At 66.5% G+C, this 53,335-nt stretch carries 68 protein-coding genes and 12 pseudogenes (2 of these 80 running past the window's edge); 40 read left to right on the top strand and 40 right to left on the bottom strand.

Annotation, left to right across the window (positions count from 1 at the left end; translation table 11 throughout):
* The 4 genes in view from GNX96_RS49360 to GNX96_RS06365 are tightly spaced (at most 4 nt apart) and all read left to right on the top strand, a layout consistent with a single transcriptional unit that may run on beyond the window.
* Positions 1-209, top strand: the end of a protein-coding gene (locus tag GNX96_RS49360; protein ID WP_279579542.1) for a putative baseplate assembly protein. The gene continues 712 nt to the left of window position 1, outside the view; 209 of the gene's 921 nt are visible here — the last part of the coding sequence; its start codon lies beyond the left edge, outside the window; the stop codon is at positions 207-209.
* Positions 210-213: 4 nt separating this feature from the next.
* The gene (locus tag GNX96_RS06375; protein WP_163567370.1) at positions 214-798 is read left to right on the top strand and encodes a phage tail protein; all 585 of its coding nucleotides are present in this window, start codon (positions 214-216) and stop codon (positions 796-798) included.
* Positions 795-1,556: a hypothetical protein gene (locus tag GNX96_RS06370; protein ID WP_163567369.1), complete on the top strand. Its 762-nt coding sequence runs from the start codon at positions 795-797 to the stop codon at positions 1,554-1,556. The genes GNX96_RS06375 and GNX96_RS06370 overlap by 4 nt, the downstream gene beginning before the upstream one ends.
* Complete coding sequence (locus GNX96_RS06365) at positions 1,508-2,131, top strand: discoidin domain-containing protein (RefSeq protein ID WP_163567368.1); 624 nt, start codon at positions 1,508-1,510, stop codon at positions 2,129-2,131. The genes GNX96_RS06370 and GNX96_RS06365 overlap by 49 nt, the downstream gene beginning before the upstream one ends.
* Before the next feature lie 51 nt (positions 2,132-2,182).
* On the opposite strand, the gene GNX96_RS49355 is transcribed toward GNX96_RS06365, so the two are convergent.
* The 5 genes from GNX96_RS49355 to GNX96_RS06350 are packed head-to-tail and all read right to left on the bottom strand — an operon-like array spanning position 2,183 to position 4,904.
* Positions 2,183-2,518 (bottom strand): GNAT family N-acetyltransferase, encoded by a 336-nt coding sequence (locus GNX96_RS49355; RefSeq protein WP_279579541.1) that lies wholly within the window; start codon positions 2,516-2,518, stop codon positions 2,183-2,185.
* A complete protein-coding gene (locus GNX96_RS49350) occupies positions 2,476-2,778 on the bottom strand; it encodes a hypothetical protein (protein ID WP_279579540.1) in 303 nt (100 codons plus the stop codon). The genes GNX96_RS49355 and GNX96_RS49350 overlap by 43 nt, the downstream gene beginning before the upstream one ends.
* Entirely contained in the window at positions 2,750-3,007 is a 258-nt protein-coding gene (locus tag GNX96_RS49345) for a hypothetical protein (protein ID WP_279579539.1), read from the bottom strand. The genes GNX96_RS49350 and GNX96_RS49345 overlap by 29 nt, the downstream gene beginning before the upstream one ends.
* An 11-nt stretch (positions 3,008-3,018) precedes the next feature.
* Complete coding sequence (locus GNX96_RS06355) at positions 3,019-3,768, bottom strand: TrmH family RNA methyltransferase (RefSeq protein WP_279579538.1); 750 nt, start codon at positions 3,766-3,768, stop codon at positions 3,019-3,021.
* 44 nt (positions 3,769-3,812) lie between these two features.
* Entirely contained in the window at positions 3,813-4,904 is a 1,092-nt protein-coding gene (locus GNX96_RS06350; protein ID WP_279579537.1) for an aldo/keto reductase, read from the bottom strand.
* A gap of 79 nt (positions 4,905-4,983) precedes the next feature.
* On the opposite strand from GNX96_RS06350, the gene GNX96_RS06345 reads away from it, so the two are divergent.
* Complete coding sequence (locus GNX96_RS06345) at positions 4,984-5,613, top strand: LysE family translocator (RefSeq protein ID WP_163567367.1); 630 nt, start codon at positions 4,984-4,986, stop codon at positions 5,611-5,613.
* Between the two features lie 62 nt (positions 5,614-5,675).
* On the opposite strand, the gene GNX96_RS06340 is transcribed toward GNX96_RS06345, so the two are convergent.
* Positions 5,676-6,071 (bottom strand): hypothetical protein, encoded by a 396-nt coding sequence (locus GNX96_RS06340; RefSeq protein ID WP_163567366.1) that lies wholly within the window; start codon positions 6,069-6,071, stop codon positions 5,676-5,678.
* 150 nt (positions 6,072-6,221) lie between these two features.
* Positions 6,222-6,989 carry a helix-turn-helix domain-containing protein gene (locus tag GNX96_RS06335; RefSeq protein WP_313885598.1) on the bottom strand — a complete coding sequence of 256 codons (768 nt, stop codon included), beginning with the start codon at positions 6,987-6,989 and terminating at the stop codon, positions 6,222-6,224.
* Positions 6,990-7,079: 90 nt separating this feature from the next.
* Here GNX96_RS06335 and GNX96_RS49340 point away from each other — a divergent pair, with 90 nt between their 5' ends.
* Genes GNX96_RS49340 through GNX96_RS49330 form a run of 3 tightly spaced genes read left to right on the top strand, consistent with a single transcriptional unit; the run spans position 7,080 to position 8,030 of the window.
* Entirely contained in the window at positions 7,080-7,289 is a 210-nt protein-coding gene (locus GNX96_RS49340) for an LLM class flavin-dependent oxidoreductase (RefSeq protein ID WP_279579536.1), read from the top strand.
* Positions 7,286-7,558 carry an LLM class flavin-dependent oxidoreductase gene (locus GNX96_RS49335; RefSeq protein WP_279579535.1) on the top strand — a complete coding sequence of 91 codons (273 nt, stop codon included), beginning with the start codon at positions 7,286-7,288 and terminating at the stop codon, positions 7,556-7,558. Before GNX96_RS49340 ends, GNX96_RS49335 begins: the two co-directional genes overlap by 4 nt.
* Positions 7,476-8,030, top strand: a complete 555-nt coding sequence (locus tag GNX96_RS49330; protein ID WP_313885597.1) for an LLM class flavin-dependent oxidoreductase — start codon at positions 7,476-7,478, stop codon at positions 8,028-8,030. Before GNX96_RS49335 ends, GNX96_RS49330 begins: the two co-directional genes overlap by 83 nt.
* A gap of 5 nt (positions 8,031-8,035) precedes the next feature.
* Here the strand turns inward: GNX96_RS49330 and GNX96_RS49325 are convergent, their stop codons facing one another.
* Positions 8,036-8,170 (bottom strand): hypothetical protein, encoded by a 135-nt coding sequence (locus GNX96_RS49325; RefSeq protein WP_279579534.1) that lies wholly within the window; start codon positions 8,168-8,170, stop codon positions 8,036-8,038.
* 104 nt (positions 8,171-8,274) lie between these two features.
* Positions 8,275-9,327 (bottom strand): hypothetical protein, encoded by a 1,053-nt coding sequence (locus GNX96_RS06325; protein WP_279579533.1) that lies wholly within the window; start codon positions 9,325-9,327, stop codon positions 8,275-8,277.
* Between the two features lie 89 nt (positions 9,328-9,416).
* On the opposite strand from GNX96_RS06325, the gene GNX96_RS06320 reads away from it, so the two are divergent.
* The gene (locus GNX96_RS06320; protein WP_163567364.1) at positions 9,417-9,596 is read left to right on the top strand and encodes a hypothetical protein; all 180 of its coding nucleotides are present in this window, start codon (positions 9,417-9,419) and stop codon (positions 9,594-9,596) included.
* Between the two features lie 154 nt (positions 9,597-9,750).
* Here GNX96_RS06320 and GNX96_RS06315 read toward each other — a convergent pair whose 3' ends face one another.
* The 5 genes and pseudogenes from GNX96_RS06315 to GNX96_RS60885 form a co-directional block, all read right to left on the bottom strand.
* On the bottom strand, positions 9,751-10,074 hold the full coding sequence (locus GNX96_RS06315) for a GNAT family N-acetyltransferase (protein ID WP_163567363.1): 324 nt from the start codon (positions 10,072-10,074) through the stop codon (positions 9,751-9,753).
* Positions 10,065-10,337 (bottom strand): annotated as a pseudogene (locus GNX96_RS60900) (DUF6537 domain-containing protein); the annotation flags it as partial. The pseudogene GNX96_RS60900 and the gene GNX96_RS06315, both read right to left, overlap by 10 nt.
* Positions 10,268-11,362 (bottom strand): DUF6537 domain-containing protein, encoded by a 1,095-nt coding sequence (locus GNX96_RS60895; RefSeq protein ID WP_313885596.1) that lies wholly within the window; start codon positions 11,360-11,362, stop codon positions 10,268-10,270. The pseudogene GNX96_RS60900 and the gene GNX96_RS60895, both read right to left, overlap by 70 nt.
* Before the next feature lie 253 nt (positions 11,363-11,615).
* The gene (locus GNX96_RS60890; RefSeq protein WP_313885588.1) at positions 11,616-12,884 is read right to left on the bottom strand and encodes a thiamine pyrophosphate-dependent enzyme; all 1,269 of its coding nucleotides are present in this window, start codon (positions 12,882-12,884) and stop codon (positions 11,616-11,618) included.
* The gene (locus GNX96_RS60885; RefSeq protein ID WP_313885587.1) at positions 12,841-13,536 is read right to left on the bottom strand and encodes a hypothetical protein; all 696 of its coding nucleotides are present in this window, start codon (positions 13,534-13,536) and stop codon (positions 12,841-12,843) included. The genes GNX96_RS60890 and GNX96_RS60885 overlap by 44 nt, the downstream gene beginning before the upstream one ends.
* Positions 13,537-13,751: 215 nt before the next feature.
* Between GNX96_RS60885 and GNX96_RS06305 the strand changes: the two genes are divergently transcribed.
* From GNX96_RS06305 to GNX96_RS06285, 6 genes are read left to right on the top strand one after another with little or no spacing between them, the layout of a single operon-like run.
* Positions 13,752-14,252 carry a twin-arginine translocation signal domain-containing protein gene (locus GNX96_RS06305; RefSeq protein WP_163567362.1) on the top strand — a complete coding sequence of 167 codons (501 nt, stop codon included), beginning with the start codon at positions 13,752-13,754 and terminating at the stop codon, positions 14,250-14,252.
* Positions 14,252-14,680: a MauE/DoxX family redox-associated membrane protein gene (locus GNX96_RS06300; RefSeq protein WP_279579532.1), complete on the top strand. Its 429-nt coding sequence runs from the start codon at positions 14,252-14,254 to the stop codon at positions 14,678-14,680. Before GNX96_RS06305 ends, GNX96_RS06300 begins: the two co-directional genes overlap by 1 nt.
* A 14-nt stretch (positions 14,681-14,694) precedes the next feature.
* On the top strand, positions 14,695-14,832 hold the full coding sequence (locus GNX96_RS49320) for a hypothetical protein (RefSeq protein WP_279579531.1): 138 nt from the start codon (positions 14,695-14,697) through the stop codon (positions 14,830-14,832).
* Entirely contained in the window at positions 14,829-15,620 is a 792-nt protein-coding gene (locus GNX96_RS06295; protein ID WP_279579530.1) for a hypothetical protein, read from the top strand. The genes GNX96_RS49320 and GNX96_RS06295 overlap by 4 nt, the downstream gene beginning before the upstream one ends.
* A complete protein-coding gene (locus GNX96_RS06290; RefSeq protein WP_279579529.1) occupies positions 15,523-15,867 on the top strand; it encodes a hypothetical protein in 345 nt (114 codons plus the stop codon). Before GNX96_RS06295 ends, GNX96_RS06290 begins: the two co-directional genes overlap by 98 nt.
* 18 nt (positions 15,868-15,885) lie before the next feature.
* Positions 15,886-16,539: a hypothetical protein gene (locus GNX96_RS06285; protein ID WP_163567360.1), complete on the top strand. Its 654-nt coding sequence runs from the start codon at positions 15,886-15,888 to the stop codon at positions 16,537-16,539.
* Here the strand turns inward: GNX96_RS06285 and GNX96_RS06280 are convergent.
* The gene (locus GNX96_RS06280) at positions 16,536-16,778 is read right to left on the bottom strand and encodes a winged helix-turn-helix transcriptional regulator (RefSeq protein ID WP_313885586.1); all 243 of its coding nucleotides are present in this window, start codon (positions 16,776-16,778) and stop codon (positions 16,536-16,538) included. The two genes, GNX96_RS06285 and GNX96_RS06280, sit on opposite strands and share 4 nt — an antisense overlap.
* Before the next feature lie 197 nt (positions 16,779-16,975).
* Between GNX96_RS06280 and GNX96_RS06275 the strand changes: the two genes are divergently transcribed.
* Entirely contained in the window at positions 16,976-18,010 is a 1,035-nt protein-coding gene (locus tag GNX96_RS06275) for an NAD(P)/FAD-dependent oxidoreductase (protein ID WP_279579528.1), read from the top strand.
* 54 nt (positions 18,011-18,064) lie between these two features.
* Here the strand turns inward: GNX96_RS06275 and groL are convergent, their stop codons facing one another.
* Positions 18,065-19,672: a chaperonin GroEL gene (groL, locus tag GNX96_RS06270; RefSeq protein WP_163567358.1), complete on the bottom strand. Its 1,608-nt coding sequence runs from the start codon at positions 19,670-19,672 to the stop codon at positions 18,065-18,067.
* A 156-nt stretch (positions 19,673-19,828) separates the two neighbouring features.
* Here groL and GNX96_RS06265 point away from each other — a divergent pair, with 156 nt between their 5' ends.
* Entirely contained in the window at positions 19,829-20,467 is a 639-nt protein-coding gene (locus GNX96_RS06265; RefSeq protein WP_163567357.1) for a TetR/AcrR family transcriptional regulator, read from the top strand.
* Here GNX96_RS06265 and GNX96_RS06260 read toward each other — a convergent pair.
* Positions 20,454-21,275 (bottom strand): TIGR03619 family F420-dependent LLM class oxidoreductase, encoded by an 822-nt coding sequence (locus tag GNX96_RS06260; protein WP_163567356.1) that lies wholly within the window; start codon positions 21,273-21,275, stop codon positions 20,454-20,456. The genes GNX96_RS06265 and GNX96_RS06260 overlap by 14 nt on opposite strands.
* Positions 21,276-21,411: 136 nt before the next feature.
* Here GNX96_RS06260 and GNX96_RS06255 point away from each other — a divergent pair, with 136 nt between their 5' ends.
* The gene (locus GNX96_RS06255; protein WP_163567355.1) at positions 21,412-22,344 is read left to right on the top strand and encodes a LysR family transcriptional regulator; all 933 of its coding nucleotides are present in this window, start codon (positions 21,412-21,414) and stop codon (positions 22,342-22,344) included.
* Between the two features lie 135 nt (positions 22,345-22,479).
* On the opposite strand, the gene GNX96_RS06250 is transcribed toward GNX96_RS06255, so the two are convergent.
* Positions 22,480-22,680, bottom strand: a complete 201-nt coding sequence (locus GNX96_RS06250; protein WP_163567354.1) for a hypothetical protein — start codon at positions 22,678-22,680, stop codon at positions 22,480-22,482.
* An 875-nt stretch (positions 22,681-23,555) separates the two neighbouring features.
* Here GNX96_RS06250 and GNX96_RS62690 point away from each other — a divergent pair.
* Positions 23,556-24,820, top strand: a pseudogene (locus GNX96_RS62690) (DUF222 domain-containing protein).
* Positions 24,821-26,156: 1,336 nt separating this feature from the next.
* The gene (locus GNX96_RS06235) at positions 26,157-26,552 is read left to right on the top strand and encodes a hypothetical protein (RefSeq protein WP_163567266.1); all 396 of its coding nucleotides are present in this window, start codon (positions 26,157-26,159) and stop codon (positions 26,550-26,552) included.
* A 266-nt stretch (positions 26,553-26,818) separates the two neighbouring features.
* On the opposite strand, the gene GNX96_RS06230 is transcribed toward GNX96_RS06235, so the two are convergent.
* The 3 genes from GNX96_RS06230 to GNX96_RS06220 form a co-directional block, all read right to left on the bottom strand.
* Positions 26,819-27,052 carry a hypothetical protein gene (locus GNX96_RS06230; RefSeq protein ID WP_163567352.1) on the bottom strand — a complete coding sequence of 78 codons (234 nt, stop codon included), beginning with the start codon at positions 27,050-27,052 and terminating at the stop codon, positions 26,819-26,821.
* A gap of 342 nt (positions 27,053-27,394) precedes the next feature.
* Positions 27,395-27,691, bottom strand: coding sequence for a hypothetical protein (locus GNX96_RS06225; protein WP_279579527.1), 297 nt, complete (start codon positions 27,689-27,691; stop codon positions 27,395-27,397).
* A 50-nt stretch (positions 27,692-27,741) separates the two neighbouring features.
* Positions 27,742-28,551 carry a DUF2071 domain-containing protein gene (locus GNX96_RS06220; RefSeq protein ID WP_279579526.1) on the bottom strand — a complete coding sequence of 270 codons (810 nt, stop codon included), beginning with the start codon at positions 28,549-28,551 and terminating at the stop codon, positions 27,742-27,744.
* A gap of 128 nt (positions 28,552-28,679) precedes the next feature.
* On the opposite strand from GNX96_RS06220, the gene GNX96_RS06215 reads away from it, so the two are divergent.
* Complete coding sequence (locus tag GNX96_RS06215; protein WP_279579525.1) at positions 28,680-29,177, top strand: XdhC family protein; 498 nt, start codon at positions 28,680-28,682, stop codon at positions 29,175-29,177.
* On the opposite strand, the gene GNX96_RS49315 is transcribed toward GNX96_RS06215, so the two are convergent.
* Together GNX96_RS49315 and GNX96_RS06210 are read right to left on the bottom strand one after the other, a co-directional pair.
* Positions 29,174-29,542, bottom strand: a complete 369-nt coding sequence (locus GNX96_RS49315; protein WP_279579524.1) for a GTP-binding protein — start codon at positions 29,540-29,542, stop codon at positions 29,174-29,176. The genes GNX96_RS06215 and GNX96_RS49315 overlap by 4 nt on opposite strands.
* Entirely contained in the window at positions 29,527-30,351 is an 825-nt protein-coding gene (locus GNX96_RS06210) for a CobW family GTP-binding protein (RefSeq protein WP_279579523.1), read from the bottom strand. The genes GNX96_RS49315 and GNX96_RS06210 overlap by 16 nt, the downstream gene beginning before the upstream one ends.
* A 119-nt stretch (positions 30,352-30,470) precedes the next feature.
* Between GNX96_RS06210 and rpmB the strand changes: the two are divergent.
* A pseudogene (gene rpmB / locus GNX96_RS06205) lies at positions 30,471-30,701 on the top strand (50S ribosomal protein L28); the annotation flags it as partial.
* Between the two features lie 82 nt (positions 30,702-30,783).
* Here the strand turns inward: rpmB and GNX96_RS06200 are convergent.
* From GNX96_RS06200 to GNX96_RS06185, 4 genes and pseudogenes are all read right to left on the bottom strand, one after another.
* Positions 30,784-31,008: a LuxR C-terminal-related transcriptional regulator gene (locus tag GNX96_RS06200; RefSeq protein WP_163510826.1), complete on the bottom strand. Its 225-nt coding sequence runs from the start codon at positions 31,006-31,008 to the stop codon at positions 30,784-30,786.
* 48 nt (positions 31,009-31,056) lie between these two features.
* Positions 31,057-33,123: pseudogene (locus GNX96_RS06195) on the bottom strand (bifunctional aldolase/short-chain dehydrogenase).
* Between the two features lie 90 nt (positions 33,124-33,213).
* A pseudogene (gene rhaI, locus GNX96_RS06190) lies at positions 33,214-34,394 on the bottom strand (L-rhamnose isomerase).
* Between the two features lie 453 nt (positions 34,395-34,847).
* On the bottom strand, positions 34,848-35,525 hold the full coding sequence (locus tag GNX96_RS06185) for a sulfotransferase family protein (RefSeq protein WP_163567350.1): 678 nt from the start codon (positions 35,523-35,525) through the stop codon (positions 34,848-34,850).
* Between the two features lie 229 nt (positions 35,526-35,754).
* Here GNX96_RS06185 and GNX96_RS06175 point away from each other — a divergent pair, with 229 nt between their 5' ends.
* Together GNX96_RS06175 and GNX96_RS06170 are read left to right on the top strand one after the other, a co-directional pair.
* Positions 35,755-36,339: a LysE family transporter gene (locus GNX96_RS06175; RefSeq protein ID WP_279579522.1), complete on the top strand. Its 585-nt coding sequence runs from the start codon at positions 35,755-35,757 to the stop codon at positions 36,337-36,339.
* Between the two features lie 85 nt (positions 36,340-36,424).
* The gene (locus GNX96_RS06170) at positions 36,425-37,030 is read left to right on the top strand and encodes a TetR/AcrR family transcriptional regulator (RefSeq protein WP_163567348.1); all 606 of its coding nucleotides are present in this window, start codon (positions 36,425-36,427) and stop codon (positions 37,028-37,030) included.
* Between the two features lie 57 nt (positions 37,031-37,087).
* On the opposite strand, the gene GNX96_RS49310 is transcribed toward GNX96_RS06170, so the two are convergent.
* Positions 37,088-37,210, bottom strand: coding sequence for a hypothetical protein (locus GNX96_RS49310; RefSeq protein ID WP_279579521.1), 123 nt, complete (start codon positions 37,208-37,210; stop codon positions 37,088-37,090).
* Between GNX96_RS49310 and GNX96_RS62685 the strand changes: the two are divergent.
* The 6 genes and pseudogenes from GNX96_RS62685 to GNX96_RS06145 form a co-directional block, all read left to right on the top strand.
* Positions 37,161-37,448, top strand: a pseudogene (locus GNX96_RS62685) (hypothetical protein); the annotation flags it as partial. The gene GNX96_RS49310 and the pseudogene GNX96_RS62685 overlap by 50 nt on opposite strands.
* The gene (locus GNX96_RS06165; protein ID WP_163567347.1) at positions 37,448-37,618 is read left to right on the top strand and encodes a hypothetical protein; all 171 of its coding nucleotides are present in this window, start codon (positions 37,448-37,450) and stop codon (positions 37,616-37,618) included. The pseudogene GNX96_RS62685 and the gene GNX96_RS06165, both read left to right, overlap by 1 nt.
* Positions 37,597-37,941 carry a hypothetical protein gene (locus GNX96_RS06160; protein ID WP_163567346.1) on the top strand — a complete coding sequence of 115 codons (345 nt, stop codon included), beginning with the start codon at positions 37,597-37,599 and terminating at the stop codon, positions 37,939-37,941. The genes GNX96_RS06165 and GNX96_RS06160 overlap by 22 nt, the downstream gene beginning before the upstream one ends.
* Before the next feature lie 69 nt (positions 37,942-38,010).
* Complete coding sequence (locus GNX96_RS06155) at positions 38,011-38,559, top strand: RNA polymerase sigma factor (RefSeq protein ID WP_163567345.1); 549 nt, start codon at positions 38,011-38,013, stop codon at positions 38,557-38,559.
* Entirely contained in the window at positions 38,556-38,864 is a 309-nt protein-coding gene (locus GNX96_RS06150; protein ID WP_163567344.1) for a hypothetical protein, read from the top strand. Before GNX96_RS06155 ends, GNX96_RS06150 begins: the two co-directional genes overlap by 4 nt.
* A gap of 244 nt (positions 38,865-39,108) precedes the next feature.
* Positions 39,109-39,723, top strand: a complete 615-nt coding sequence (locus GNX96_RS06145) for a hypothetical protein (RefSeq protein ID WP_163567343.1) — start codon at positions 39,109-39,111, stop codon at positions 39,721-39,723.
* A gap of 52 nt (positions 39,724-39,775) precedes the next feature.
* Here GNX96_RS06145 and GNX96_RS49305 read toward each other — a convergent pair whose 3' ends face one another.
* From GNX96_RS49305 to GNX96_RS62675, 6 genes and pseudogenes are all read right to left on the bottom strand, one after another.
* A complete protein-coding gene (locus GNX96_RS49305) occupies positions 39,776-39,910 on the bottom strand; it encodes a hypothetical protein (RefSeq protein WP_279579520.1) in 135 nt (44 codons plus the stop codon).
* Positions 39,911-39,970: 60 nt separating this feature from the next.
* A complete protein-coding gene (locus GNX96_RS06140; RefSeq protein WP_279579519.1) occupies positions 39,971-40,861 on the bottom strand; it encodes a carbohydrate ABC transporter permease in 891 nt (296 codons plus the stop codon).
* Complete coding sequence (locus tag GNX96_RS06135; protein ID WP_279579518.1) at positions 40,861-41,763, bottom strand: carbohydrate ABC transporter permease; 903 nt, start codon at positions 41,761-41,763, stop codon at positions 40,861-40,863. Before GNX96_RS06135 ends, GNX96_RS06140 begins: the two co-directional genes overlap by 1 nt.
* Positions 41,760-41,927 (bottom strand): hypothetical protein, encoded by a 168-nt coding sequence (locus GNX96_RS49300; protein ID WP_279579517.1) that lies wholly within the window; start codon positions 41,925-41,927, stop codon positions 41,760-41,762. Before GNX96_RS49300 ends, GNX96_RS06135 begins: the two co-directional genes overlap by 4 nt.
* A 153-nt stretch (positions 41,928-42,080) precedes the next feature.
* Positions 42,081-42,227 (bottom strand): annotated as a pseudogene (locus tag GNX96_RS62680) (hypothetical protein); the annotation flags it as partial.
* A gap of 166 nt (positions 42,228-42,393) precedes the next feature.
* Positions 42,394-43,038 (bottom strand): annotated as a pseudogene (locus GNX96_RS62675) (ABC transporter substrate-binding protein); the annotation flags it as partial.
* Between the two features lie 145 nt (positions 43,039-43,183).
* Between GNX96_RS62675 and GNX96_RS49295 the strand changes: the two are divergent.
* Positions 43,184-43,525 (top strand): FadR/GntR family transcriptional regulator, encoded by a 342-nt coding sequence (locus GNX96_RS49295; RefSeq protein ID WP_279579515.1) that lies wholly within the window; start codon positions 43,184-43,186, stop codon positions 43,523-43,525.
* A pseudogene (locus GNX96_RS49290) lies at positions 43,501-43,871 on the top strand (FadR/GntR family transcriptional regulator). The gene GNX96_RS49295 and the pseudogene GNX96_RS49290 overlap by 25 nt, the downstream one beginning before the upstream one ends.
* 27 nt (positions 43,872-43,898) lie before the next feature.
* Here GNX96_RS49290 and GNX96_RS06120 read toward each other — a convergent pair.
* The 4 genes and pseudogenes from GNX96_RS06120 to GNX96_RS06105 form a co-directional block, all read right to left on the bottom strand.
* Entirely contained in the window at positions 43,899-44,930 is a 1,032-nt protein-coding gene (locus tag GNX96_RS06120; RefSeq protein ID WP_163567342.1) for a hypothetical protein, read from the bottom strand.
* A 171-nt stretch (positions 44,931-45,101) separates the two neighbouring features.
* Positions 45,102-45,740, bottom strand: coding sequence for a GntR family transcriptional regulator (locus tag GNX96_RS06115; protein ID WP_163567341.1), 639 nt, complete (start codon positions 45,738-45,740; stop codon positions 45,102-45,104).
* Between the two features lie 87 nt (positions 45,741-45,827).
* Entirely contained in the window at positions 45,828-46,433 is a 606-nt protein-coding gene (locus GNX96_RS06110) for an HAD-IA family hydrolase (RefSeq protein WP_279579513.1), read from the bottom strand.
* A gap of 129 nt (positions 46,434-46,562) precedes the next feature.
* Positions 46,563-47,255: pseudogene (locus GNX96_RS06105) on the bottom strand (helix-turn-helix transcriptional regulator).
* 89 nt (positions 47,256-47,344) lie between these two features.
* Between GNX96_RS06105 and folE the strand changes: the two are divergent.
* The 7 genes and pseudogenes from folE to GNX96_RS06070 all read left to right on the top strand — a co-directional run bounded on the left by folE (position 47,345) and on the right by GNX96_RS06070 (position 52,333).
* Positions 47,345-47,929, top strand: a complete 585-nt coding sequence (folE, locus tag GNX96_RS06100) for a GTP cyclohydrolase I FolE (protein ID WP_163567340.1) — start codon at positions 47,345-47,347, stop codon at positions 47,927-47,929.
* Positions 47,930-47,997: 68 nt separating this feature from the next.
* Positions 47,998-48,489, top strand: a complete 492-nt coding sequence (locus GNX96_RS06095) for a hypothetical protein (protein WP_163567339.1) — start codon at positions 47,998-48,000, stop codon at positions 48,487-48,489.
* Complete coding sequence (locus GNX96_RS06090; protein WP_163567338.1) at positions 48,486-49,286, top strand: nitrilase-related carbon-nitrogen hydrolase; 801 nt, start codon at positions 48,486-48,488, stop codon at positions 49,284-49,286. Before GNX96_RS06095 ends, GNX96_RS06090 begins: the two co-directional genes overlap by 4 nt.
* Before the next feature lie 100 nt (positions 49,287-49,386).
* Positions 49,387-50,493, top strand: a pseudogene (locus GNX96_RS60880) (histidine kinase); the annotation flags it as partial.
* Positions 50,494-50,868: 375 nt separating this feature from the next.
* Complete coding sequence (locus GNX96_RS06080) at positions 50,869-51,513, top strand: response regulator (RefSeq protein WP_163567337.1); 645 nt, start codon at positions 50,869-50,871, stop codon at positions 51,511-51,513.
* A 14-nt stretch (positions 51,514-51,527) separates the two neighbouring features.
* Positions 51,528-52,013 (top strand): DUF4097 domain-containing protein, encoded by a 486-nt coding sequence (locus GNX96_RS06075; protein ID WP_163567336.1) that lies wholly within the window; start codon positions 51,528-51,530, stop codon positions 52,011-52,013.
* A gap of 44 nt (positions 52,014-52,057) precedes the next feature.
* A complete protein-coding gene (locus GNX96_RS06070; RefSeq protein WP_163567335.1) occupies positions 52,058-52,333 on the top strand; it encodes a hypothetical protein in 276 nt (91 codons plus the stop codon).
* 23 nt (positions 52,334-52,356) lie between these two features.
* Here the strand turns inward: GNX96_RS06070 and GNX96_RS49280 are convergent, their stop codons facing one another.
* Positions 52,357-52,758: a methyltransferase domain-containing protein gene (locus GNX96_RS49280; protein ID WP_279579511.1), complete on the bottom strand. Its 402-nt coding sequence runs from the start codon at positions 52,756-52,758 to the stop codon at positions 52,357-52,359.
* An 85-nt stretch (positions 52,759-52,843) separates the two neighbouring features.
* Positions 52,844-53,152, bottom strand: a pseudogene (locus GNX96_RS62670) (class I SAM-dependent methyltransferase); the annotation flags it as partial.
* A 151-nt stretch (positions 53,153-53,303) separates the two neighbouring features.
* Here GNX96_RS62670 and GNX96_RS06060 point away from each other — a divergent pair.
* Positions 53,304-53,335 carry the 5' end (the start) of a VOC family protein gene (locus GNX96_RS06060; RefSeq protein ID WP_163567413.1) on the top strand. 97 nt of this gene lie beyond the right edge of the window, so 32 of the gene's 129 nt are visible here — the first part of the coding sequence; its start codon is at positions 53,304-53,306; its stop codon lies off the right edge, out of view.

The raw sequence follows: 53,335 nt of genomic DNA, 5'->3' as shown, positions 1-53,335 counted from the left end.
ACGGCCGCGGCTGGCCGTTCGGTCGGCCCGTCCAGGCCGGCGAGGTCTTCGCGGTGCTGCAGCGGCTGCGCGGGGTGGAGCTGGTGGAAGGCGTCCAGCTGTTCGCCGCCGATCCGGTGACCGGCGACCGCGGCGACCCGCAGCAGCGTATCGACCTGGCCGCGAACGGGCTGGTCTTCTCGTACCGGCACCAGATCCGGGTGCGGTGACGCGATGCGTGACGCGGTCCAGGAACTGCCCAGCGCGTACCCGATCGGGGCGCAGCTGCCGGCCGTCTATCTGGAGGACGAGTTCACCCAGCGGATCACCGACGCGCTGGACGCGGTTCTCGCGCCGGTGTTCTCGGTGCTCGACTGTTTCGCCATGTACATCGACCCGCGGCTCGCGCCGCCGGACTTCCTGGACTGGCTGTCCGAGTGGGTGGCACTGCGGCTGGACGAGGGATGGAGCCCGGCCCAGCGCCGGACCCTGGTCACCCACGCGGTCCAGCTACACCGGTGGCGGGGCACCGCACACGGCCTGTCTACGATTACCAAGCTGCTGACCGGTGGTCAGGTGGAGATCGCCGACTCCGGCGGGGTGTCGATCTCCGAGACGGCCGGCTCGGCTTTGCCCGGCTCGTCGCCGGCGCAGGCGATCGTACGGGTAAAAGTGCCGGATCCGGACAAGATTGACCTCCGCCGACTAAAGTCAGCGGTTATCGAGACGATCCCGGCGCACGTTGCGGTCCGGGTCGAGGTGTTGTCGTCAAGCCAGCCGCAGAGCGGCGGCACGAGCACTGAGGGTGCTTCTGGATGATCGTATGCAAGACCTGCGGAGAGCAGAACGAGAACGAAGCTCGCTTCTGCGCGAACTGCAGCTCCTTCCTCGAATGGGACGGCCAGGCGGTGCCGACCGGGCCGGTCCCGGTGCACCTGCTGGACCGTACGCAGCCTGACCAGGGCACCGCGCCGGGCGCTGGGGCGCCGGCCGTTCCCGGTGCGCCACCGGGCGAGCGGCCGCCGATCCAGCCGACCACGGTGATCAACGTGCCGCGGGAGATGCTGAACCGGCCAAGCCGTGGCCTGTCCGGCACCACGCCGACGATGCCACCGCCGCCCCCCACACCCGCCGCCGCCGCCTCCGGGCGGTTATCCGCCTCCGCCGACCGCCCCGTCGGCTGGCGGCTATCAGCCGTATCCGCAGCAGCCACCAGCGCCGCCGCAGCCGTACCAGCCGTATCCGCAGCCAGCGGCGCGTCCCGCTGCCGGCCCGCAGGCCCAGCAGCCGGGGCGGGCCGGCAGCCCTCGGACGAGCAGACCCGGCGGCGCCGCCGGCCCGCTTCCTCGAGCACCCCACAGCCAGGCGTCGCGCCTGGTGAGATCCCCTGCCGGGTGTGTGGCACCGGCAACCCGCCGGATCGCCAGTTCTGCCGGACCTGCGGCACGTCCACAGTGGACAACGTGGCCCCCCGCCACCGGAACGGGTCGGTTTCTGGCGCCGGCTGTTCGGCGGCGGCGACCGGACCGTGGAGGCCGGCACCCGGCACAACCGGGTCCGCCAGCCCCTGCACCTGATCCGGCCGATCGTCATCCTGGTGATCATCATCGCTCTGCTGATCGTCGGCTTCGGACCGGCCCGGCCGGCCATCGTGGAGGGCGTCAACCTCGCCCGCGACCGCTTCGCCACCAAGTCAACGGTGTCCCCGGTGACTTGGACAGCATCGTCGAGCTACTCGGCGACGAACGGTCCGAAGATGGCGGTCGACGGTGGCGCCAACACCTTCTGGGCACCCCAGAAGAGTGCGAACCTCGGTCGCGGCGAGTGGGTCCAGATGGACTTCAACCCGCCCATCGGGCGACTGCTGCAGATCTCCATCGCCAACGGAGAATCGCAGCAAATTGCCGCGTACAAGGCCGGTGGCCGCATCGGCATCCTCACGGTGACAGTCAAGGACCAAAGCGGAAACTCAACCGACAAGACGATCAACTTGACCGATACCCAGATCATCCAACAGTTCTCGGTCACCGGTAACAACATCGCGAGTATCAGATTCACCATCGTCGATCCTATTTCGGCCAACGATGACAAACCGATCGCCATGAACGAGATCAATTTCTATCAGGACAACTCCCGGCAACCGGGTCGGTAGCAAGACGAGAACTGGGCATCTCCCGATGGGAGGTGCCCAGTTTTTGTTGCGTCAGGCGGGTTCGGCGATGCAGGCGGTGCCGATCCGGCGGAATCCCACGGTCGCGTAGACGCGGGCGATTTCCTCGCTGCCGGCGGACAGGAACACCAGCCGGGCACCGGTTTGGTACGCCTGCCGGGCCAGTGCCGCGGTGACCGCGGCGGCCAGCCCGCGCCGACGGGCGGCCGGCAGCGTACCGACGCCGACCACCTCGGCAACCTCCCCCGCTCGTTGGGTGGCACCGCCGCCCAACACACCCTCGGTCGCACTTTCGGCCAGCACGTGAACGCGCAGGCCGGCGGCCATCAACTCGAGGTCGGTCTGGCTCGTACGACGACCATCGGGCACTGCTTCGTCGCGCTCGGCGGCGTACCAGCCGCGCCGGTTTCGGTGCCGGGGTTGCCAAAAGCGACACCAAGCGCGGCCCGCAGCTGTACGAGGTCGTCCTGGACCGCTGGATCGGCCGCGTCAAGCAACCGGATGGTCGCGTTTTTTTTCGGCGCCAGGTCTGACAAACGCTCCGGCTCGCAGACCATCAGCGGGGCCCGCAGGACAGCCAGCCCAGCGGCCTCGGCGAGGTCAAGCAGGCCCGGAGTGGTCTGGTGCACCCACTCGAAAAGCCTCCGGCACACCGAGCGCGCGCTGCCTCGCTCGTACGACATCGAGGTCCGCACGGGTCGGCGACGCGCCGAGCACCGGCCGGGCGTAGAGCGGATACGCGCCCTCGTCCCGCTGCACGAACAGGGCCAGCCCACCATGCACCTCGACAGTCGCCTGCTGCCGGGGCACCGCGTCGTAGAAATTCTCAAGCTCGACGAAGAGGTCAGTGGTAGTCATCGCGGTCGACGCTAACCCACGTTGACCTGCGGCGCAGCACCTTTTTCCCGGCGCAGCAGCTCGAAACTGACCACCGCGGCGGCGGTCGACACGTTCAGCGACTCAACGTCGCCGGCCATCGGGATCCGCACCCAGCGGCCCACGTACGGCCGAACCTCCGCGCCGAGGCCGTGCGTTTCGCCGCCCAGCACGAAAACCATCCGCTCCCCGAACTCGGCGTGGAACAGCGACTCGGCGCCGTCGGAGTCCAGACCGACCAGCACGTACCCGGCCTCGGTCAGGCTTTCGGCGGCCTCCACCGCGCTGCCGCAGCGCAGCAGAGGTGCCCGGAAAACGATGCCGGCGGAGGCCTTCACCACCAGGGGACCCAGGCTCGCGACCCCGTGCCGCGGGATGATGATCCCGTCGATGCCGGCCGCGGTGGCGGCCCGGATGATCATGCCGACGTTGGCCGGCGTGGTGATCCCGTCGAGCAGCAGCAGCTTGCGCGGCTGCTCGCGGTAGCTCTCGTTCAGCGCCGCCGCGAGCGTCCGCATCTTTGGTGCCAGCACGTCCGCCAGCACGCCCTGATCCTGCTTGCCGTTGCCCGCGAGCCGCTTGATCCGGTCCGCGTCCACCCTGCGTACGGGCACGTTGGCGGCCTTGGCGGCGGCCAGGATGTCGGTCACCGACTCGCCGCGGGCCTGCTGCGCGAGCAGCACCTTGTCGACCGTCAGCCGCTGGTCGCGAAGCGCCTCGATCACCGGCTTGCGCCCGTACACCGTCAGGAACCGGTCCCCTCGGCGACTCGTCTGAGGTCATCGGGTCAGCATCCCAGGGTCAGCTCAAGTGCGGGCCGATCAGGGTCAGGTCGGCCGGGCCAAGCCGGTGGAAGCCGTCCGGGGAGGCGGACCGGTCGGACTGCGCGATGCCGAGCTGGTGCCAGTACGGATAAAGCAGCCGCGGCCGGCTGACCCGCTCCAAGCGGTCCACCTCGGCCGCGCTGAGGTCGAGGTCGGCGGCCGCGAGGTTGTCGGCGAGCTGTTCGGCCGTACGCGCGCGCGATGATCACCGACGACACCGCCGGCCGGGTCAGCAGCCAGGCGATCGCCACCTGGGCGGCCGAGACCTGGTGCGCCTCGCCGACCTCGACCAGCACGTCGACGATGTCGTAGAGCGCGTTCTCGTCCGGCACCGGCGGCTCACCCCAGTCGCCCAGGTGACGGCCCTGCGACGGCTGGGTGTCGCGGCGGTATTTGCCGGACAGCAGCCCGCCGGCCAGCGGGCTCCACACCAGGATGCCCAGGCCCTGGTCGACGGCGGCCGGCACCAGCTCGTACTCGGCCTCCCGGCACTGCAGGGTGTAGTGGATCTGTTCGCTGACAAACCGCGCCCAACCGTGCCGCTCTGAGACGCCCAACGCCTTGAGCAGGTGCCATCCGGAGTAGTTGGAGGCACCCACGTACCGCACCTTGCCGCTGGTGACGAGATGGTCGAGCGCGGCCAGCGTCTCCTCCAGCGGCGTGACGCCGTCCCACTCGTGCAGCTGGTAAAGGTCGAGGTGGTCGGTGCCGAGCCGGGTCAGGCTCGCCTCGGCCTGGTTGATGATGTGGTGCCGGGACAGCCCCACGTCATTGGCCCCACGGCCCATCGCGAACCGGACTTTGCTGGCGACCAACACCGCATCCCGCTTGCCGGCGATCGCTTTTCCTACATATTCCTCGGAAACACCGCTGGAGTACATGTTCGCGGTGTCGATCAGGTTGCCGCCGGCGGCCAGATACTGGTCGACCCGGCTGGCTTCCGCAGCATCGGTCTGCCCGATCGCGGAAAACCCGCCCTTGCCACCAAAGGTCATCGTCCCCATCGTCAGGGTGGAAACGCGAAGGCCAGAGTTTCCCAGTTGTCGATAGCGCATAAATCCACCGTACGGCGTGCCGGCTGGCCACGCAGAATACGGTGTCCCTTCCCACTCCCGTCGTGCGACGATGCGATTCATGACCCTCGCCGCGCTGCTGGCTTTCGCTGGTACGACCCTGCTGCTGGTGCTCACGCCGGGACTGGACTCGATGCTGGTCATCCGGCACAGCGTGGCCGGCGGCATCCGCGCCGGCCTGGCCACCATCGCCGGCACGCTGGCCGGCACGGCCCTGTGGGCAGCCGCGAGTGTGGCTGGTCTCACCGCCCTGCTGACCGCTTCCCCGGTGGCGTACGACGCGGTCCGCATCGGCGGCGCCGGCTATTTGATCTGGATGGGCGTCTCGGCTCTCTACAAGTCTTTCCGGGCCGGCAAGTCCACAGTGGACGATGCCGCCGATCAGCCGCTGCGCCCGCTGCGGGCGCTTCGCCGCGGCATCGTCACCAACGTGCTGAACCCCAAGGTTGGCGTCTTTTTCATCAGCCTGTTGCCGCAGTTCCTGCCCACCACCGGAAACAACACCGGCTGGGCGGCACTGCTGGTCGGCATTCACCTCGGTCTGTGCGCCGCCTGGTATCCGGTGCTCGCGGTGGTCGGCGACCGTGCCCGTACGATCCTGCGCCAGGCCCGTTTCCGCCGCATCCTGGACCGAGTGACCGCCGGCGTGCTGGTCGGCCTCGGCCTCAAACTCGCCCTCCAAAGCGGCTGACGGAGCGGGCTTCGGTGAGCGGGCGGCTGTCCTGTCACAGCCGCAGATTTCGGGTGGATGCCCTATGCCTTCTTGGTCTTGCCGAACGCAGCGCGCAGCTGTGGACCGCGGACCATCACGGCGACCCCGATCAGCGGCAGGACGCTGATGCCCTGCATGACGGCGGCGTACCCGGTCGGGCACATGCCGGGGATCAGATCGACGCCGATGACGGCGATCGGCATGATCGAGGTCACGGTCCGCAGTCGCTCAAAGCTCTTTTGGTTGTCCTGAGCGGCTTGGCTCGCCCAGTGGACCAGCAGCGGCGCGACCGCGAGCAGAATGCCGCCGCGGATCCGCATGAAAGCGCTCGCTGGCTGGTCCACGAAGAAGGTAAGCGCCGCGGCCGCGCCAAGGACGATCGCGCTGACCACGCCGTACAGCGTGATGGACTTCTTGACGGGTGTCAAAAGTCTCACGGGTCCGGGAGTCGTCGACCTCGATCGTGGTGTTGAACATTTCGTTTCTCCTCAAGTCGTTGTTGTAGTGACAACGCTAGGAAGAACGAGGTCGACACGGAATCCGTCTGGACCCCCAAGGGGGGGGTCCAGACCCACTCTGACCCATGGCTATGGCTTGTTCACGCCAGCCAGAAAAGTGGCGGTGGTTTCGTCGGCGGGCAGGAATGGAATCTCCAGTTTCAGCTCCGCGATGGTGACATCCACGGCGGTGGCGAAGGTCGTGACGGTGGTCATCAGCCGCAGCTCGTGGTCGCCGGATCGCAGCCGCAGCGGCACCGCGAAACCGAGATGGTCCGCGGTGATGGGCAGACTCGGCACGTACGGCCGAAGTTCGGCAACCAGCTCCGCCATTCGCCCGTCCGGGTCGTGGACGCTGGCCTGGTCGAGGCGTTCCACGACGTGCCTGGCCCACTCGGCGAAGTTGACGATCCGCGGTGCCATTCCGTTGGGGTGCAACGCGATTCGGTAAGCGTTCGCCGGTTTTTCCAGCAATGCCGGTGCGACGCCTTCGGTCAGTACGCTGAATGCTTTGTTCGTCGCGACAATGCCGCCATAGCGGTCCACCACGATCGCCGGATAGGGCAGGTGGCCGGCCAGCACGTGGTCGAGCGCGGTCCGTACGGCGGCGAGGCGCGGGTCGTCGAGGTCGGTCTGCGGGTAGACGGGTGCGAAACCGGCGGCCAGCAGGAGCTCGTTGCGGTCCCGCAGCGGCAACTGGAGCGACTCGGCCAGCCGTACGACCATGCCGCGGCCGGGCATCGACCGGCCGCTTTCCATGAAGCTCACATGCCGCTGGGTCGTGCCGGCCCGGAGGGCCAGCTCCAACTGGCTCACCCGGCGGTCGGTACGCCGTGACCGGAGCGCCCGCGGAAAAATTCCATTCCCCAGTTGTAGCCCCGGCCGGGCCTGCTGACCATTCCCTGCCGGGAATTGCCGGCATTCCGCCGCGGCGGCAGGCTTCCCGGCATGACGAACGACTTGCGCACAGGTATCGTGCTGCCGACCCGGCAGGCCCAGTGGACCGACCTTTCTGACGCCCGCCAGCTGGTCTCTTTCGCTCAGGAGGCGGAAAAAATCGGGTTCGACTCGGTCTGGTCCAACGACACCCTGATCAATCCGGGCATCGAGGCGCTGACGTTGCTGGCGGCGCTGGCCCCAGCGACGACGAGCGGGTGACGCTCGGCACCGCGGCGCTGCTTCCCGCGCTGCGGCGGCCAGTCCAGGCAGCGCAGACCATCGCGTCCATCGACCTACTGTCCGGCGGCGACCGGCTGGTGCTCGCGGTCGGCGCCGGCTTTCCGGGCCGGTCCGAACCGGAGTTCGCGGTCTCCGACGTGAGGTGGCGGACCCGTTTTTTCCCAGCTGGACGACACCGTACGGCTCTGGCGGCAGCTGTGGTCCGGTGCCGGCCGCCCGGATTTTGCCGGCAGAGTCCTGCATTTTGATGATCTGCCCGCCGGGCTCACCTCGGCCACCCCTGGTGGGCCGCCGCTGTGGCTCGGTGGCGCGACCCCGGCCGCGGTACGCCGGACTGGACGGCTTTATGACGGGTGGCTCCCCTATCCGCCCGATCCGGCCGACTACCGCACCGGGCTCGCGGCCGTACGAACAGCGGCCAGCGAGGCCGGGCGCCTCGCCGATGACGTCACGCCCGCATTGTTTGTCACTGTCCTGGTGGACGAGGACCGGGAACGTGGGCTGCGGACACTGGACCAGTACTGCCTCAAAAACTACGGCAGGCCGCTGGCCGTCATCGGGACGATCCAGCTCGCGGTGACCGGATCACCGGACGAGATCGTGGCACAGTTGCGGCCGTACGTCGACGCCGGCGCCCGCCACCTGGTCTGCCGGATCGGCGCGCTTGACGTGAAAGCGCAATGGGAACAGTTGGAACCCATCGCCGCCCTGCCGCTCTGATTCCGTCAGGAAAAACTCGGTAGGGACAGTAATCGCGCCGACCACGCCAGTGCGACCGCCAGCCGCTGCCGCCGCAGGTCGAACAATGCCGGATTGCTCTCCCGGGCCGGCGTGAGCAGCGGCTGCTGGCCGGCAATCAATGCGGCGTGGCCGGCCGCGTGAGGCCCTTGGCGACTCTCCGGCGGCGGGCCGCCCTCGGCATGCAGAGCGACCAGCCAGAGATGGCGGTCGAGCCACGGATCCCCTATCGCGCTGACGCCCAGTCGACCAGCACGAGACGGCCAGCATCCGCCCAGAGGTTGGCCGCGCGTACGTCCCGGTGGATCAGCTGGTCACCCTCGACCGGCGCGTCCTGCGCGGCGGCCCGCACTGCGCCGAGATGGGCATCCAGCCACCCGGAGGAGCAAATGTCCAGGCGCAGCAAGCGTTGTGGGTCCGCCGCGATCACGTCCCACGGATTGACCGCCGCGCGCAGTCGCGGAATTTTCGTTGACGCCGGCGAGCTGTGCACCTGGTCGAGCAGTTTTTTTTCCGTCGCGTCGACCAGATCGGGAGTCCAGGCACGCACCCATCCCTGCGGCGACAGGCTTTCCAGTGCGAGCAGCGGAACCGGCTCGCGGGAGGTCGCCAGCACGCGCGGCAGATATGGCCTGCTTCCCAACGATTCGTACACGTCCAGCTCAGCGTTGAGCTCCGTACGGGCGGCCGGGTTGGCTGCCTTGACGAACACCGAGCCACCCCCGGCACGGTCCGCGATGCGACATACCGCCCCGGTGTGTCCGCCAGTCACCGGCCGCAGCCTGGTGAGTTCCGCACCCAGCGCGCCTCCAGCGAGGTCGCGGAGGTCTTTGTCGGTCAGCAAAACCGTGGTCGGCGGCCGGCCGGACAGCCGGGAAAGCAACAAGTCGACCACAGGCTCGTTGGCCCGCCGGACCGCCTCCCGGGACTCCGGATCCGGCCCGCCGAGCGACTCGGTGACCAGCCGGTAAACCAGCGCACGCAACAACAACTGGTCGATGCCGGGCTCGTCGGCCAGCTCGTCCAGAATCGCCGCCGGCGCCTGCGACCAGACCAGCAGGTCCACTGCCGCAACTGCCAGCGCGAAGCCGGCCGGCCGCCAGTACGGCGAAAAATCGATCACCGCCGGCGGCTGCTCGGCCGCGAACAAGACGTTGCCGGCGATGTCTCCGTGCACCAGCTGGCTGGGCAGACCAATCGGGTGTTCCGCGTCCTGCAGAGCGGTCACCAGCTCCGCGAGCTCCGGTGCCACCTCTACGGTCGTCTCGCCCCAGGCCACCCGGTCGGCGACGGCCCACCGGTTGCGCCCGCGGCCCAGCCAGCGCGGTGCCGCGACACCGTCCAGGGCAGCGTGAAAGGCGCGGCGGGGTGGCGACCAGCGCAGGCCATCGGGCCAGCGGCGCCGGCTCGCCGGCGACCCTGGTCCAGGCCGCCCAGCTGTCCACGATCCACGACCCGTCGGCGGACCGAATCGGCCGGGGCACCCGAAAACCGGGGCCAGTCAGGTTGGCGAACACGCTGGCCTGCCACGCTCCGACCACTGGGTGATGGCCGGGCTTGAGGAGCACGTCGCCGATCTGCCAGCAGTTGCCGCCACCGCCTGGCAGCCGCCGGGCCACCCCGGAAACCCCAAAAGCGGCGCGTACGTCGGAAGGCGGTTCGTCAGTCATCGGCACCACACTCTTGCCCGACACGCGCCCCGTCAACCGAATAAGGCGCTCAGAGCTGGTAAGCGTCCCCGCTCGCCGGCCGGCACCAGGTCGACGTAGTCGGGGTGTTTGGCGATCCAGCCGCGGATGAACGGGCAGTCCGGCAGCACCCCGAGGCCCCGCTCGCGGGCCGCGTCCAGGGCCGTACGAGCGAGTTGGCCTCCGACGCCTTTGCCGCCGAAGGCCGACTCCACCTGAGTGTGGGTGAAGGTGATCCGGTCGCCGGCCAGCACATATTGCGCGAAGCCGGCGAGGCTATCTCCGTCGTACGCCTCGAAACGACTCTTCGCAGGGTTGTCGACAACCTTTATTTCCACGACATCTCCTCACTCGCCTCTAGCCGGGTCCGCAGCTCGGCGAGCCGGGCGCGATAGCGCTCGACGTTGGCCAGCTTGATGTGTTCGTAGCCGCGGATCAGGTCCGGCAGGGCGGCGATCTCGACCGCGACCGGGTGCCCGCCTGAGCCGAGGTGCTGCAGCGACTCCTGGACGGCCTGGCGATACTCGGTGATCAGCTCGCGCTCCACTTTCGTACGTGTGCATAGCCGAAAACGTCGAGCGGGGTGCCGCGAAGCCTGCGCATTGCCCGCAGCACGGTGAAAGCCGGCTTCGCGGTGGCGCCGAGGCTGATTTTCCGTTTCATGCCAAGGGCCCGCAGGATGGGTGGGTGCAGTTTGTACACGTACCGAGCGCCCGCACCAAAACGTGCCTTCACGTCCCGGTCCACTGCCGGATCCAGCGACAGGCGGGCCACCTCGTACTCGTCTTTGTACGCCATCAGCTTGAAAAGTTGCCGGGCGACCGTCTCGGTCAGCTCGGTCGAGCCGGTCGGTTCCTCGGCCTTGCGTACCTTTTCCACGAAGTCCACATAGGACTGTGCGTAGGCCGCATTCTGATACGAGGCCAGCTCTGGTACCCGGATCGCCAGGATCTCGGACAAAGTCAGCGCCGCGGCCGAAACGGATTCCGTTGGGTTCAGCGAATCCACTGTGACCCGCAACGCGGCCGGGTCGGCAACCGCCTGCCGGCCGCGCCGGAAGGCCTGCAGGTTGGCTTCCACCTTAACGCCATTGAGGGCGATCGCTTCTTCGAGCGCGGACGCTGGAAGAGGCAGGCAACCCGCCTGGAAAGCGGCGCCAATCAACAGAATGTTGGCGAACTGGTCGTCGCCGAACAGCGACTCGGCGAGCCCACGGGCGTCCACGAAAACGCCACTGCCGGCTCTGCTGGCCTCCCCGATCCGGGCCAGCACGCCATCCGGATCGGGGAAGGAGGTGGCCGTGTCGAGGATCATTTTTCCGGTCGGTACGCGGGTGGTCGACACCACCGCGACCGTCCTTTGTGGACCAGCGGCGGCCAGGTTTCGCGCGTCCGCGGCGACCAGCAGGTCCGCGCCGAGGTAGAGATCGCATTCGCCGGCGGCCAGTTTGTGCGCGACCTGGACCGGTTCGCGGCTGATTTTCAGGTCCGAGACGACCGCGCCGCCCTTCTGCGCCAACCCGAGCTGATCCAGGCCACGGACGTGCCGGCCGGCGATCACCGCGGCGGCACCGAGCACCTGGGAGAGGGTGACCACACCAGTGCCGCCCACCCCGGTGATCCGCATGCTGAAGTTTTCCTCGGGCACCTGCAAAACCGGCTCCGGGAGCGAGTCGGCGAGGTCAGGTGCGACCGGTTTTGCCGTACGAGCACCGGGTTCCACGGTCAGGAAGGACGGGCAGTCGCCGGCCAGACACGAATAGTCCTTGTTGCAGGACGGTTGGTGGATCTGGGTTTTCCGGCCGAACTCGGTCTCCACTGGTTGCACGGACATGCAGTTCGACTTGTCCCCGCAGTCGCCACAGCCCTCACAAACGCGCTCATTGATCATCACCCGAGTGCTCGGCTCCGGCGCCAACCCGCGTTTGCGTTTGCGGCGCAGCTCGGTCGCGCATTCCTGGTCGTGGATCAGAACCGTGACGCCCGGCACCGCGGCGAGAGTCTCCTGCGCCTGCGCGATCCGCTCCCCCGGCGCCACACCTGGACACCGTCCGGGGCAGCGCGACTCGTCGGTAGTCTTTTGGCTCCCCTGTGCTGATAATGATCCGTTTGACACCCTCGGCGAGCAACATCCGGGTGATCTCCGGCACCGACCGCAGGCCGATCGCCTGCTGGCCACCGGTCATCGCGACCGCGGAGTTGTAGAGCAGTTTGTACGTGACATTCACCCGCGCGGCCACGGTGGCCCGCAGGGCGAGGCTGCCCGAGTGGTGGAAGGTGCCGTCGCCGAGATTCTGCAGAAGGTGTTGGCGCTCCAGGAAAGGCGCCATCCCGATCCACTGCGCGCCCTCGCCGCCCATCTGGGTGACGCCAACGATCTCGCCAAAACGGCTGGAGCCGGCCGGGCCGTCGTGGTCCATCAACAAAACCATCGCATGGCAGCCGATGCCGGCCCCGACCAAGGAGCCCTCCGGCGCCCTGGTGGAGGTGTTGTGCGGGCAGCCAGAACAGTAGAACGGCGTACGCGCCAGCAGTGGCAACGAAATCCGCTTCCGGCGCGGCTTCGCCCGGTCGAGCCACGCTCGTACGGACGGAAAGTCGCCGTGCGCGAGCAGCCGGCCAGCGATCGCCTGGGCGATGATGTCCGGGTCCAGTTCACCGGACCGCGCCAACATGACCTGACCATCCGGGGTGACCTTCCCGGTGACCAGCGGCGCGCCGGCCCGACCGTACAACCGGTCCTTGACCGCGGCCTCGATGAACGACCGTTTCTCTTCCACCACCACGATCTCGGCCAGCCCGGCGGCGAACGAGTCCACAATGGACGGCTCGAGCGGGTGCACCATGCCCAGTTCCAGCAGCCGGACGCCCCGGCGGCCCAGCTCGGCGTCGTCCAGGCCGAGTTGGCGCAGCGCCTGCCGCAGATCGAGATATGTCTTGCCAGCGGCCACCAGACCGACCCGGTCATCATCGGCCGTACGAACGGTGATGCGGTTGAGGTCGTTGGCCACCGCGTATCGGCGGGCCAACTCCAGGCGGGCGCCGAAAAGAGTCGCCTCCAACCCATCCAGGAACGGCCTGACCAAGCGACCGTCCGGCTGGTGCCTATACGGCTTGCCGTCGATCTCCAGGTCCGGGATGACCGGCACGATCCGGTCCGGGTGGACCTGCGCGGTGGCCCGAGCCGTCGGCCACGTTGGTGGCCACCTTGACCGCCACCCACAGGCCGCTGACCCGGGACATCGCGACCGCGTGCTGGCCGAGGTCGAGCACGCCCTGCGGATCGGCCGGCGACAGCACCGGCATGCCCAGGTCGGCCAGCGCCATCTCCGAGCTGCTCGGCACGGTCGACGACTTCGCCACCGCGTCGTCGCCGACCAGCGCCAGCGCGCCGCCGTCGGGGTGCGCTCCGATCAGGTTTGCGTGCCGAAGCGCGTCGCCGGCCCGGTCCAGGCCCGGCGCCTTGCCGTACCAATAGCCGGTGACCCCGGCAAATTTCAGGCCTTCGACGGTGCCGGCGACCTGGCTGCCCAGCACCGCGGTGGCCGCCAGCTCCTCGTTGACGCCCGGCTGGAAGACCACCTGCTGCTCGGCCAGCAACCGGCCCTGCCGCTGTAACTCCAAGTCATAGCCGGCGAGCGGGGACCCTTCGTACCCGGAGACGAAAGCCGCCGTGTTCCGGTCAGCGCGCGCGTCCGCTCGGCGTACGTCCAGCGGTAACCGCACCAACGCCTGGACTCCGGTCAGGTAGACCAACCCGTCGGTCCGCGAATACCGCTCGTCCAGCAGGCGTCCAGCCACCCCACACCTCCGTTTGGACCATCTCCCTGCACCCTAACCTGGGAAATCACCCACCTCACCGGCACGCGTGCCCAGGACGTGCCGGGCGTTCCGGACAATGAAACGCGGGTGGCACAGCTCGGTAACGTTTTTAGCGATAAACCACCAGGGCCTTGTAGGTGATCTTCGTCACTGGTAATGCTTTTCCCACCTTCCTTCTCGCGATCGGAGCCACCATGGCCAAGATCTCCCGTCGCCATCTCCTCACCGGATCAGCAGCACTCGGGGCCGGCGTCGTCGGCACCCTGGTCTTCACCGAATCGGCCCACGCCACCCCGGCGGCCGTGCCCGGTCACGCCAAGATCATGAGCGTCGTCCAACACACCGGAAACAAGGCGCAGGTTTCCGCCAATGGCAGCACCGAAACCGTCGCTGTCCACGGCTTCCCGGCCGGGTGGCAGCTGCGCCCCGGCGACCTGGTGCTCGTCAGCGGCGCCGCGAGCACCACGCCCAACACGGCGTTTCCGCTGGTCACCAGGCTTGTCGGCAGCGTACAAAGGAGTTCCGGGCAGGTCCGGGTTTCCTCCGCCGCGATCGAGCTCCGGCCGCAGACCATCCAACAGAGCGCCGCCGTCGGCGACCAGAACGTGCGCGGCCCGAAATACGAGGCGTACGTCATCGAGAACAGCCGCGACACCACGCTCGCTTGCGTGGCCCTGCGGCCGACGACGTTCTAGTGGCACTCCTGTCGATCCTGGTCACGATCGCGACCGCCGGCGTTCTTACCTGGGCAGGCTTGGAAAAGGTACGGACGAACGAGGATTTCCGGATCACTCTCACGGCTCTGGGCCTGCCGGTCCCAGCAGTGTGGATGGCCGCGTACGCGATGCCGACGGCCGAGCTGGCGACGGCCGCCGGCCTCGTGCTGCTGCCTGACCAATCGTGGCCGCGGGTCGCGCTGGCGGCCCTGGGCATCATTTTCGCGGCCGCTGGCGGTCTTGCGCTGCGGCTCGGACGGCCGGTCGCCTGCTCGTGCCTCGGCGCGACGGCGGCGGCACACTCGGCTGGCGGCAGGTCGCCCTGTTGCCCGGGTGGCTCGCCGCCGCTGCCTTGCTTCAATGGCAACCAGTGGCCTGGACCTGGCAAGACGGCGTGCAATACCTAGCCGCTGTGGTGGTCGTGCTCGGCGCGGTCCGCGGCGCCGCGGTCGTACGAGCGTGGCGGTCCGCGGCCGGAGACCGCACGGCCATCGCCGAGGCATCGGTCGTTCAGCGGCCGATTTTCGACACCAGCCCCACGGACGGAGTCACCGAATGACCATTGCCCTGTCCGTCGCGGTCGTCATCCTCGGAGCCCTGCTGTTCGTGCTGCTGGGATCCCAGGTCGAGATGTACCGCGACATCGCCCAGCTTCGTGACCTGAGCGGCCTGATCGACCGGCCGCTGAAGGTTGACGTGAGCGCCGCAGTAGGTGCGCGGCCAAGCGCGTACGGGCTGCCCGCCGCACTGGACACCGTCGACGCCGGCCTCGTGCTGTTCCTGTCCGACAAGTGCGCGACCTGCCGGACCATCGCCACCTCACTCGGCAGCCAGTTCCCGGCCGACCTGTGGGTGGTGCTCGACCCGGCCAACCCGCGCAAGGACTCCGAAATCAAGGTCAACTATCCGCTGGAGCAAGAAAAAGTCACGGTGGATCACAGCCGAGAGATCAGCGCTTCGGTCGGGGTGACACTGACCCCCCCGCGATCGTCGTGCTGGACGGCCGGATCGTCCGAGAGCCGCCACCGTGCCCTCCACCCGGCAGCTCACCGAAACGCTGCGCACGCTGCGCGGCGACCCGACTGTCGAAGCACCACCTGGAGCAGAACTTCCGTTGGTTTCCGCGGCATCGAGGAAGGACCACCCATGACCGAGCAGACGATCACCAAAACCATCGAGTCGCCCGCCAAGGTGGTCCGCGAGAACGCGCGCGGGGCGGGGGGTACTGGGCATGCTCGGCGCCGGCGGAATGGCCCTGGTCGGCGGGCTCGCGGGCGTACTGGCGACCGCCGAGCCGGCCGCCGCCGACTGCCAGGGCTCGCCGTGCTGCCACCTCGCCAGATGTAACAAGTGTGCCGGCAGCTGCTGGAACTGGGGCTGCCCCGGCGGCTACACCCGGCAGCAGTATTGGGGCTGCGTGGCCGGCAGCCGGCCAATCTGGTGCGGCGAATGCACGACGTCCACGAGTACGTGCTGGAGCGGCACCTTCTACTGCTCGATCTGGTGGGATGACAACGCCTGCTACGACGCGCTGGTCGCAGCCGTCGCCGTGCTGGCGATGACCGCCGGATTCGCGCAGCTTTTCAGCCCCTGAGGCACTTCTTTCGTCGGAATGATCCGGCCACTGGTACGCCCGGTGGCCGGACCGGCGACCTCCCTCGGGCAGGGAGGACCCCAGCGGCACGGCTTCTGGCTGCGCCCGATCGGTGCGCTGGCGACAGGTTTCCTGCTGTCCGCCGCAGTGATTTTCGCCCTGACGCTGGGAATTGGCGCCGCTGTCGGAGTGCCCCTGGTGCCCTCGACCTTCCGGCTTCTCGGTGCGGTCGCGCTGGTTCTGGTGCTGTGCGGCTTCGAAATCGCGGCACTGCGGGGAAAGACCGTGTGCCGGCTGAGTTGGCGCCGGCAGACCCCGAAAAAAAAACCTGATTTACAAGTACGGCCCGGTACGCGGCCCACTGCTGTGGGGCCTGGACACCGGTCTGACCGTGACGACCTTCCGGATCTCGGCGGCCACCTGGGCCACCCTGGCCTCGCGCTGCTGCAACTCGCCCCGGTCTGGACCGGAGTCGCGTACGGGATCGGCTTCGCGGCCCCGCTCGCGGCCGCCACCGTTCTGCCGCGCTGGCGACCACCGCTGGCCGACGGCACGATCCACGAGCCGCACTGGATCGCGGTCGCGCTGTCCCGCCGGTTGTGGGTCCCGCAGGCGATCAACCTCGTGGTGATGGTCGCCGTGCTCGCCCTGATCGTGAACCGTATGTTCTAACCCGGCGGCAGGTGCTCGTACGCCCAGATGGAGAGCTGTCGCATGATCGGGATCAGCGCCAGGCCGTGATCGGTCAGCTCGTACGACACCGACACCGGCGGGCCCTCGGCGACCTTGCGGGTGATCAGCCCCATGCCCGCGAGGTCCGACAGCCGGTCGGACAGCACCGAGTCACTGACCCCGTCGATGGCCCGCGACAGCTCACGAAAGCCGGCCGGGCCGGCCATAAGGCAGCCCAAAACGACCCCACTCCAACGCTGCCGAGGACACTGAACGCGCGCGAAAGCTCAATGTCGGCGCGCGTACACGCGACCGGCGGATGCACGGGCTGTTCCACGTCCACAGAAAAGATACTAGCTCGATCGCTGTCACTTCGAAATTCCTAGCTGCTAGTCTTGGCGTTGGCACTTTTGAATGACGAGTATGGAGGCAGCAGTTGACCGAGAACAGGCCGAGCATCGTCGTGTTGGGCGGCGGCTATGCCGGGATCAAGGTGGCCAAGGCTCTCGACGAGGTCGCCGACGTGACCCTCGTCGACCCGACCGACGCGTTCGTACACAATGTCGCCGCATTGCGCGCGCTCGTCGACCCGCCATGGCTGGACAAGATTTTCCTGCCGTACGAACGACTTCTGAAGCAGGGTCGGTTCATTCAGGACCGCGCCACCGCGGTCGAGGGTCGGCGGGTGACGCTCGGTTCCGGTGCGGTGTTGGAGCCGGACTACCTGGTGCTGGCCACCGGTTCGGGCTACCCGTTCCCGGCCAAGAGCAACGAGCCGGACACCACCACCGCGCACGCGCAGTTCCGCGATGCACACCAGGCGCTGCGAGAAGCCGGACGGGTGCTGATCATCGGCGCCGGGCCGACCGGCCTGGAGCTGGCCGGCGAAATCAAGGCGTACTTTCCGGACAAACACCTCACCATCGCCGACGGGGCCAACGACATCCTGCCCGGCCCGTTCCATCAGGCACTGCGTGACGAGCTCCGCGACCAGGTGACCGCCCTCGGCATCGACCTCCGTTTGGGCGTACGACTAACCGAACTGCCAGCCGCCCCACCCGCCACCGCCGCACCCATCGCGGTCGCCACCGAAGACGGCCAGAAGCTCACCGCCGACATCTGGTTCCGCGCCTTCGGGGTCACCCCGCGGTCGGACTACCTGCGCGGCCCGCTCGCCGAAGCCCGAGACGCCGACGGCTACCTGCGAGTCGACGAATACCTGCGCCTCACCGACCGCGTCTTCGCCGTCGGCGACATCAGCGCCGCCGACCGCAACATGGCCTCGGTCGCCGGCCACCAAGCCACTTTCCTGGTGGCCCACCTGCAAGCCCTCATCGCCGGCGAAGGCGACCTGCCCACGTACGAACCAGCCCCCGTCGGCATCGCCGTGCCCCTCGGCCCCGACGGCGGCGCCGGCCAGTTCCCCGGCTCCCCCCCGACATCGTCGGCCCCACCGTCGTTTCCGAGGTGAAGGGTCGCCACCTGCGAGTAGAGCCAACGGCCGCCCTCTTCGACGCCTAGACCATCAGAAATCCATTTCCGGTGCCGCGGCGGCGGCGTCCTTGTCCGGGATTTCGGCCACGACCACCTCAGTGGTGAGGAAAAGGGCCGCGATCGATGCCGCGTTACGCAGCGCGGACCGGGTCACCTTTGCCGGGTCGATGACTCCGGCGGCGAAGAGGTCCTCGTACGCACCGGTCGCCGCGTTGAGGCCGTGGCCGGGTGGCAGCGACTTGACCCGGTCCGATACGACACCACCTTCCATGCCGGCGTTGGTCGCGATCTGCCGCAGCGGCGCTTCGACGGCTAGCCGTACGATCGCCGCACCGGTCGCCTCGTCGCCTTCCAGGCCCGTCGGGATCGCCTGCGCTGCCTGTAAAAGCGCCACTCCGCCGCCAGCCACGACACCCTCCTCGACGGCGGCTTTGGCGTTGCGTACGGCGTCCTCAATGCGGTGCTTGCGTTCCTTCAACTCCACCTCGGTGGCCGCGCCGACCTTGATGACGGCCACCCCGCCGGCGAGTTTGGCCAGTCTTTCCTGGAGTTTCTCCCGGTCGTAGTCGGAGTCGCTGCGGTCGATCTCGGCCCGGATCTGTTGCACCCGACCGGAAATCTGGGCGGTGTCGCCGGCGCCGTCAACGATGGTGGTCTCGTCCTTGGTGATCACGGCTTTGCGAGCACGGCCCAGCAAAGCCAGGTCAGCGGTCTCCAGCTTCAGCCCGACTTCCTCGCTGATCACCTGGCCACCGGTGAGGATCGCGAGATCGGCCAGCATGGCCTTGCGCCGGTCGCCGAAACCGGGGGCTTTCACCGCGACAGAACGGAAAGTGCCCTTCAGCTTGTTCACGATCAGGGTCGGCAGCGCCTCGCCGTCAACGTCCTCGGCCACGATCAACAGCGGCTTGCCGGCCTGCATCACCTTCTCCAGCAGTGGCAGCAGATCCTTGACCGTGGAGATCTTCGCGTCGGTGACCAGCACGTACGGGTCATCGAGCGCGGCCTCCATCCGCTCGGAGTCGGTGACGAAATGCGGGGCCAGATATCCCTTGTCGAAGCGCATTCCCTCGGTGAGTTCCAGCTCCAGCCCGAAAGTGTTGCTCTCCTCGACGGTGACGACGCCCTCCTTGCCGACTTTGTCCAGCGCCTCGGCAATCAGCTCGCCAATGGCCGGGTCGGCGGCCGAAATCGAGGCGGTGGCGGCGATCTGGTCGCGGGTTTCGACCTCCCGAGCCATCGCGAGCAGCTCAGCGGTCACCGCGTCGACGGCTTTTTCGATGCCTCGCTTGAGACCCAGCGGGTTCGCGCCGGCGGCCACGTTGCGCAGGCCTTCACGTACGAGCGCCTGCGCCAAAACTGTCGCCGTGGGTGTGCCGTCGCCAGCCACGTCGTCAGTCTTCTTGGCCACCTCCTTCACCAACTCGGCACCGATTTTCTCGTACGGATCGGAAAGCTCGATCTCGCGCGCGATGCTTACGCCGTCGTTGGTGATGGTCGGCGCGCCCCATTTCTTCTCCAGTACGACGTTGCGCCCACGCGGTCCAAGCGTCACCTTCACCGCGTCCGCGAGGATATTCATGCCGCGTTCGAGGCCGCGCCGGGCCTCCTCGTCGAACGCGATCTTCTTGGCGGTCATCAACTGTCCCCTTCGTTGGTCGGCTTCGCATTGGCACTCGCCGCGGTCGAGTGCCAACACCCACCATACACAAAAATTGCGTGCACGCATCAATGCGTACACGCATTTTCTTGCTAGAGTGGTCGCCATGAGACCGCTGACAACGAAGCCGGCCTGGTGTTCCAGAAACACGGCAACCTCGTCCTCGTCACCGCCGAGGACAACCCTGACCTGGGATTACGTGACCGCAAGAAGGCGGCGACCCGAGAGGCGCTCGGTGCCGCCGCATTGCGGCTCGCGCTTACCAACGGGCCGGAGAACGTACGGGTGAACGACATCGCCGATGCCGTCGGCGTCTCCCCACGCACGTACAACAACTATTTCCACAGCACGCTGCACGCGATCTGCGTCGCGCTCGCAGCCGACCGCGCGCTGCGGGTCGGCCAGGCGGTGCGGACCCGGCCGGCCGACGAACCCCTGCTCACCGTGGTGACCGAGGCCATCGTCAAGCAATATGCCGGCGACGCCGAGCCGACCAAGGAAACCGTCGCACTGATCACGTCGGCGCCGGCTTTGACCAGTGAGTACGCGAAAACCGTTGGGGCACTGGAATATCCGCTGGCAGCCGCGATTCAAGCCCGGACCGGACCCGGGCCGATGCCGGCGGTGGTGGCCGCCGCGGTGTCCGCGGCGGCCCGGGTGGCCACCGAGAACTGGCTCCAGGATGAGGAAACTCGGCCGTTCGAGGCTGTACTGCGGGAGTCGCTGGCGATCGTCGCACCCATCCTTTTGGCGGCGGACGTTAGGCCGGGGTAAGAGCGGGGTGGCTGGCGATCCGGTCCCCCATCCGTTCCACGAATCGCCCCAGCTCATCGGCGTTGTCGTGGGCTTTTCTTGGCGGGACAACGATAAGCCGGTCGACTCCGAGTTCCGCGTACGCGTCGATGAGCTTGTCATCGAGGGGCACCTGAGTGGGGGGAGTCACCGAGATCTCGATCTCGCCCATCCCCGCCGGCCTTTCGTTGTCCGCCGCGGCTTTGCGGAGTCCGTCCAGGGCTGTCTGGGTGCGCTCCGGACTGAGCTCCCAGCCGTACCAGCCGTCGGCCTGCCGGACCGTACGGTCGAAAACACGCTGAACATGCCCACCGAAATGCAGCGGCGGGCCGCCAGCGCGCAGCGGTCCGGGCTCGGCTCGTACGCCCTCATAACTCACATGTTTGCTGGAGAAACTCCGGTCTCCGGCCCAGATCGCCCGCATCGCGTCGAGATAGTCCGCCGTACGATCCCCGCGGTCCGCCATCGAGGCGCCCAGCGCGTCGAATTCCGGCTGCAAATAGCCGACTCCAGCGCCGAACATGAAGCGGCCACCGCTGATCCGGTCCAGCGACACAATCTGTTTCGCCAGCATCAGCGGATGATGCAGCGGGACGACGGTGAGACCGCTGCCCAGCCGCAGTTTCCGGGTGTGCGCAGCGACATTCGCCAGTGCGATAAACGGATCCAACATCGGGGTGTCCGCTTCGGGCCCACGCCCGACTCCCGGCTCCGGAAGGACGTAATGCTCGCCGGTCCACACACTCTCCCACCCGGCCGCCTCGGCGGCAGTGGCCGCCGCGACCGCCACCGACGGGTCAGTGGCGCAGACGTACCCGTTTGATCATGAAAAGCCCTAAATACACCCGTGCTCCTTCAGCTCTGTTTCTTATTCGACGTTAGGCAGGGTCTTCCCATAACACCAGCGACGGATTTGAATGTGAGACATGACGTCTGCGCATGACTTCGCCTGGGCTGACCTTCGGGTCTTCTGCGAGGTGGCCCGGCTCGGCTCCTTCACCGCGGCGGCCGAGCCGCTCGGTTACACCCAGCCGGGGGTCTCCCGGCGGATCGCGGCCCTGGAGCGTACGGTCGGCGGCGGCCCACTTTTCGCCCGACAGGCCCGTGGCGTACGACTGACCCCGGTCGGCGAGGCGCTGCATCGGCACGCCGTGGACATCCTCGGCCGGTTGGAGGCCGCGGCCGCGGAGATGTCCGCGGTCAGCCGCGGCACCGCCGGCCGGCTCCGGATCGGCTCGTTCCACAGTGCCAACGCCGCCCTCGTGCCCGCCACCCTCCGCCGATTCATCAACGACTTTCCTTTGGTGGAAACCAACATCCACGAGGCGGTGAGCCCCGAACTGCTCGATGCGCTGCGCGGCGGGACTCTGGATGTCGCGGTCGTCAGCGACTACCCCAGCGGTGCCCTCGACGCCGACTCCGTCCGGCTCATCCACCTGCTCGACGACCCATTGTTGGTCGCCTTGCCTCGTACGCATCCCTTCGCCAACGCGGCGGCGGTGCACCTTCGCGATCTGGCCGAGGAAACCTGGATCCAAGCCAGCCCACAACCACTGCTGCTCGCGGCCTGCGCCCGCGCCGGTTTCCAGCCATCCAAGTTCATCGACGTACACAGTTGGATCGCCAAGCCTGGTTTTGTCGCCGCCGGCCTCGGCATCAGCCTGCTCCCAGGCCTCGCAGTCGCCGCCATGCGTGCCGACATCGCCATCGTCCCCGTCCTCGACGAAATCGCACCCCGCCAGGTTTTCGCCACCGTACTAGCCCAAGACGCCCCGTCCCCCGCCGCTGCGGCCTTCATCACCTACCTCCAGGAATGGCACTCTCCCGAATGTGTCCGAAATTCTCTCAGCGGACGATAGGACTCTCCCGACCACGTATCTACAAAACCGTCACGCACGACCTATCCATGTCGCATCCGCGAGGAATTGATCTAACCTGGGCGATCACCTTGGGCGGGTTCTTCGGGGACCACCTATCGCGCGACAAGGGCTTCATCATCTTCGAAGGCGCCCAAGCTTCTGAAGCTCAGAGATGAGATGCTGGTAGATGCCTCCGACACTTCGATCAAAATCTTCATCGAGTTCGGGGATCGGAGCACCAGCCGCTACATGTTCCCCCAGCAAATGGATCGCATCCATAAGGTTTCGCGCATCATCAACAGATAGAGCCAGCAAAATCTGCTCTTCCTCAACCACACCGGACCTCACTCGTCTTGAGGTTCCATCACCAAGGGACCTGACATGCCCGGCTCTATAGAGCTGGACTGCCCAATCTTCATGATCCATGAATGCCTCCCAAAAACCTTGCCGGGTCCATTCCTCGGGCCCAAACGTCAAGGATCCACTCTGATTTCGGGTGACGCGCCAAGCCGGTGGAATTCGATCCGAAGAAATCTCGAACAACCTTGAGTCGAAGAGCGATGGAAGCTCAACATCCGAGAACACAATGCGAACTTGTTGGCACCGTCCGCCTGAGCGAAGATCTCAAGGACGAGGTAATCCATCCCGACCTGCAGAGACCCTGACCCCTGAAAGATGCGCTGGTCAGCAACCTCACTTCCCTTGAACGTGACCCTCATCAGTCGCTTACCTCCAGGTCATGACCACTTTGTAGTTGAAATCATACATCACATCCCCCGAGGTCGAATTGTATTGCTAAGGCGGGGTGTTGTAGTGGACTTTCCCCGGACGTGGCCGATGGGCTGGCGATACGGCTGGTCAAGTGTTAGTCGGATGGTTGCTGCGCAAACATGGGCCCGTCGCCGGGGCGACCGTTTGTGGCGGGCGGAGCTGGAAGAGCGACGAATATTCCTCCTCTGTCGCGGCCGCGAAGAGACCGGTGCGGTGGTGTACTTCGCCCGACGAGGCCCTGGATCAGGTCCGATTTTCACAGTGGCACCACGTCGGGACGAATGGGCGTCACTACCGCTTCGTAGGAAACAAGCAGTTGAGTATCGGGCCAGAGCGCTTTGAAATACGAGTTCTCCACAGGGGGTTAAGTGGTCCCTTTCTTATCCACAGAAACGAAAACTGGCAGCCCGACTGTCGGTGGCAGCCGGTAAAATTGGGTCATGAGCAGAAAACGAAGTCGACCAGAATTCACCGACCCCAACAAGCAGCCGTGGCGCACCATGCCACCCAGCTGGGTCCCCCCCCTGCAAATGCTGGAAGAACTCGACCGGTACGGCCGAGCCGACGCTGACACCGCACTGGCCGCGATCGAAACCTTGGATAAGGTGATCTCCTACACCCAGGCGATGCAGATGCGGTTCATGGACCGCTTCACCAACGCCCGCCCCGCCGTAGGCGCACCATTCTCCAAATACGCGGCCGGTGAAATCGCCGCATCACTAACCTGGAGCCTGTCCGCGGCCCAGAAACGACTGAACTTGGCGTACCAACTAGTCCACGAACTCCCCGGCACCATGGCCGGGATGTCCCACGGTCACCTCGACTTGCGCAAGGCATTCACGTTCGCGGACCAGGTCAGCCACCTCTGCCCCGAAGACGCACAGAAAGTCGAAGAAAAGGTCCTACCCGGCGCCGACTCGAAAACGCCTCGATCGATCCGGGACCGGGCCCGCCGGGAGGTCATCAAAATCGACCCGGCAGCCGCCGAAGCCCGCCGCAAGAAACTGGTCTCTGAGAGGCGAGTAGAAAAACAAAAACCCTGCGAAGACGGCATGGCTCTGCTGGGCGCGTTCCTGCCCGCCGAATCAGCCGAAGCGATCTACCGTCGCATCGACACCATCGCCCGCAGCCTCAAAACCAAAGACGAGACTCGGACGATGGACGCTTTGCGAGCGGATGCGTTGACCGATCGTGCCTGGGTGTGCCGAGCAACGTACGCACCAAAATCGAACTCCGCGTCGACGCCACCACCCTGATGGGCCTGGACGACAACCCTGCCATCCTGAGTGGTTACGGGCCGATGACCGCGCAACGCGCCCGCGAACTGGCTGGAGATGAAACCAGTGAGTGGTACCGAATCCTCACCGACCCCGTCAGCGGAGTGGTGATCGACCACGGCCGCACGCGCTACCGCCCCACCAAGGCGCTACGGGACCTGGTCAACGCACGCGACCAACGATGCTGCGGCCCCGCCTGCAACCGACCCGCGGCGACCTGCGAATTCGACCACACCATCCCCTTCCGCGACCCGGAAGGCAAAACGGCGTACGACAGCACCGGACCAGCCTGCAAATTCCACAACGACATCAAAGAACACGGCTGGACCGTCACCCAACCAACACCAGGACGATTCCTCTGGACCAGCCCCACCGGACGCACCTACGACGTCACACCCAACGACCAATACCCACCACCACCGTTCTAACGGTAGGAAGGGCACCGGTGATCCCGGGTTCACCACGGCCAGCGAGAGTCGCTGGGTCAAGCACGTCTACTACCAAGACGGGGATGTCGTGGTGAGCTTTCCGATGGTGTGACGGAATGGACTTGGTTGGAGCATCCGGCGATCGTCAAGGCCGCGAAGAAGCGGGTTCTGTGATGCACTTCGACAACGATGCGCCAATTCGATCGGACTGTCACAGCGGCACCACCTGCGCCCGACAGGCCAGACCAGACCCCGGTGCTGGACAAGCCAGGTCAAGCAACCTCCCACACCATCAAAATGCTCTTCCGCCATCCACCCTGCGCCACGTCTCAAATGTCCCTTAACTCACTACCGGCTTGGTAGTAGTGCACCTGGAATGGGCCATACGAACTCTGGTAGGTGGACGTAGAATATTTTCCCCACTGCCCCGCACCTCCGCTTTCGGAAAATTTCGCCTGTAGCGCACTATTTCCAAGACTTTCCCCGGGATGATCTCACGGGAGCCCACCCTCCTCCTGGAACAGGCGTCGCGCTCGTCGTCAAGAAGAGGCGCCGAGCCATGCGCACATCGGCGTGACCGCGACGGTGTGCGCCCACGTCCGACTCCAACGCGACGCCATCGACCTCCGAGGCAACGCCCCCCGCAACCGTCGCCCGACCCGACGACGGCGACGAACCACCCCTTTTCTGCAGCACCCGTCCGCTGACGTTGCCGTCGACTACTGCCGTTAGACCCTCCAGAGCCCCACCGGAAGCGAATCCGATGGGGTCTCTATGGTCGTAATTGGGCGGTTCACCGAGCCTCGGAAGATCCTTTAGTTCAGATCTCCCAAGATACCTTGTAACCCTCCGTTTTCAATAACGGCCTCCAGCGCTCGGACCATCCCGGGAATACCTCCCGTGCGAACGATCACCAAATCCGAGCACTGAAAGTAAGCTCCGCTTCGATTTTCCCCGCTCTCAGCCCAATGCATCATGATTCGCTCAATCTCCAAGAGCGTCATGAGCGTCGCACTCCACCTTCATCCGTCAGGGAGCGTGACTTCGGCGTCAACATTCTCCACGGTGTCCACGCGCTCGTCCGTCCGTCCCGAGCATAAATAGGGCCTTGAACTGCGGAGTCTCCACTACATGAAATGGACTACTGGTCATAGAGCTTCATCAATCTCCCGATCACCTTGGGCTCGTTTCCCTTGTCCGCCTTACCCACGATTCGTATTCCACCGACCACGTTCCGGAAGAACAGTCGTCCACCATTGGTACCTCGGTCGTAAGTGACGTCCGTTCCCGCAAGTGCCTTCAATCCGATGCCTGGATTTCATATTTCCATGGAGAGTTGACCGAAGAGGTTGTCCAAGTCGCGCTGCACAGCCTGACTCTTTCCAGCCTGCTGAGCCGCCTTGGTCAGCAGCGGTCGTCACCGATTGCCGAGGACATCGTAATTCCGCAGGTGGAACTGTTATTAACAAAGCACTGGCGTAGTGCCAGCCAGGATATAGTACGTGTGGCTTGCGGTCGTTCGCTACCTGCGTTTTCCCTGGCCAGCGGCTATGTGGCGATCCGTCGGAGTGCGCCGTTGTGCGCTGGTGTGCGTGGTTGTTGCCGTCACTACTGCCGCCTCCAGCGCGACGCTATCGACCTCCTCGACCTCGCCCTCCGCGAGCCCGACCAGCCCGCCACCCGACCCGACGACGGCAACGACCCACCGTTTTGTGCAGCGCCCGTCCGCTGACGTTGCCGTCAACTACTGCCGTCAACCGGCCCCAGAGATCATGATTGACCAAAGATCTCCGGCCCTTAGCGACCCCAGATCAGACAATCCCTCATCAACGACATAGAGCAGTACATGGGATTCAGTTATGCGATAGCAACGATATCCACCCTGCCCTTGGACTTCGTCCAGGCGGCATGAGAAATAACCCTCAACCTTGCCTCGCAGATCATCAAATACAATCCGCTCCGCAATTCCGTCAAGTGATCCCAGCAATGGAGCTGGGATCAGTCCATCAACTCCATCCGCAAGGCGATGGCCTGGATGGCGATGTTCTCGCAAGACCCCACAAATAGGTTGAACTCAAGAAGCCCATAGTCAAGACGCAAGAACTTCTTCCTCCGATCCGCGACGCACTCGCTTCCGAGTGCGTCGCGGATCTGCTCCGGAGACGCTCCAAGGCCAACGCCTGCGACAGTTCCCGTGCCCACAACTGCCGCGAGGTAGTCAATTGCGGTCATTCGATCTTCCCGAGCGCCTTGACGAGGAAGTTCATCTCTGGGCTCGGTTAAGCGAGTTACCCCAGTTGTGATCATTCATATCCGACATGGCAGACCTGGCCTTGTCGATGAGGTCCACTCGAAGCTCCGGATTATTCATGATGGCACTCCTGACCGTCTCAACATCACGCGCACTTGCCATTCCATTGCTCAGGCGAATTCCCTCGAACCCAACACCGCCATCACCGTCGGGAAAGACTCGGATCTCAGAACCCCCGACGTGCATATTCGCCCCCTTCGTAGCCCAGTCAGACGCGGCCGGAGAAATCCGAATGTTGGGCGATGCACAGTCGTGGACGAGGATCAGCGTCGTACCAGCCAGTACATAGTACGTGTGGGTGTCGGCAACCGTGAAGTTGTACGTGACCAGGTGCCGTACGTACCCCGCGACGCCGAGCGGCGGGCCATGCCGTCGGCGTCGAGCCCGGCGCATTTCATACGCAACGTCAGCCGGCGGTCAGCCAGATACCCGACCAGCATGGCGCGCTCGTTGTTCTCGAAACCACCGTCGGCGCGCGGATCGTCCGCCGGCTCGACAAACATGTCCCACCAGCCAAAAGTCCGGGTGAGTTCGGGTCGCTGCTCGCCGTTTTCCGACATACCACCGACTATCGCCCTTTAGCGGACCGTACGCCACCCAGTTTTGCTGCCTAGCCTGCGCGGGCCGGCCGGAGGCGGCCGCGGTGCCAGCCGTAGTTCAGGTCTGACATGTAATACGCGCTGGCCAGAATTGGCTTTGTACCAGCAAAAGGTCCGTGCTGGAAAAACGAGGCGCGGCGCGGTCGTACGTCGACGGCAACCTGGCGAGGTTCCCAGTCGCTGCGGTACGTACGCACCACCACGATCCCGCCGTCACCGCCGGGCGAGAACGTATAGCCGCGAGGACCGGCATAGCGGCGGGCGTCGTCGGGGGTCTCGAAGACCGCGTCCTGGTGCGGTTCGGGTTCAGCGAGGTCCGCGACGATGTCGACGTCAGCGGTGCCGTCGGCCGAATGGGCGACAAACCGGACCTGGCCGTCAGTCTGCTCGGTCCACGCGTGGATCCGCTGGTGGTCGAAGTCGGTGAGCAGATTGCCGGTACGCGTCAGCAATGCGTTGTCCGCATCATTTCGCAGGTGCCGCAAGCCACGCAGGATCCGGCCGCCCGGTGTTTGGTATCGGGCGAAAATTCGGTAACCGGTCATGATTGTGCGCAGGCCCAGAAGGCGCGGCAGGTAGGGAAGCCGCAGTTGACGCAGGCTGACGGCGGCGACCGCGACCAGGGCGAACCGATCCCCCTCCGGCGACCGGTATATTTCCAGGTCCAGCCCGGCCGGCAGGAGCGGGCGCACCTGTTCTGGCGGTAGCCCGAAGGTGACCACCAGTGAATGGTCGAAATGCGCGAGTACGGGCAGCGGATGGCGGCTGAGCGCCCCAAAAAAGCGACAACGGTTTACTTTCTCGCTGGCGGGTCTGTCCAATGTGGACGATAGCGCAGCCGGTCTGCCGCTTGTCGCCGGCCGACCACCTTCCCACCCTTTGCGCCCTGGTAAAGGCAAGCCGGACATGGTAGGCCGGTATGTATGACTGAAGAGCAGGTTGGCGCCGCGTGCGCGCGGTCGCCCACGGCGCACCGACCACCCTCGCCGCCGACCGCATGCTGGTCACGGTTTTCGCGTCACCGGTGGCCGCGCACCTCGTTCGCTACGCGACCGACGCCGGCTACCAGACCGTCCTGGTCGAGCCAGATCCTGATCGCCGCGCCAAAGCCGCCGCCGACGGCCTGGTCGCGGTCGCCGCCGTACCGACCCTGACCTGCGACGCGGACCTGGTCGTCACCGACCACCACCGCGAGGAACTCGGCCAGATGCTCGCTGACGCACTGAAACACCCGGCTCGCTGGATCGGCGTGATGGGCAACCCCCGCCATCCCGGCCCGCACGTCGCGGCTCTTCAGTCCCGCGCCGTACCAGCCACCGACATCGCCCGCGTGCACCGCCCGGTCGGCCTCAACATCGGCTCCCGTACGCCAGCCGAAATCGCGATCTCCACCCTCGCCGGCCTGATCGCCGACCGCAACTCCCGCCCCGGCGGCTTCGATTTCTAGAAACAGCCGGCGAACGGGTCGGGGAACGCGGTCCAGCCGTCCTCACCCAGCGCCAACTCCGCGTCGGTCAACAAGCACTCGGTCAACAGCCCCCGCAAATCCGTACGATCTCCATCCAGGTCAACGAAAACCAGCTCGATCCCGCGATCCCCGAAATAGTCATCCCAGCCCAATGACGCCGCCGTACGCCGGTTCGGCGACACGTCGTCCCAGTCCGAGGGCTCGGCCGACACCAGCCAGAGCCCGGCGGCGCCCATGCTCACCCCACACCCGTGCGACTCGTACGCGACAACCGTGTCCGGCTGGCTGGCGAGCCACAGGTGACCCCGGCCGCGGACCGTACGCTCGATCAGCCGGGGCAGCACGGCGTCGAAGCGGCCGGGGTGGAAGGGTCGCCGGGCCGCGAAAACCATCGTGCCGTCGGCGGCAGCGGGGAGTCCTTCGAGGCCACGAAGGGCCGCGCTGGGCAGGTCCAAATCGCGGTCCGGGCGGTGCAGGATGGCGGCGGCTTCCTGTACGGGCCGCAGTTCGGCCCACGGCGCCAATGCGGTGACCAGGCTCGGCAGCCGTACGTCCGGAGTCTGCGCCGGCGCGACCAGCACGACATCGGAAAACTCCAGCTGACGCAGGATAACGCCGGCCACGGCGCGATCGTCGTCGTCGGCGGTTTTTTGCGGCCGCGATCGCCGAGGTCGTCGTCGCAAGTGAGGTCGGCCAGGAACGTCTCGCCGTCGATGGCCGCCGCGAAGGTGCCCAACCGGACCCAATCCAGCACCGGCCGGCCGTCCACCACGCAGCCGACGCACGCGGAGGCGATGTGTTCCGGCTCGACCACTTCGGGAAGCACCAGCAATTGGTCCGAGGCCGGCCTGGTACGCGCCAGCCGTACGAGCGTGGGCAGCACGTCCTCACGCAGCGAACAGGAAACGCAGCCGTGTACGAGCTCGATCGACTCGGACTCCAGCACCTCGTCGGCGGTGCAGACGAACCGGTGCAACCGGCCCTCCAGCAGCGCGGACAGGTCGTGCCGGACGACCACCAGATCCCGGTCCGCAGCCAGCAACACCTCGGTCGCCGCGGTCGTCGCCCGTGGGCTGAACCCGGACAGCACCGTCACCCGGGGTCGCCTGCCGGCCGTCACCTCGGCGTCCCGCCGCTCATCAGGACCACTCACCCAAGCCGTCGACATGCAGCACTCCATCCCACCGGTCCCACGCCTTACTTGACATGAAAACCATTTTCATTATGGACTGGAGTGCAGACTACGCCAACAATGCCAGGAAGGAAACGCCGTTGTCCGCGAAATGCCAGGTGACCGGTCGACAACCAGGTTTCGGCAAGACCGTGTCCCATTCGCACCACCGCACCTCACGCCGCTGGAACCCTAACCTGCAGCGCCGCCGGTTCTGGTTGCCCAGCCAGAACCGCTACGTGACGTTGCGGGTCAGCGTCAAGGGCCTCAGGACCATCGACAAGTGCGGAATTGAAGCGGTCGTCGCCCGCATTCGCGGCCGCGGGGAAAGGTGTGACAGAGCCGAATGTAACGCTCGTGGATTGATCCACGCCCAGAAACCCGTTGAGCGTTACACCCGGGCAGCCGTTCTCTCTAAAGCAGACCCCTGCGGGCCGCCCACACGATGGCCTGCACTGGTGCGCGTACGCCCAGGTGGTCGCAGATGGCCCTGGTCCGGCGGCGGACCGTACGGGCCGACAACTGCAGCCGGCGGGCGACGGACTCCAGTGGCAGGCCGTCGGCAAGCAGCCGCAGCAGCACCACGTCGTCTTCGGTGAGCGGCTCGAAGCTCCGCAACACCGCTGCATCTTCGGTCATAACGCTCACATCGGCCTCCTAACGCCGTTGGAGATCACCTGTCGGGCCCTACCGCAGGAATGCGGCTGCGACTCCGGCGTCGACAGGTATGTGCAACCCGGTGGTGTGTGACAGTTCGTTGCCGGCCAGGACCGCCACCGCGGCGGCGACCGTCTCCGGCAGTACCTCTCTTTTCAGGAGCGTGCGCTGGGCGTAGAACTCCCCGAGTTTTTCCTCAGGAACCCCGTAAACCGCGGCCCGCTGCGCTCCCCACCCCCCGGCGAAGATCCCCGAACCCCCCGACCACCCCGTCCGGGTTCACGCCGTTGACTCTGATGCCGTACGCGCCAAGCTCGGCTGCCAGCAGCCGCACCTGATGCGCCTGGTCGGCCTTCGCCGCACCGTACGCGACGTTGTTAGGCCCGGCAAAGACCCCGTTCTTGCTGGAGATGTAAATGATGTCGCCGCCAAAGCCCTGCGCCACCATCACCCCCCCCGCGGCCCGGGGGACCGGGACCAGGAACGACCCGCGGGCCATCACCGAGTGTTGGATGTCCCAGTCCTCGTCCGTCGTTTCCAACAACGGCTTGGAAATCGACAGTCCGGCGTTGTTGACGATCAGGTCAACCCCACCAAAAGCCAGGTTCGCCACCGCGAACATCTCGGCAACCGCCGCCGCAGACGAGATGTCCGCGGCCGCCGCGACCGCCACATCGGCCGGCCGCAACGCTTTTCGTTCCGTGTCGAGCTGGGTGGCCACCTCGTGGGCGCGGTCCGCGTCGCGGTCCGCGACCACCACACATGCGCCCTCGGCGGCCAGCCGGGACGCGGTCGCGCGGCCAATCCCGGAAGCCCCGCCCGTCACCAGCGCGACCCGCCCGGCCAGCGGCTTGGGCGCCGGCCGGCGAGCGAGTTTGGCCTCCTCCAACGCCCAGTACTCGATCCGGAACTTCTCCGACTCGTCGATCGGATGGTACGAGGACACCGCTTCGGCGCCACGCATGACATTGATGGCGTTGACGTAGAACTCGCCGGCCACTCGGGCGGTCTGTTTGTCGGCGCCGAAAGAGAACATCCCCACGCCGGGTACGAGCACGATCGCCGGGTCCGCGCCGCGCATCGCGGGCGACTCGGCGTCGGCGTACTTCTGGTAATAGGCGCGATAGTCGTCGCGGTATGCGGCGTGCAGCTCAGCCAGTCGGTCGGACACCTGCGCGAGCGGCGCGTTGGCCGGCACATCCAGCACCAACGGGCGGACTTTGGTGCGCAGGAAGTGATCCGGGCAGGACGTACCCAGCGCGGCCACTCCTGCATCCGTTCCCTGGCCACGAAATCCAGCACCACGTCGGCGTCGGTGAAGTGGCCGACCTGACGGTGATCGGTGGAGGCGATCCCGCGCAGCAAGGGCGCCAACGCGGCGGCCCGCTCGCGGCGGGCAGCGGCGCGCAGCGGCTCTCGCCCAGCCAGCATCGGGCCGAAAGGCTCGGCGCGGCCCTTGGTCGCAAGATAGTCGGTGGCCACCCGGATAATCTCCAGCGAGTGCTGTTCGCAGCTGGCCGAGTCATCGCCCCAGGCGGTGATCCCGTGGCCGCCCAGCACCACGCCGACGGCCTGCGGGTTGTCGCGCTTGATCGCGGCGATGTCCAGGCCCAGCTGGAACCCCGGCCGCCGCCACGGCACCCAGACCACTCGGTCGCCAAAACAGTCGGCCACCAACTGCTCGCCATCGGCCGCGGTGGCCAGCGCGATGCCGGCGTCGGGGTGCAAGTGGTCTACATGTGCGGCGTCGACCAGGCCGTGCATCGCGGTGTCGATCGAGGGCGCGGCACCGCCCTTTCCGTGCAGGCAGAAGTCGAAAGCGGCGACCATCTCGTCCTCGCGCGCGACGCCCGGATAACCGCCGACCAGCGCGTGCAGCCGATCCAGCCGCAGGACCGCGAGGCCCGGTTCGGTGAGAGTGCCCAGGTCACCGCCGGAACCCTTCACCCACATCAGGTCCACCGAGCCGCCGGTGACCGGGTCGACCGCGCTCGCCTTCGCCGACGTGTTGCCACCGGCGAAGTTGGTGTTGCGCGGGTCGGCGCCTAGCCGGTGGCTGCGAGCCAGCAACTCGGCGACCTGTGGATGCGTACGCATGTCTCGCTTTCTGTTCCGGGCAGACTTTCTCAAATTGATTTGGTGTCTAGCGGCCGCCGTTGGCCTACCTCCGAACAACCGCCTGAACCGCTATGCGCCCCAGCCCATAGCCGAGCCACCGGCTCGCTCCGCCTCGATCCGCTTCTGGTAGCCGGACCGGTGATACGCCGCGATCGGATCCGGGTCGACCCCCATTTCCTGCCGTACGTCGGCAAGCAACGGGCGAACGTCGGTCGAGAACGCATCCATCAGTACGGCGTGTGCACCAAGCACATCACCAGAACCTTGGGCGTGAGTCAACGCTTCTCGGTCGACCAATAGAGCTTTCGCCGTCGATTCCTGCACATTGAGCACGGACCGGATCATCGCCGGAATCTTGGGCTCCAGGTTGTGACACTGGTCCAACATGAAAGCGACGCCGGCCTCGGGACGCAGCGAATCCGTCCCGACGATCTCGTTCATGATCCTGAACAGCTGGAACGGGTCCGCCGCGCCGACCATCAGGTCGTCGTCGGCATAGTTCCGGCTGTTGAAATGGAAGCCGCCGAGCTTGCCCTGACCGAGCAGGATCGCCACCAGGAACTCGATATTGGTGCCCGGCGCGTGATGCCCGGTGTCCACCAGCACCTGGGCTTTCTCGCCCAGCCGTACGCAGTGCGCGAACGACGTTCCCCAGTCCGGAACGTCCATCGTGTAGAAGTGCGGCTCGAAGAACTTGTACTCCAGCAGCATTCGCATGCCGTCGGGCATTCGCGCGTACGCCTGCGCCAGCGCCTCGTGCAGCCGCTCCTGGCGGGCCGAGATGTCGTCCTGGCCGGCGTAGTTGGTGCCATCGGCAAACCACAGCGACAGCAGCGTGGAGCCGGTCGCGACGCCGATCTCGACGCATTCCAGCAGGTGGTCGGTGGCCTTGCGACGGATGCCGGGATTCGGGTTGCAGACACTGCCGAGCCGATAATCGTCTTCCTGGAAGACATTCGGATTGATCGCGCCAATGCGGATGCCTTTATCCACAGCATATTGCGCTAATTCGGAATAATTGTCCGCTTTATCCCAGGGGATATGGATGGCAACACTGGGCGCCACCCCGGTCAGCGCGTGCACCATGGCCGCGTCGTCGATCTTCTCGTACGGCGTGCGCGGCACGCCCTCCTGCGCGAAGACCTGAACCGGGTGCCAGAATTACCGTACGCCCACGAGGGAGTCTCGATCCGCTGACTACGCAGCGCCGTCGCCACCGCAGAGCGGCGGGCCGGGTCGAGCTCGGTCATCGGCAGTCTCCTCCAGCGTTTGCGGGCACGCGTTCGTAAATCGTTTCAATCCCGCGCTGAGAGGTAGCCTTGGCCCTGGGAAGGCGCGATGTCAATAGTTGGCGCCCAACCGGCTCATGATGGGTAAGAAGCGACGAAGACCCGCGTGACCGGTCAAGCCGGTGTCCCGCGGACCGTCGCAAGTGGTAAAAGCCCCGGTAAAGCCATGGATCGGGGTGATGTCGGGCACACCCCCCTACGGCCCGACAAACCGTATAGGATCTACGTTTTTTATTTGCCGCCGGCCGTCGATCGCGACCCGATTTACGAACCTCCTCGAGAAAAACGGACTAAATACGCTAATGCCCAAAATTTTGGGCAAGACGCTATACGTTACAGAAACACACAGAACCGCCACCCGGTCGCCCGTACAAGAATCTGACCGGTTTCAGCCAGTGATCTGACCGCTACAGGTCAGTGCGGATCGGCCGGCGTCAGCCCCTCGGTGATCCGGGCCCGGAACTCGGTGCCCTCGTTGACCCGTGGGAAGTCACCATCGGGCACCGGTACGCCGAGGAAGTCGCACAGCGGGCCCCATCCCTGCCCCACCTGGTAGACCAGTAGCCGGTCCGCGGGCACCGCGTCGATCACCTGCTGGTTGTGCTTTTCGAAGACCGAGACGGCGAAGTCGCGGTCCTCGAAGCGCCCCTGGAAGGTGCCGTCCCAGATCAGCTCCTGGAGCAGCCGCATGCGCTCGCCGGGCGACTGGCTCGCGAACCGCTCCTGCATGGCCGGCGGCAACTGGCTCGGATCCCGCATCAGCTTGTAGACGTAGTAGATGGTGTTGTCGACGCTGTCGTACCACTTCTGCGGGTCGCGGACCGAGAGCAGCACCTTCGCGTCCGGATAGGCGGCCACCAGCTCGCGCCAGTACGCGGCCGCCGGCCAGTCCACGGTTGCCGGATATCCAGCGAAAATGTGCTCCCAGTCAGGCTTTTTGCCTTCGATGATCGGCGTCCAGTGCGCCATCCGCTCGGGATTGTCGATCAGCTCGGCCATGTGATAGCACGGCCCGAAACCGATCTGCTCCAGCGCGGTCTTCAGGGAGAGGGTGCCGGTCCGGCCGAACCCGGCGCCGATGAGTTTCAGCATGTGTCCCACCCTATCCCTCGGTCTCAGAGGTTTTTCGCCCGAAGAAATCCGGTTGCCCGGTCCGAACGGCACCAATCACACTTCGTCGGTGACCATTTCCGAGCTGTCGATGCAGATCCGCGTTCGTACGACCACTCGTACGACGCGACAGCAGCGCTGCTCCGGTGCCGGTCACGTCCCCCGCCACCGACCGTGATCGCGGCGATCGTCGCGGGGTTGGTGGCCGGCTATGCCGTCGCCATCCCGATCGGCGCGCCATCGCACTCTGCTTGTCACCCTCAGCGCGCGCGTCTCGCTCCGGGTCGGCGCCGCCGCCGGTCTCGGGGTAGCCACCGCGGACGGCGGGTACGCCCTGATCGCGACCCTCGGCGGCGCCGCGCTGGCCGGCGTCATCGCCCCAATCGCGGCACCGCTGCGGTGGGTCTCGGTGGTCGTACTGATCGGCCTCGCCGTCCGTACGACATGGGCCGCGACCAGGCATTTCCGCGACCAGACCGAAGCGCCACCGGGTGCCATGGTGAGCACGCCTTTTCGGGCGTACGCGGTCGTCCTGGGCCTGACCCTGCTCAACCCGACCACGGTGCTCTACTTCGCGGCGCTGGTGATCGGCCGCAGGTCCGGCGCGCTGACACTGCCCGAAGAGCTCGCCTTCGCGGTCGCCGCGTTCGTCGCGTCGGCCAGCTGGCAGCTCACCCTGGCCGGCGGCGGGGCGTTGCTCGGCCGCCTGCTGACCACCGCGAAAGGCCGGCTGATCAGCGCGTACGTCTCCAGCGCAGTGATCGTCGCGCTGGCCGTGAACACCGTACTGTCCTGACCGGTTTGACCTGTACGGACCGACAAGTCCAGGCTGTCAACGACAAGAATCGTGCTGGAGTAGGGATACGACGAGTATGGCAAGGGTGTCCGCCCAGGAGCGCCGCCACGAACTGATCGAGGCGGCGATCCGGGTGATGGCCCGAGATGGCGTCGCCAAGGCGACCACTCGGGCCATCGTGACCGAGGCCGGCATGCAGCTGGGCTTCTTCCACTACTGCTTCCGTTCCAAGGAAGAGCTGTTGCTGCAAGTCATCGACACGATCAACGAGCGGAACGTGCACGCCGTGATCGGCGTCGTACGACCGCACTCCGACCTGCGCGAGACGCTGCGGGCCAGCGTCGGCGCGTACTGGGAGGAGGTGGAGGCCAACCCCGGCGTCCACCAGCTGACGTACGAGCTGACCCAGTACGCGCTGCGCCGGCCGGAGCTGATCGAGCTGACCCGCCGGCAGTACGCGAACTACTTCCGGGCCGCCACGGGGTTCCTGGAGGCGGTCGCGGCGGCGGCCGGCGTGGAATGGACCGTGGACCTGCCGCTGCTGGCCCGCTACACGTACACGATCATCGACGGCGCCACCCTCAGCTGGGTGGTCGACCGGGACGGCGACAGCGCCCGGCAGGTGCTGGACCAGTTCACCGACTATCTGGTGGCCTCGGCCCGGCAGCGCCAGCCCACCGGCGCACGGTAACGGTTTGTACGTACGTCCAAGACACTTGACAAAGATGTCACCCGGCCAGCACCCTGCCTAGATGGCGATCAGCCTGCTCGTCTTCAACGTTCTGCAGCTGCCGGTCACCGGCTCGCGCCGGCGTGCCGAGCTGGCCGCCGAAGTCGTCGAGCGGGCCGATCCGGATGTCGTCGTGCTCAACGAGGCCTTCAACCGGCCGGCCGGCGCGCTGGTGGCGAGGCTACGGGCGGCCGGCTACCACGTCACCCCGCAGGTTGGCCGGACCGGATCGGGCCGGCGCGGCACGGTCAGCCGGCTGGTCGGTGGCGGCGTACGCGTGCTGTCCCCCGGTTCCCGATCCTGGACCGCCACCATCACACGTTTCGCTCGTACCAACCGGCCACCACCGACGCCCTGTCGAACAAGGGCGTCGCACTGGTGTCACTGGACGCGCCGGCCGGGCCGCTCTGGCTGGCGGCCACCCACCTGCAGGCCGACGAGCGCGGCAACCGGCACGCCGTCCGGATGGCGCAGCTGGCCGAGCTGCGCGCCGCTTCGTGTCCCAGACCGCGCCCAAGACGGTCCCCATGCTGCTCGCCGGCGACCTGAACATCGAATACTTCGCAGCCGACCAGCACGGCCGGCCGGGGCCAGTGGGCACCGATCATGTGGACGCGAACGCCGTGGTCGGCGGCCGGATCCAGCCGGACGGACCCATCCACGCGGCCACCTTCGACGGCACCGCGAACCCGCTGACCGGGCGCCGCTACCGGCACTACAGCAACGTCCTGGACTACGTCGGGCACCTGAACGAGAACGGCTGCCGGCCGCGGCCGACGATCTCCACTCGTACGCTCCGCTACGAACCTGGCCGGGAAGCATCCGACCACCACTTCCCCGTACTTGCCACCGTGATTTTGAATAGGGCGTAAGAACCGCCGGGCTCGCCGCCATTGCCCAGTGACAACACAGTCAAGGGCAAAGGAGCCGGGGAAGAGCGTATGGATCCTTCCAGAATCGAACGCTTCACCGCGCTTTACGACACGTGGCATCCGAATGTGCACGCGTACGTAGTGAGTCGCGCCGGCCGTCAACTCGCGGACGAAGCGGTCAACGACACCTTCATGGTCGCCTGGCGGCGACTTGACGACATACCCGAACCGACACTGCCGTGGTTGCTGGGCGTCGCCCGCAACGTGGTCCGGCAGCAGTTCCGGGCCACCGCGCGGGACGAGTCGCTGCAGGCCGAGATGGTGACCTGGGCGGCGGTCGAGCATCCCGCGAACGATATCGCGGACGGCGTCACCGAGCGGGCTGCCGTACTGCGGGCCCTCGCGTCGCTGCCGGAGGCGGACCGTGAGCTGCTCACCCTGGTCGCGTGGCACGGCCTCAGCTCGCGGGACGCGGCCAAGGTCGTCGGCTGCAGTCAACCCACCTACTTCGTACGGCTGCACCGCGCGCGCCGCCGCCTGGAGACGGCACTCGCCGACTCCGCCGCGGAGCCCGCACCAGCCCTGATACCTGCTTTCGCCAAGGAGATAGCCCGATGAAGAACGACGTCATGAACCAGCTGTCCGCGTCCCGCCCCGACCAGCTCGACCCACTCCCCGACCCGAACCGCCGGGACCGCCAGCTCCACGCTGCTTTCGCCCAGCCGATCGAACGGCGCTCGACCACCCGGCGAACCGTCGTACGCGCCGGGATCGGCTTCGGCGTGGCCACGGGGCTCGCCGGCGCCGTCGCGGTCGCCGTGCTGGCCACCGGTTCGATCTCTCGGCAGCCTGCCAACCACCACCCATCCGGCGGGCACCAACGCCCGGTCGTCCGCGCAGGACATTCTGCTCGCCGCGGCTGACAACTCCAGCAGTCAACCCGCTTCGGGCCGCTTCTGGCTGGCCCAAACCGTTGCCCTGGACGGCGAGATCGCCGGCCCGGCGGACAACCGCTACGCGATCGTCATCAAGGAGCGGTATGACGAGTGGGCAGCCAAGTCCGCCGCAGACGACAGCTGGCAGGTCCATCAGTACCTCGGTGCGGCACCTGCCACTGCCACCGACGCGGCTGCCTGGAAACGTGACGGCGCGCCATCGACATTCAACGTGCTTCCCCCGGCCGCGAAGAAGGGGGCGAAGCCCTATCCGCGGAGCGCGGCGCCGGGGAAGGCAGACCGCCTGAACACCAAGGGCATGGGCGACGACACCTACTGGCTGGGTGATGACAACAAACGCTTCACCGTCACCCAGCTTCAGGCACTGCCTACCAACTCGGCCGCGCTGAAGGCCTATCTCGTCGACATTTTCAAGAACCGCAAGCCCACCTCGGACGAGGCCTGGTCTCAGGACGAGTGGTTGTTCAGGGTTGCCAGCCAGATCCTCACCAGCCCGGTCACGGCCGGAACCCGCTCCGCCGCGTACAAGATGCTGGCGACGGTCACCGGTGTCAAGAGCCTCGGGACCACCAAGGACAACCAGGGCCGCAGCGGCGACACGGTGACTTTCACCTTCGCGAGTCCTAGCGGCAGCCGCGAAGACCGGCTGATCATCAGTCCGCAGACCGGCATGCTGCTGGCTGAGGAGTCGCTCCCTGTCGGCGCCGGCAACGGTGCGGCCAGCAGGCTCGTCGCTGGCACTGACTACCTGAGCATCGGCTGGACCGACGCGCCGCCGTCGCCACAGATTCCGCTGGCCACCGACCATCCGGGCGGCGGAGCCTGACCAGCGACCAACGTCCGGGCCGTTCCGTCCCACCGGAACGGCCCGGACTGTTTCAGTCAGTCGCCTTCGGGTGCCCCGTTCCGGCCCAGGTGATCCAGCCGATCCGGCGGGCCGGATCGGGGCAGTACCAGCTGCGACCTCCCGAGGTCACCTCGTACTGCCACTGCTCAAGGAGAGCGGAATTCACCTTGCGGACCGCGAAATCTCCTCGCAAGCGGTGCTGCCGTGCAGGCTTTTCCGCTTGTGTCTACTTGGTGGAGCCGACCAGGAGGCCGGAGACGAAGTGGCGTTGGAAGGCGAAGAAGACGATCGCGGTGGGGATCGCGGCGAGGATGGAGCCGGCGGCGACGACGACGTTCCAGTTGCTGACATAGCCGCCCTGCAAATTGAGTAGGGCAGCGGTGACCGGGAATTTGGCCTGGGTACGCAGAACCGTGATCGACCAGATCAGGTCGTTGAAGATCCAGGTGGTCGCGAGCGCAGCCAGTGCGGCCAGCGACGGGCGGCACAGTGGCATGATGATCCGCGCGTAGATCTGGACCGTACCGGCGCCGTCGATCTTCGCCGCGTCGGTGATCTCGGTCGGGATCGAGCGCATGAAACCGTGCAGCACGAAAGTGTAAAAACCAAGCCCAAAACCAACATGGATGGCAACAAGTCCGACCAGGCTGTCGTAGATGCCCAAGGACTCGCTGATCCGGGCCACCGGGATAAGCAGGATCTGCGGCGGCAGCAGGTTGCCGGCCAGCATGGTCAGCAAAATCGCGCGCCGGCCCGGAATGCGGTAGCGGCTGAGCGCAAAGGCGGCCATCGATGCCAGCCAGAGACTCAAAACCACCGCTGGCACGGTCACCTCGGCGCTGGTCACCAGCGCCAGGGCAATGCCGCCGTCGCCCACCGCGGTGACGAAACCGCCCAGGTCAAACGAATCCGGCAGGGCCGCGAGGCCACGCGCGGAAATATCGTCGAAAGACCGGACCGCTATGAGTACCACGAAAAGCATCGGCGCCACCCAGAGCAGCGTCAACGGTGTCATCACCGCGTGGAAAACCCAGCCGCGGCGCCGTTTCCGGGCAATCTTCACCGGTCGTACGGGCGGCTCTTTTGGTGGCGCTTCCAGCACGATCTGCGCGGCCATCAGTCCTCCTGCCGGGTGGCGCGGACGAGATAGGTAATGATGAAAAGGATCGCCAGCGCGAAGATCACCACCGCGATCGCCGACGCGTAGCCGAGATTCAGGAACGTGAATCCCTGCTCGAACATGTAAGTGCTGAGCAGCTCCGACGAGTGGTACGGGCCGCCCTGCGTCATCGCCCAGACAATGTCGAACGTACGCAACGAATCGATCACCGTGACCGCAAAGATGACCGTGTTCACGCCCCGCAGCTGCGGCCACACGACGTACCGGAATCGTTGCCACGGCGTGGTTCCGTCCACCGCCGCCGCATCATCCAGGGATGGGTCGCAGCCTTTCAGACCGGCCAGGTAGAGCACCATGACATACCCGACCTGCCTCCAGACGGCGGCGACCAGGACGGCATAAAGTGCGGTGTTCGGGTCAGCGAGCCACTGATGTTCCCAGCTTTTCAGCCCCACCAAGCCAAGAGCCGCGTTGATGGTGCCGTCCGGCTGATAAAGGACCCGCCAGAACAGTCCGGTGACGGCGAGCGAGAACACCATCGGCAGGTAGATCGCGCTGCGGTAGATGCCGACGCCACGGCGTGGCCGGTTCAGCGCCACCGCGAGCGCCAGCCCGCCGGCCACCGAGAGGCCACCGAAGCCGATCGCCCAGATCACGTTGTTTCCCAGCGCCTGCCGAAAAACATCGTCAGCGAACAGATCGGTGTAGTTCTTGGTCCCGACCGACAGCGGCGCGCCGAGGCCGTTCCATTTGGTCAGCGACAGGTAGAAACTGTTGATACCGGGCCAGAAAACCCAGCCCAGCTCGACCGCGGCCGGGATGAGCAGGAAAACCCAGACCGGCCACGGCACTCGACGGCGAACGCGCCGACGTACGACCGCCGAAAGCGCCACCGTCACGACGAGAGCACCTTCTGCGCCGACGACTGCCAGCCGGCCAGGATCGTCGAGACATCCTGGGGAGAGTCCAGGAATTTCGTCAGCGCGGTGTCGGCGGTGGTCTGCAGCTCGTCGCTGGAGTCACGGTTGAAGAACTGGGTGATCGCCTTCGCGCCAGTGAGCAACTGGACACCTTTTTGTACGAGCGGGGAGAATCCGGTCGTACTCACCAGCGGCGAGGTGGGCAGGTTCGACGAGTTGGACAGCTTGATAAAGGTCTCCTGGCTGGCCGGCGACGCGAGGAACGACAGCAAATCCTTGGCGCCGCTGACATTCTGCGACTTCGCACTGGCGAAGAACCCGTCGGTGGGCGCCTCCTCGGCGGTCGGCACGGCCGGATCGATGATCGGCACCTGGAAGAAGTCGATGTCGTCGACGAGGTTCTTGGGCACCGACTGGGTCACGAAAGCACCGATCAAATACATCCCGGCGCTCTGGTTCACCAAAGGGGTGACGGCATCCTGCCAGGAATATGACCCGGCCCTTGGGATCGAAGAACGGCAGCAGCTGTTTGTAGTAGTCCATCACCTTGCGCACTTCGGGGCCGTCGAAGGAATGTTTGCCGGCCAGCAGGTCGCGATGGAAGGTGGCGCCGTTGACCCGCAAGTTCAGGTAGTCGAACCAGCCGGACGCCACCCACGGCGTCGAGCCGGTGCCCATCGTCAGCGGATTGACGCCTTTGCTCTTCAATGTGTGGCAGAGCGCGATGAATTCGGTCCAGCTGGTCGCCGGCCGTACGCCCCATTTGGCGAACGCCGACTTCCGATAGAAAATCCCCCACCAGTAGTAGCTGGTCGGTACGAAGATCTGCTTGCCGTCGGCCGCACTGGACAGCTCACGCAACGCCGGCGAATAGTTCGCCAACGGCCCGTTCCCCTTCCACAGATCCGAAACGTCCAGCAGGAAGCCCTTCTTCGCGTAGTCGCGGGCGACCGATCCGGCGTACCAGGTCAGCACGTCCGGCGGGTTGCCGGAGTTCAGGTAGGTCGGCAGTTGGGCGCGGAAGGACTCGATCGCGATGGTGTTGAGGGTGACTTTCGCTTTGCCGTAGCCCTGCACGATCTTCGTCAGCGCGGCCTTGGGCGCCGCGTCGGACAGCGACGACTGCAGCACCAGAGAGTCCGAGCCGCCACCACCCGCGGTCGGCGCGGTCGCGCACCCGCCCAACACGGCGGCCGCCCCCCCCCCCCGAGGCCCGCCAGAAAAACCACGCCGGCTGACTTGACTGTGGATCATTGTGGACCCTCCCGGGCGCCAGCACTCGCCCGCAACCCATGCGGTGGGCGGGTGAACTCGTGTTTCGCAAAGGTTGCCGCGCCGGAGTTCCCACTGTCAAGATATCTTCGTAATTAATGAATAGTGGCGAGGGGATACGACCGGAATGGGGCAATACGCGGGGCGCGGAGTGCACGGGCAGACGGTCGAGACCATCGCCGGCCGGATCCTGTCCGGACAGCTCCCCGAGGGCGCCACCCTCGACCTCGGGGCGCTGCAGCACGAGTTCGACGTCAGCCTGACCGTGATGCGCGAAGCCCTGCGCGTGCTGGCCGCGAAAGGCATGATCGATGCCCGTCCCAAACGCGGCACGTTCGCCCGAGGGCCGACTGGAGCCTGCTGGACGCGGACGTACTGCGCTGGCAGTTCGGTCAGCGGGCCGAGCCCGGCCTCTTCACGGACCTGCATGACCTGCGCACCATCGTGGAACCCGGCGCGGCCCGGCTAGCCGCCGTCCGGCGTACCGACCAGGACCTGGCGCGCCTGGACGCCGGCCTCACCCAGATGTCCGCCGCCGCCGACCCGGCGGCCGCCGTCGTCGCCGACCTCGCCTTTCACCGCCTGCTGCTGGCCACCACTCACAACGAACTGCTGGTCCGGATGGAGGTGGTGATCGAAACCGGCCTCGCCGAACGGGACCGCATCGTGCACGGCGTACTCGCCGCCGACGACCCCGTCCCCAGCCACACCGCGCCGTCGTCGACGCCATCCGCGCCCAAGACCCCGACCGGGCCGCCCTCGCAATGGAGGAACTCCTGCTCAAGGCGGTCGCCGACGTGGCCAAGGCCTGGTAACTGTCCGCTGTTCGCGGAGGGCGAGGGCTAGACGGCGAGCCGGCGGGTGGAGACGCGGTGGCGGCCCTTCTTGGCGGAGGCCCGTCGGGACAGGATCAGGTTGCTGGTGAACAGGCCACCGGTGACCATCACCAGCGCCATGCCGGCAGCGACCAGGATCAGGCCCCAGCGGGTCCAGCCGCGGGTGTCGAAGGTGGCCGCGGCCGGCTTGGGGTTCACGCCGGGCGTTTGAGCGCCCTGGTCGCCGAAACCGCCGGTAGAGCCGATGCCGCCGTCACCGGCGCCGGGCACGGCCGGCTGGGTGGGCAACCCCGAGGTGGTCGAGCCCGGCCCGTACGTGGTGGGCGGGTACGACGGGTACGAACCCGTCCCGGGGGCGGTGTTGGTGTTGCTGTTGGCCGTTGGCCGCCGGAGTGGGCGACGGGGTCGGTCTCGGGGTGGCCGAGTGGCTCGGGGGGGCGTCGGGGACGCGGTCGCAACCGGGCAGGTCTTATTGATGTCCGGTGCGACCCCGGGCAGTGGTGCCGCGGCTGGCGGCGTGGAGGGCGGCGGGCCCGCGACGTACTTCCAGCCGACCACGGCACCATTGTCAACAGGGGAACTCTGCGATTGACCGGAGGACGCCCAGGCGCCATTGCCGGTCTTCGAGTACGCGAACACCCAGTAGCCGGACGCATTTGGGGTGCAGCCGTCCGCTGGAATGGTGTTGATCTTGCAGACATTCCGATTGGCGTCGAGACCGACCCGGTCCGAGTTCTTCCCCGTGGGGTCGAACTTGGCCATCAGTACGCCCACCGGCGTGATGCCGGAAGACCAGTCAGCACAGGAGACTGAGGGCTGTGGGTACCCGCCTTGGCCGCTGAAGTCGACTATGACGCCGACGTGCGAGCCGGCTGCCGCGTACGCACGCCCGCCGCCGAGGCCGATCGTGGCCAACGGTGTCCACGGTCCGATCGCGAGCAGGCCGGCGGCGAGGACCGCGACCAGCGCGGCCGGCGACCACCACTGACGCGAACCCCCGCGCGCGCGGCGACCACCTGGACGGTGAGCGGCCGGCATCGGCCATGACGTGGACCCCTCCTCGGACGGACAACAGTGGCCATTATTCAATACCGACGCACGGGTTCGGTAGGAAAGTTCCAGGCCGATTGCGGTTGATCCGGACCAAAAACTCAAACTCGCCCGATAGGGCACCTATTAAGTCACCTTTTGTCGGGCTAAATCAGCCGATCAGTGGGTTGCCGCAAATGCGTCCCGGGCACGCCGCATGTGAGCCAGCATCTCGGTACGGGCGACCTCGGGATCGCCGGAGCGGATCGCCGCGAGCAGCTGTCGGTGTTCGTCGATCAACGCGGTCGGCGCCGGGTAGGTCGACTGCAACTGCGCGAGGCACAGCTGCATCTCCTCATGTACGACCGCGTAGAGCCGACTCAACCGCGGGCTCCCCACCGCGTCGACCAACGCGATGTGGAAGTCGGTATGCGCTTGCACCCGCTGCGCCCAGCTGGCCTGCGGCCCCATCGCGGCTAGCCGGGCCAGCATCCGGTCCGCCGCCATGGCGTCGATCCCGCGCTCGGCCAGCGTGCTGACCGTCAGCAGCTCCAGCGGCGTGCGCATGAAATACAGGTCATCCACGTCCGCGACGGACAGCACCGGCACCCGCGCCGACCGGCCATGCTCGCGTACGAGCAGACCGCGGTTCACCAGCGTCTGCAGCGCCGCGCGGACCGTCGGCCGGGCCACCTCGTACCGCTGGGCCAGCGCGATCTCCGGGATCGGCTCCCCCGGCCGCAGCTGGCCGCCGAGAATCTGGCCGCGCAGCTCGGCGACCAACGCGTCGGTCGTACTGGTGACCTGGAGGGCGCTCACTCCGGAATGCTCTGCCCGTCCGCGAGGCGGGCCAAGGGCCACAGGTCCCGCCACATGTGGTCGGCCGCGACGCCGTCCGGCTGCCGCTCATGGTGCCGGTTGACCCAGGCGGTGGGTCAGGCCGAGCTTCTTCTTCGCCGGCGCATTGTCATATTTGAAGCCGAAAGCCACGTGCAGGACCCGATCCGCCGGCACCCCGATCCGCTCCAGCGCGTACGAAAAGAAGGCCACGTCCGGCTTGTACGTGCCCACGTCCTCGGCGGTGATCACGAAGTCGAACGCTACCCGGTGCTGGCGGATGCTGTGCGAAATGATGTCGCGGTCCGTGTTGGACAGGATGGCGAGCTTCATCCCAGCCGCCTTTGCCCTGGTCAGCGCCGGATAGGTGTCCATAAAGGACGGCCACGACCGCATCGCGTTGGCCAGGTCGCGCCCAAGGGTGTCGTCGTACGCCCAGCCGTGCTGCTCGCAGACCTCCGCGAGCGCCTGCGCCAACACCTGCTTGTACGTCCGATAGCCGCTGCCGAGGATGTCGAACTGGATGCGCTCGAACTCCCGCTGCAACTGCACCCCCGGCACCAGCTCGGCGTCGCCGTTGCGCAACGCCAACTGGTAGAGGAACTGCGCAGCCCCGCCCTCCCAGTCCGTCAACGTCCCGTAGTTGTCGAAGGTCACCACGTCGTACGGCGGCATGCTCACTCCTCTTGTCTGACTGTCATCCTGTCAGACAATATACGCTCCACCACGAGGAACGCCAGCCATATTTGCCAGGATCGAGCCTGAACGGCCAGCACCTCATCGGTCGCCGGCCGAACCACTGTTCTAACGATGCGGTGAAGCTGTCAGCACCACGCAGCAACGGTCCGCGGCCGGCTCGAGAACGACCTGGAGGCGGTCCGGCGCCAACGCACCGGCGAGCGCGCGGCGACCAGGGCGCGGTTCATCCGGCACACCAGCTCGGTATGCACCGCGGCGAGCGCGTGAAACGGGCAGTTCGCGAGCACCACGCGCTCTCGTTTTCGCGCCGTGGCTCGTATCCGTCTCGGCAAGGGCCTCAACCGCCGACCCAAGAACGTCGCCTTCCTGCCGTTTCGCAGCCGTACGACCAATAATCGCGCCCTGCGTGGCGGCCGCCTGGTCGAGCGCGTCCAACACCGGCGCGCCCGTCCGGGCCGCGTCGGTGATCGCGTCGGCCATCAACAGGCCGGCCAGCTGGTACTGGCGGCGCGGCAGGGACACCGAGATTTCGTTGGTTGCTCTGCGATAAAGCTTGGAAGGATGTCCAGCACCGGGCCCGGTGCGACCGTCGAGGCGGGCGTAGTCAGCCTCCAACAGGCCCTCCGCCGCCAGCTTGTCGAGGTGGAACTTCGCCTGATGCCGGGGCACCCCGACGGCGTCCGCGGCCTGGTCACGGCTAACCGCGGTGTCCTGACCACACACGAAAAAGTAGAGCTCACGGCGTACCGGCTCAGCGAGGGCACCGATCCCGGTCACGCTCCGCTCGAACTCACCCATCTTCCGCCTTCTCGCCGGCAAGTTGCTTGACGCTCCAAACCTCGTTCTCTAACGTAGAGATTAGTGTCCGTTAGAGCCGGAGGCAAGGTATGAGTATCAGCTACCCCGACGTGCAGGTGGTCGACAGCCCCGTCGGCCTGCCAGCCGCGGCCCGCGCCGCCGAGGATTTCCTGGCCGCGCTCGGGGTCTCCTGCGACAACCCGGAAATGCGCAGAAGCCCGCAGCGGATGGCCGAGGCCTACGCCGCGATGCTCACCCCGCGCCCGTTCGAGGTGACGACTTTTCCCAACGACGAAGGCTATGACGAGCTGATCGTGGTGAAGTCAATCCCGATGCAGTCGGTGTGCGAGCACCATCTGCTGCCCTTCACCGGCATCGCGCACGTCGGCTACATTCCGGCCGACCGGATCGTCGGACTCTCCAAAATCGCCCGGATAGTCGAGAAATTCGCCCGCCGCCCACAGGTCCAGGAGCGCCTCACCAAACAGGTGGCGAACTGGTTCGAGGACCAACTGTCGCCCAAAGGCGTGGGTGTGGTGATCGAGGCGGAGCACATGTGCATGACGCTCCGGGGCGTACGAGCGGCCGGCGCGATCACCAAGACGTCGGCACTTTCCGGTGTCATCAAGGACGTGCCGCAGTCCCGGGCGGAATTCCTCAGCATCGTGGTGTAGACAGCTGCAGTCCAACTCGGAACTCAACGCCAGTGACGGTGCCGGTCGGGGCGGACAGGCTGGACCGCATGACGAACTCAGTGACGGATCCCGGCCGGTTCGCGGTCGGATGGCGGAAATACCTGTGGTTGGCGGCCGGCGCCGCACTGGGCGGTTTCGCCCTGCACAACGACTGGTCGATCTCGATCGCCGGCTGGCTGTTCCTGATCTGCCTGATGCGTTTCACCCGCAGCAGCGGCATCCTGCTTGGTTTTGGATGCAGCTGGCTCGCGTCCGCGGTCGCGACCGTGGTTTTCCTTTTCGCGGGCAACAGATTCTCCTTCGGACCCATTCTCTTTGGCTGCTGCCTGGCGATCTCCACGATCCTGACGTTGCCACTGTTGGTTGACAGGTTGTTGTTCGCTCGTCTCACCCCGCTGCTGGCCACTCTCATCTTTCCCACCACTCGCGTCGCCACCGAGTTCCTGGTGGCCGCGGTGAGCCCTTTCGGTACGATTTTTTCGGCCCACTGGCGGGCACCCAGTCGGCGAACCTGCCGCTGCTGCAGTTGGTCTCGGTGACCGGCATTTACGGCATCAGCTTCCTGATGGCCTGGGCCGCGCCGGTGGCCAACCTGGCGTTGGAAAAGCGGCTGTCCTGGTGGAAAATCCGTACCGTTACTCTCGCTTTCACCGCGCTCCTTGGGCTGGTGCTGCTCGGCGGCGGGATTCGCCTCGCGGTCGCGCCAGCGGCCAAGCAGACCGTACGGGTAGCCGGCGTCAGCTCCTCGGTGCAGGCAAGGCAAAGTAAGCAGGCGCTGGACAATTTCCACACTCCCGATGTCACGCCGGACCAGAAACCCCCCCAGCTGCGCAGGGCATTCGCGTTCGTGACCGACGACCTGTTCCTGCGAAGCACAGTGGAAGCCCACGCTGGCGCGAAAATCATCGTCTGGCCGGAAGCCGGCGCGCTGACCTTGCACGACGATCTGCCAGCGCTGCTCAGCAGGGCCGCCGACTTCGCCCGAACCCAGCACGTCTATCTGGAGATGGGCGTCGGCGTGATCCTGGACAACGCGCCATACACCCGCGACATGGCGGTTCTGGTGGACCCGAACGGAAAAGCGCTGTGGGAGTTCGACAAGGCGCATCCGGTGCCTGGCCTGGAGGACTTTCCAGCCGGTGACGGCAAAGTGCCGGTGGCGAGCACCCCGTTCGGGCGCCTCGCCAACGTCATCTGTTTCGACGCCGACTTCCCTGGCACGCTGCGCCCCTCCGGCGGCCAGGCCGACATCATGCTCGTGCCGGCGAACGACTGGCAGGGCATCGAGAAGATGCACTCGGAGAACGCGGTCTTCCGAGCGGTCGAAAACGGCTAACTCCGTCGTACGGCAGGCCAGCAACGGCATCGCTGTGACCACGGACAATCGCGGAGTCGCCCTCGCGACCACGAACTTCTTCAGCACGCCGCAGCAGAACATGATCGCGTACGTACCCATCCGCGGCACCTGGACCATCTACAGCGCTGTCGGCGACCTGTTCGCCTGGCTGTGCGCGGCCGCCATGATCGCGCTCTGCGCGCTGGCGATCGTACGACCCACCCCCCACCCCGATCCAGGGGTGAAGCTAGGTACAGGGCGGGACGGGGGGCCGGTGCCATGGCGCTGGGCCGGCCCGGCTCCTTACCGTTATGGGGTGCCTACCACTTCCCACGGCCCCGCCGGCGGCCGGATCGCGACCAGCTTGCTGCTGGCGCCGGTCCGGCCGGCCGGCTGGCGGGCGACCGCGCACCTGACCGCGGGGCTGCCGCTGGCCGCCGCCGGCTTCGCGGTGACGGCATTTCTGGGCGCGCTCACCGTCGCGTTGGCGCCGACGGTGTGGTGCCAGCGTTGGGAACGCTCGCCGCGCTGGCGTACTGCGCGAATGGCTTCAGCCGGGCGCAACGGTCCCGGTTCGGCGCCCTGCTTGGCGTCGAGATCGCGCTCGCCGAGCCGGCCCCCGTCGGTGCCGGCGGCCGGTCGGTTCCAGCGGGTCTTCGACCGGGCCCTGAGCTGGCGGACCGGCCGGCAACTCGGCTATCACCTGCTGGCGTTGCCAGTCAGTGTCATCGGCACCGTCGCGGTCGTGACAATGTGGACGGTCGGCGGCGCACTGGCACTTCTGCCGGCGTACGCGTGGATGATGCTCGACCGGTCGGACGCGGTCGTCGAGATCGCGCTCACCGCGGGCGGTCTGACGCTGCTTTTCTCCGCACCCTGGGTGGCCCGTGGACTGTCCACTGTGGACGTTCTGCTGGCGAGATGGCTGCTTGGACCGCGCCGGGCCGAGACTTTGGCGCACCGGGTGCAAACCCTGACCGCCAGCCGAGCCGGCGCGATCGATGCGGCTGATGCCGAACGGCGGCGGATCGAGCGGGATCTCCATGACGGTACGCAGCAACGGCTCACCGCGCTGGCGATGAATCTGGGCATCGCCAGGGAAAGTCTCGGCGACTCCACCGACCCAGCGGCGAAGGTGATCGCCGCTGCCCACGAGGATGCCAAGCAAACACTCGCGGAACTGCGCTCCTTCGTACGCGGTCTGCACCCCGCGGTGTTGAACGATCGAGGCCTGGACGCGGCGCTTTCCGGACTGGCCAGCCGATCCCCGGTGCCCGTACGACTGCATGTCTCGGTCGAGCAGCGACCTTCGGCGACCGTCGAGGCGGTGGCATATTTCGTGGTGTCCGAGGCGTTGACGAATGTCAGCAAGCACGCCCAGGCGACCGCGGTGGAAGTCACCGCCGTACGGACCGAAAATCAGCTGGTAGTGACCATTGTGGACAATGGACGAGGTGGGGCCGCGGACGACGACACCGGAAGCGGGCTGCGTGGGCTTCGCCCAGCGGGTCGCCGCCGTCGACGGCCGGCTGATCGTGAAAAGCCCGCCGGCCGGCGGCACCACCATCACCGCGGAGCTGCCATGCGCATTGTGATCGCAGAGGACTCGATCCTGCTTCGCGAGGGTTTGGTCCGGCTGCTGGAGAGCCGCGGCGACGAGGTGGTGGACGCGGTAGGCGACGCCGATGCATTGCTTGCTAGCGTACAAAACGATCAGCCGGACCTGGTGATCGCGGACGTACGAATGCCGCCGTCGCACACCGACGAGGGCCTGCGGGCCGCGCTCGTGCTGCGCCGGCAGTTCCCGGAGCTGCCGGTGCTCGTCCTTTCCCAGTATGTCGAAGAACGCTATGCCACCGAGCTGCTGTCCGGCCCGACCAGCGGGGTCGGATACCTGCTGAAGGACCGGGTCGCCGACGTCTCGACTTTTATAGACATGCTGCGGCAAGTGGCCGCTGGCGGGACCGTCCTGGATCCGGAAGTGGTGTCGCAGATCCTGGTCCGGCACCGAAGCGACCCGCTCGACCGGCTGACGCCACGTGAATCCGAAGTTCTCGCGCTGATGGCGCAGGGCCGCTCGAACTCGGCCGTCGCCAGTGCGCTGGTAATCAGCGAAAGCGCGGTCGCCAAACATGTCAACAGCATCTTCACCAAGCTTGACCTGCCGCTCGCGGACACCGACCATCGCCGGGTCCTGGCCGTGCTGCGATTCCTGCGAATCAGATAAGAGAAATAGCAAAAATGACAAACACAACGCACGACACCCGAAGTTTTCGCTTTGTCTGGTGGATCACCGGCGGCATCGTCGCCCTTATTGCCGCGGTCGGCATTGGCATTTATGGATGGGGACTGCTGACCACCACCACGGAGACGCAGAACCAGGTCTACCGACAGCCCATCACGGCGTTGAGCATCGACGCCGACGCGGCCACTATAGTGGTCGCCGCCGGCCCGGCCGGTCAGGTGTCAGTGCACAGAGTCCTGGAGACGACCAAGGGCTGGAAGCCGACCATCAGCGAACAATGGAGTGGATCCTCACTACACGTGACGGTCAAATGCCCGGACAGCGTCCTTGGCCGCAAGTGCTCGATCGCGTACGCGATCACCGTGCCGGCCGCCACCACCCTTGCTGTGCAGTCCGACACCGGTGACCTCACGATCGGCGACCTGACCGCCCGGACCACCGTCAACACCTCGTCCGGGACGTCGTCACCGCGACCGGTCTGAGCGGGCCACTGAGCGTACGAGCAGACTCCGGAGAGGTGGTAGGCATGGCCTTGACCAGCACAAATGCCACCGTGGTCGCCGAATCCGGAAACGTGACCCTGGGCTTTGCGGCGGCACCACAGTCGGTGAGCGCCAGCGCGAACTCCGGCAACGTGACGGTGAAGGTGCCGCGCACGGGCACCGCCGCCGACGCGTACGACGTGGTGACGACCGTCGACTCGGGCACCCGCGACCTGTCCGTACGGCAACCCAGCACCACCGGCCGGCGAATCACCGTGCAGGCCGAGTCCGGCAACGTGACCGTGGGCTACCAGAGCTGACGACGATGCCCATTACTTCACCGCTATACCTTTGAAAAACGTGTAATGGAACGTCCCATCGACGATCCTGCGAAGGTCCGCGATGCCTCGATCCCACTCGCCGCTGGTGAGCAGACCGGCAGCCAACGCATCATCGCGTACGCCCTCGACCATCGCGATAAAAACGTGTTGCGAGTGAAGCCCTCGACCAGCGCCGGCCGGGTCCGGTCGACGTACATCGTCCGCGGCCGGACCACCACGTCCCGGAACCCGGCGGCGGTGAGCAGCGGCTCGACCTGCCGGCCGAGCAGCCCGTCACCGCCGGCGCGCGCCTGCAGCTCGACGAGGCAGTCGATGGTGGCCTGCGCGTACGCGCTGGCGGGGTGGAAGAAGGCGGAACCGTGGTCGCCCTCGATCACGGTGATCGTGCCACCCGGACGCAACACCCGACGAACCGCGGCCAGCGCAGCCAGCCACCGGATCCGCCAGGTGCTCGAGCACGAAACAGACGAAAAGGTGGTCGAACTCAGCGTCCGCGAACGGCAGATCGTGCAGGTCAGCGACCTGGAACCGGACATTGGGCGCGGGCACCCTGGCCCGCGCGACCGCTACTGACTCGACCGAAAGGTCGATCGAGACCAGGTCCGCCGCCGGGCTGCCGGCGACCAGATGGACGGTCTGGGCGCCGACCCCACAGCCAACCTCCAGCACCCGCGTGCCGGCCGGAAAATGGGTGCCAGCATGCAACAACTCCGCCAACGTGTCGGCCTGATCGCCCAACCGCCGCGTCTCGACCCCCGAATACCCATGCACGTACCCGACCGCCGTCGCCACATCCATGCCACCACTCTGCGAGGATCCATGGTCCTGTGCACAGGTCCATAATCGGCGATTTCTGCCGGTCCATAGGCTCGACGAACGACAATTCTCGCCGAGTAGACCCGCTACCTTCTCCTAACAGCGAACCGCTGCACCAGGGCCACACTTCGACCTGAGCGCGCAAGGCTCGATCGCCGACGAGGT

Source organism: Fodinicola feengrottensis, assembly GCF_010993775.1.
In the GTDB taxonomy this organism is placed as follows: Bacteria; Actinomycetota; Actinomycetes; order Mycobacteriales; family HKI-0501; genus Fodinicola; species Fodinicola feengrottensis.
This window is presented reverse-complemented; position numbering and strand designations above follow the sequence as displayed.

Bases quoted from the DNA above. Each gene is read 5' to 3' on its own strand.
- GNX96_RS06375 (WP_163567370.1), top strand. From the start codon at position 214: ATGCGTGACGCGGTCCAGGAACTGCCCAGCGCGTACCCGATCGGGGCG.
- GNX96_RS06370 (WP_163567369.1), top strand. From the start codon at position 795: ATGATCGTATGCAAGACCTGCGGAGAGCAGAACGAGAACGAAGCTCGC.
- GNX96_RS49345 (WP_279579539.1), bottom strand. From the start codon at position 3,007: ATGACTACCACTGACCTCTTCGTCGAGCTTGAGAATTTCTACGACGCG.
- GNX96_RS06350 (WP_279579537.1), bottom strand. From the start codon at position 4,904: ATGCGCTATCGACAACTGGGAAACTCTGGCCTTCGCGTTTCCACCCTG.
- GNX96_RS06345 (WP_163567367.1), top strand. From the start codon at position 4,984: ATGACCCTCGCCGCGCTGCTGGCTTTCGCTGGTACGACCCTGCTGCTG.
- GNX96_RS49340 (WP_279579536.1), top strand. From the start codon at position 7,080: ATGACGAACGACTTGCGCACAGGTATCGTGCTGCCGACCCGGCAGGCC.
- GNX96_RS60895 (WP_313885596.1), bottom strand. From the start codon at position 11,362: ATGCGGATCACCGGGGTGGGCGGCACTGGTGTGGTCACCCTCTCCCAG.
- GNX96_RS06305 (WP_163567362.1), top strand. From the start codon at position 13,752: ATGGCCAAGATCTCCCGTCGCCATCTCCTCACCGGATCAGCAGCACTC.
- GNX96_RS06295 (WP_279579530.1), top strand. From the start codon at position 14,829: ATGACCATTGCCCTGTCCGTCGCGGTCGTCATCCTCGGAGCCCTGCTG.
- GNX96_RS06290 (WP_279579529.1), top strand. From the start codon at position 15,523: ATGGCCCTGGTCGGCGGGCTCGCGGGCGTACTGGCGACCGCCGAGCCG.
- GNX96_RS06285 (WP_163567360.1), top strand. From the start codon at position 15,886: ATGATCCGGCCACTGGTACGCCCGGTGGCCGGACCGGCGACCTCCCTC.
- groL (WP_163567358.1), bottom strand. From the start codon at position 19,672: ATGACCGCCAAGAAGATCGCGTTCGACGAGGAGGCCCGGCGCGGCCTC.
- GNX96_RS06255 (WP_163567355.1), top strand. From the start codon at position 21,412: ATGACGTCTGCGCATGACTTCGCCTGGGCTGACCTTCGGGTCTTCTGC.
- GNX96_RS06230 (WP_163567352.1), bottom strand. From the start codon at position 27,052: ATGACCGCAATTGACTACCTCGCGGCAGTTGTGGGCACGGGAACTGTC.
- GNX96_RS06225 (WP_279579527.1), bottom strand. From the start codon at position 27,691: ATGTCGGAAAACGGCGAGCAGCGACCCGAACTCACCCGGACTTTTGGC.
- GNX96_RS06200 (WP_163510826.1), bottom strand. From the start codon at position 31,008: ATGACCGAAGATGCAGCGGTGTTGCGGAGCTTCGAGCCGCTCACCGAA.
- GNX96_RS06185 (WP_163567350.1), bottom strand. From the start codon at position 35,525: ATGCTGAAACTCATCGGCGCCGGGTTCGGCCGGACCGGCACCCTCTCC.
- GNX96_RS06175 (WP_279579522.1), top strand. From the start codon at position 35,755: ATGCCGTCGCCATCCCGATCGGCGCGCCATCGCACTCTGCTTGTCACC.
- GNX96_RS06160 (WP_163567346.1), top strand. From the start codon at position 37,597: ATGCTGCTCGCCGGCGACCTGAACATCGAATACTTCGCAGCCGACCAG.
- GNX96_RS06155 (WP_163567345.1), top strand. From the start codon at position 38,011: ATGGATCCTTCCAGAATCGAACGCTTCACCGCGCTTTACGACACGTGG.
- GNX96_RS06150 (WP_163567344.1), top strand. From the start codon at position 38,556: ATGAAGAACGACGTCATGAACCAGCTGTCCGCGTCCCGCCCCGACCAG.
- GNX96_RS06140 (WP_279579519.1), bottom strand. From the start codon at position 40,861: ATGGCCGCGCAGATCGTGCTGGAAGCGCCACCAAAAGAGCCGCCCGTA.
- GNX96_RS49295 (WP_279579515.1), top strand. From the start codon at position 43,184: ATGGGGCAATACGCGGGGCGCGGAGTGCACGGGCAGACGGTCGAGACC.
- GNX96_RS06120 (WP_163567342.1), bottom strand. From the start codon at position 44,930: ATGCCGGCCGCTCACCGTCCAGGTGGTCGCCGCGCGCGCGGGGGTTCG.
- GNX96_RS06110 (WP_279579513.1), bottom strand. From the start codon at position 46,433: ATGCCGCCGTACGACGTGGTGACCTTCGACAACTACGGGACGTTGACG.
- folE (WP_163567340.1), top strand. From the start codon at position 47,345: ATGAGTATCAGCTACCCCGACGTGCAGGTGGTCGACAGCCCCGTCGGC.
- GNX96_RS06095 (WP_163567339.1), top strand. From the start codon at position 47,998: ATGACGAACTCAGTGACGGATCCCGGCCGGTTCGCGGTCGGATGGCGG.
- GNX96_RS06080 (WP_163567337.1), top strand. From the start codon at position 50,869: ATGCGCATTGTGATCGCAGAGGACTCGATCCTGCTTCGCGAGGGTTTG.
- GNX96_RS06075 (WP_163567336.1), top strand. From the start codon at position 51,528: ATGACAAACACAACGCACGACACCCGAAGTTTTCGCTTTGTCTGGTGG.
- GNX96_RS06070 (WP_163567335.1), top strand. From the start codon at position 52,058: ATGGCCTTGACCAGCACAAATGCCACCGTGGTCGCCGAATCCGGAAAC.